The 56,920-nt window shown below is 65.2% G+C and carries 51 protein-coding genes and 1 tRNA gene (2 of these 52 only partly in view); 28 read left to right on the forward strand and 24 right to left on the reverse strand.

All coding sequences use genetic code 11. The features are described from left to right. A protein-coding gene (locus AC07VH_RS08600) for a M1 family metallopeptidase (RefSeq protein ID WP_494787224.1) crosses the window boundary here: on the forward strand, positions 1 to 122 show its final stretch. The gene continues 2,584 nt to the left of window position 1, outside the view; only the last 122 of its 2,706 coding nucleotides appear in the window; the start codon falls outside the window, past its left edge; it ends in the stop codon at positions 120 to 122. A 526-nt stretch (positions 123 to 648) separates the two neighbouring features. Then, positions 649 to 1,395 carry a YceI family protein gene (locus AC07VH_RS08605; RefSeq protein WP_494787225.1) on the forward strand — a complete coding sequence of 249 codons (747 nt, stop codon included), beginning with the start codon at positions 649 to 651 and terminating at the stop codon, positions 1,393 to 1,395. Here the strand turns inward: AC07VH_RS08605 and AC07VH_RS08610 are convergent. Next, entirely contained in the window at positions 1,358 to 1,987 is a 630-nt protein-coding gene (locus tag AC07VH_RS08610; RefSeq protein ID WP_494787226.1) for a LysE family translocator, read from the reverse strand. The two genes, AC07VH_RS08605 and AC07VH_RS08610, sit on opposite strands and share 38 nt — an antisense overlap. A gap of 93 nt (positions 1,988 to 2,080) precedes the next feature. Here AC07VH_RS08610 and AC07VH_RS08615 point away from each other — a divergent pair, with 93 nt between their 5' ends. Then, positions 2,081 to 5,032, forward strand: coding sequence for a hybrid sensor histidine kinase/response regulator (locus AC07VH_RS08615; protein WP_494803983.1), 2,952 nt, complete (start codon positions 2,081 to 2,083; stop codon positions 5,030 to 5,032). Here AC07VH_RS08615 and AC07VH_RS08620 read toward each other — a convergent pair. Continuing rightward, entirely contained in the window at positions 5,017 to 5,928 is a 912-nt protein-coding gene (locus AC07VH_RS08620) for an alpha/beta hydrolase (protein ID WP_494787228.1), read from the reverse strand. The two genes, AC07VH_RS08615 and AC07VH_RS08620, sit on opposite strands and share 16 nt — an antisense overlap. Positions 5,929 to 5,930: 2 nt before the next feature. Then, positions 5,931 to 9,074: an NAD(P)-binding protein gene (locus AC07VH_RS08625; RefSeq protein WP_494787229.1), complete on the reverse strand. Its 3,144-nt coding sequence runs from the start codon at positions 9,072 to 9,074 to the stop codon at positions 5,931 to 5,933. A gap of 200 nt (positions 9,075 to 9,274) precedes the next feature. On the opposite strand from AC07VH_RS08625, the gene AC07VH_RS08630 reads away from it, so the two are divergent. After that, positions 9,275 to 9,823, forward strand: coding sequence for a phosphohydrolase (locus tag AC07VH_RS08630; RefSeq protein ID WP_166448106.1), 549 nt, complete (start codon positions 9,275 to 9,277; stop codon positions 9,821 to 9,823). A 340-nt stretch (positions 9,824 to 10,163) separates the two neighbouring features. Further along, positions 10,164 to 10,763 (forward strand): response regulator, encoded by a 600-nt coding sequence (locus tag AC07VH_RS08635; protein WP_494787230.1) that lies wholly within the window; start codon positions 10,164 to 10,166, stop codon positions 10,761 to 10,763. Between the two features lie 416 nt (positions 10,764 to 11,179). Here AC07VH_RS08635 and AC07VH_RS08640 read toward each other — a convergent pair whose 3' ends face one another. After that, a complete protein-coding gene (locus AC07VH_RS08640; RefSeq protein WP_092605904.1) occupies positions 11,180 to 11,401 on the reverse strand; it encodes a hypothetical protein in 222 nt (73 codons plus the stop codon). Positions 11,402 to 11,620: 219 nt separating this feature from the next. Here AC07VH_RS08640 and AC07VH_RS08645 point away from each other — a divergent pair, with 219 nt between their 5' ends. Continuing rightward, positions 11,621 to 12,208: a chromate transporter gene (locus AC07VH_RS08645; protein ID WP_475415919.1), complete on the forward strand. Its 588-nt coding sequence runs from the start codon at positions 11,621 to 11,623 to the stop codon at positions 12,206 to 12,208. Continuing rightward, positions 12,205 to 12,789: a chromate transporter gene (locus tag AC07VH_RS08650; RefSeq protein WP_475415920.1), complete on the forward strand. Its 585-nt coding sequence runs from the start codon at positions 12,205 to 12,207 to the stop codon at positions 12,787 to 12,789. Before AC07VH_RS08645 ends, AC07VH_RS08650 begins: the two co-directional genes overlap by 4 nt. Positions 12,790 to 12,791: 2 nt before the next feature. Here AC07VH_RS08650 and urtE read toward each other — a convergent pair whose 3' ends face one another. The 7 genes from urtE to AC07VH_RS08685 all read right to left on the reverse strand — a co-directional run bounded on the left by urtE (position 12,792) and on the right by AC07VH_RS08685 (position 20,019). Further along, a complete protein-coding gene (gene urtE / locus AC07VH_RS08655) occupies positions 12,792 to 13,490 on the reverse strand; it encodes an urea ABC transporter ATP-binding subunit UrtE (RefSeq protein ID WP_489630449.1) in 699 nt (232 codons plus the stop codon). 2 nt (positions 13,491 to 13,492) lie between these two features. Continuing rightward, on the reverse strand, positions 13,493 to 14,323 hold the full coding sequence (gene urtD / locus AC07VH_RS08660; protein WP_489630448.1) for an urea ABC transporter ATP-binding protein UrtD: 831 nt from the start codon (positions 14,321 to 14,323) through the stop codon (positions 13,493 to 13,495). Then, on the reverse strand, positions 14,320 to 15,441 hold the full coding sequence (urtC, locus tag AC07VH_RS08665; protein ID WP_494787231.1) for an urea ABC transporter permease subunit UrtC: 1,122 nt from the start codon (positions 15,439 to 15,441) through the stop codon (positions 14,320 to 14,322). The genes urtD and urtC overlap by 4 nt, the downstream gene beginning before the upstream one ends. Beyond that, positions 15,438 to 17,024: an urea ABC transporter permease subunit UrtB gene (gene urtB, locus AC07VH_RS08670; RefSeq protein WP_494787232.1), complete on the reverse strand. Its 1,587-nt coding sequence runs from the start codon at positions 17,022 to 17,024 to the stop codon at positions 15,438 to 15,440. Before urtB ends, urtC begins: the two co-directional genes overlap by 4 nt. 137 nt (positions 17,025 to 17,161) lie before the next feature. Beyond that, entirely contained in the window at positions 17,162 to 18,415 is a 1,254-nt protein-coding gene (gene urtA, locus AC07VH_RS08675; RefSeq protein WP_494787233.1) for an urea ABC transporter substrate-binding protein, read from the reverse strand. A 199-nt stretch (positions 18,416 to 18,614) separates the two neighbouring features. Further along, a complete protein-coding gene (locus AC07VH_RS08680) occupies positions 18,615 to 19,403 on the reverse strand; it encodes a DUF4349 domain-containing protein (RefSeq protein ID WP_475415926.1) in 789 nt (262 codons plus the stop codon). Positions 19,404 to 19,419: 16 nt separating this feature from the next. Continuing rightward, entirely contained in the window at positions 19,420 to 20,019 is a 600-nt protein-coding gene (locus tag AC07VH_RS08685; RefSeq protein ID WP_489630445.1) for a transglutaminase-like domain-containing protein, read from the reverse strand. Between the two features lie 273 nt (positions 20,020 to 20,292). Between AC07VH_RS08685 and AC07VH_RS08690 the strand changes: the two genes are divergently transcribed. From AC07VH_RS08690 to AC07VH_RS08700, 3 genes are read left to right on the forward strand one after another with little or no spacing between them, the layout of a single operon-like run. After that, positions 20,293 to 20,880 carry a DUF2760 domain-containing protein gene (locus AC07VH_RS08690; protein ID WP_475415928.1) on the forward strand — a complete coding sequence of 196 codons (588 nt, stop codon included), beginning with the start codon at positions 20,293 to 20,295 and terminating at the stop codon, positions 20,878 to 20,880. Beyond that, the gene (locus AC07VH_RS08695; RefSeq protein WP_489630444.1) at positions 20,877 to 22,745 is read left to right on the forward strand and encodes an Hsp70 family protein; all 1,869 of its coding nucleotides are present in this window, start codon (positions 20,877 to 20,879) and stop codon (positions 22,743 to 22,745) included. Before AC07VH_RS08690 ends, AC07VH_RS08695 begins: the two co-directional genes overlap by 4 nt. Positions 22,746 to 22,750: 5 nt before the next feature. Further along, entirely contained in the window at positions 22,751 to 25,516 is a 2,766-nt protein-coding gene (locus AC07VH_RS08700) for an Hsp70 family protein (protein WP_494787234.1), read from the forward strand. Between the two features lies 1 nt (position 25,517). Here the strand turns inward: AC07VH_RS08700 and AC07VH_RS08705 are convergent, their stop codons facing one another. The 4 genes from AC07VH_RS08705 to AC07VH_RS08720 all read right to left on the reverse strand — a co-directional run bounded on the left by AC07VH_RS08705 (position 25,518) and on the right by AC07VH_RS08720 (position 30,998). Further along, positions 25,518 to 26,201, reverse strand: a complete 684-nt coding sequence (locus AC07VH_RS08705; protein ID WP_494787235.1) for a PEP-CTERM sorting domain-containing protein — start codon at positions 26,199 to 26,201, stop codon at positions 25,518 to 25,520. A gap of 295 nt (positions 26,202 to 26,496) precedes the next feature. Continuing rightward, positions 26,497 to 28,065 carry a CHASE2 domain-containing protein gene (locus tag AC07VH_RS08710; protein WP_494787236.1) on the reverse strand — a complete coding sequence of 523 codons (1,569 nt, stop codon included), beginning with the start codon at positions 28,063 to 28,065 and terminating at the stop codon, positions 26,497 to 26,499. A 79-nt stretch (positions 28,066 to 28,144) separates the two neighbouring features. After that, the gene (locus tag AC07VH_RS08715) at positions 28,145 to 29,473 is read right to left on the reverse strand and encodes a serine hydrolase domain-containing protein (RefSeq protein WP_494787237.1); all 1,329 of its coding nucleotides are present in this window, start codon (positions 29,471 to 29,473) and stop codon (positions 28,145 to 28,147) included. Positions 29,474 to 29,501: 28 nt separating this feature from the next. Continuing rightward, the gene (locus tag AC07VH_RS08720) at positions 29,502 to 30,998 is read right to left on the reverse strand and encodes an alginate export family protein (RefSeq protein ID WP_494787238.1); all 1,497 of its coding nucleotides are present in this window, start codon (positions 30,996 to 30,998) and stop codon (positions 29,502 to 29,504) included. Between the two features lie 201 nt (positions 30,999 to 31,199). On the opposite strand from AC07VH_RS08720, the gene AC07VH_RS08725 reads away from it, so the two are divergent. Continuing rightward, positions 31,200 to 32,342, forward strand: a complete 1,143-nt coding sequence (locus AC07VH_RS08725; protein ID WP_494787239.1) for a sigma-54-dependent Fis family transcriptional regulator — start codon at positions 31,200 to 31,202, stop codon at positions 32,340 to 32,342. A 143-nt stretch (positions 32,343 to 32,485) separates the two neighbouring features. Continuing rightward, positions 32,486 to 34,294: an NAD(P)-binding domain-containing protein gene (locus tag AC07VH_RS08730; RefSeq protein WP_494787240.1), complete on the forward strand. Its 1,809-nt coding sequence runs from the start codon at positions 32,486 to 32,488 to the stop codon at positions 34,292 to 34,294. Positions 34,295 to 34,467: 173 nt separating this feature from the next. Here the strand turns inward: AC07VH_RS08730 and AC07VH_RS08735 are convergent, their stop codons facing one another. Continuing rightward, complete coding sequence (locus AC07VH_RS08735) at positions 34,468 to 35,034, reverse strand: YceI family protein (protein WP_475415338.1); 567 nt, start codon at positions 35,032 to 35,034, stop codon at positions 34,468 to 34,470. 26 nt (positions 35,035 to 35,060) lie between these two features. On the opposite strand from AC07VH_RS08735, the gene AC07VH_RS08740 reads away from it, so the two are divergent. From AC07VH_RS08740 to AC07VH_RS08780, 9 genes are all read left to right on the forward strand, one after another. Beyond that, positions 35,061 to 35,288 carry a hypothetical protein gene (locus tag AC07VH_RS08740; protein WP_494787241.1) on the forward strand — a complete coding sequence of 76 codons (228 nt, stop codon included), beginning with the start codon at positions 35,061 to 35,063 and terminating at the stop codon, positions 35,286 to 35,288. A 67-nt stretch (positions 35,289 to 35,355) separates the two neighbouring features. Continuing rightward, a complete protein-coding gene (locus AC07VH_RS08745; RefSeq protein ID WP_489630437.1) occupies positions 35,356 to 35,892 on the forward strand; it encodes a sigma-70 family RNA polymerase sigma factor in 537 nt (178 codons plus the stop codon). 8 nt (positions 35,893 to 35,900) lie between these two features. Then, positions 35,901 to 36,896 carry a FecR family protein gene (locus tag AC07VH_RS08750; protein ID WP_475415335.1) on the forward strand — a complete coding sequence of 332 codons (996 nt, stop codon included), beginning with the start codon at positions 35,901 to 35,903 and terminating at the stop codon, positions 36,894 to 36,896. Positions 36,897 to 36,997: 101 nt separating this feature from the next. Next, positions 36,998 to 39,919, forward strand: coding sequence for a TonB-dependent receptor (locus AC07VH_RS08755; RefSeq protein ID WP_494787242.1), 2,922 nt, complete (start codon positions 36,998 to 37,000; stop codon positions 39,917 to 39,919). Between the two features lie 35 nt (positions 39,920 to 39,954). Next, positions 39,955 to 40,572, forward strand: a complete 618-nt coding sequence (locus AC07VH_RS08760; RefSeq protein WP_475415333.1) for a biliverdin-producing heme oxygenase — start codon at positions 39,955 to 39,957, stop codon at positions 40,570 to 40,572. Positions 40,573 to 40,583: 11 nt separating this feature from the next. Then, positions 40,584 to 41,717: a TonB family protein gene (locus AC07VH_RS08765; RefSeq protein ID WP_494787243.1), complete on the forward strand. Its 1,134-nt coding sequence runs from the start codon at positions 40,584 to 40,586 to the stop codon at positions 41,715 to 41,717. 185 nt (positions 41,718 to 41,902) lie between these two features. Further along, positions 41,903 to 42,712 (forward strand): methionine ABC transporter ATP-binding protein, encoded by an 810-nt coding sequence (locus AC07VH_RS08770; RefSeq protein ID WP_475415331.1) that lies wholly within the window; start codon positions 41,903 to 41,905, stop codon positions 42,710 to 42,712. Next, on the forward strand, positions 42,705 to 43,379 hold the full coding sequence (locus AC07VH_RS08775) for a methionine ABC transporter permease (RefSeq protein WP_475415330.1): 675 nt from the start codon (positions 42,705 to 42,707) through the stop codon (positions 43,377 to 43,379). Before AC07VH_RS08770 ends, AC07VH_RS08775 begins: the two co-directional genes overlap by 8 nt. Before the next feature lie 25 nt (positions 43,380 to 43,404). Beyond that, the gene (locus AC07VH_RS08780; RefSeq protein WP_494787244.1) at positions 43,405 to 44,232 is read left to right on the forward strand and encodes a MetQ/NlpA family ABC transporter substrate-binding protein; all 828 of its coding nucleotides are present in this window, start codon (positions 43,405 to 43,407) and stop codon (positions 44,230 to 44,232) included. 78 nt (positions 44,233 to 44,310) lie between these two features. On the opposite strand, the gene AC07VH_RS08785 is transcribed toward AC07VH_RS08780, so the two are convergent. Beyond that, a complete protein-coding gene (locus AC07VH_RS08785; protein WP_494787245.1) occupies positions 44,311 to 44,928 on the reverse strand; it encodes an OmpW/AlkL family protein in 618 nt (205 codons plus the stop codon). Positions 44,929 to 45,073: 145 nt separating this feature from the next. Next, entirely contained in the window at positions 45,074 to 45,970 is an 897-nt protein-coding gene (locus AC07VH_RS08790; protein ID WP_494787246.1) for a LysR family transcriptional regulator, read from the reverse strand. 238 nt (positions 45,971 to 46,208) lie between these two features. Here AC07VH_RS08790 and fur point away from each other — a divergent pair, with 238 nt between their 5' ends. From fur to AC07VH_RS08825, 7 genes are all read left to right on the forward strand, one after another. Continuing rightward, entirely contained in the window at positions 46,209 to 46,646 is a 438-nt protein-coding gene (gene fur / locus AC07VH_RS08795; protein WP_475415326.1) for a ferric iron uptake transcriptional regulator, read from the forward strand. Between the two features lie 69 nt (positions 46,647 to 46,715). After that, on the forward strand, positions 46,716 to 47,078 hold the full coding sequence (locus tag AC07VH_RS08800; RefSeq protein ID WP_494787247.1) for a MerR family transcriptional regulator: 363 nt from the start codon (positions 46,716 to 46,718) through the stop codon (positions 47,076 to 47,078). A gap of 73 nt (positions 47,079 to 47,151) precedes the next feature. Beyond that, a complete protein-coding gene (locus AC07VH_RS08805) occupies positions 47,152 to 47,742 on the forward strand; it encodes an NAD(P)H-dependent oxidoreductase (protein ID WP_494787248.1) in 591 nt (196 codons plus the stop codon). 172 nt (positions 47,743 to 47,914) lie between these two features. Further along, positions 47,915 to 49,120 (forward strand): SpoIIE family protein phosphatase, encoded by a 1,206-nt coding sequence (locus AC07VH_RS08810; protein WP_494787249.1) that lies wholly within the window; start codon positions 47,915 to 47,917, stop codon positions 49,118 to 49,120. A 65-nt stretch (positions 49,121 to 49,185) separates the two neighbouring features. After that, positions 49,186 to 49,743 (forward strand): SiaB family protein kinase, encoded by a 558-nt coding sequence (locus AC07VH_RS08815; protein WP_070222302.1) that lies wholly within the window; start codon positions 49,186 to 49,188, stop codon positions 49,741 to 49,743. Positions 49,744 to 49,765: 22 nt separating this feature from the next. Beyond that, positions 49,766 to 50,164: a DUF1987 domain-containing protein gene (locus AC07VH_RS08820; RefSeq protein ID WP_475415322.1), complete on the forward strand. Its 399-nt coding sequence runs from the start codon at positions 49,766 to 49,768 to the stop codon at positions 50,162 to 50,164. Between the two features lie 3 nt (positions 50,165 to 50,167). After that, positions 50,168 to 50,908: a GGDEF domain-containing protein gene (locus AC07VH_RS08825; protein WP_494787250.1), complete on the forward strand. Its 741-nt coding sequence runs from the start codon at positions 50,168 to 50,170 to the stop codon at positions 50,906 to 50,908. A gap of 10 nt (positions 50,909 to 50,918) precedes the next feature. Here the strand turns inward: AC07VH_RS08825 and AC07VH_RS08830 are convergent, their stop codons facing one another. From AC07VH_RS08830 to AC07VH_RS08855, 6 genes are all read right to left on the reverse strand, one after another. Next, positions 50,919 to 51,629, reverse strand: a complete 711-nt coding sequence (locus AC07VH_RS08830; RefSeq protein ID WP_494787251.1) for a substrate-binding periplasmic protein — start codon at positions 51,627 to 51,629, stop codon at positions 50,919 to 50,921. Positions 51,630 to 51,802: 173 nt separating this feature from the next. Next, positions 51,803 to 51,898: transfer RNA gene (locus tag AC07VH_RS08835), tRNA-Sec, on the reverse strand. 12 nt (positions 51,899 to 51,910) lie between these two features. Then, the gene (gene selB / locus AC07VH_RS08840; protein ID WP_494787252.1) at positions 51,911 to 53,866 is read right to left on the reverse strand and encodes a selenocysteine-specific translation elongation factor; all 1,956 of its coding nucleotides are present in this window, start codon (positions 53,864 to 53,866) and stop codon (positions 51,911 to 51,913) included. Then, a complete protein-coding gene (selA, locus tag AC07VH_RS08845) occupies positions 53,863 to 55,272 on the reverse strand; it encodes an L-seryl-tRNA(Sec) selenium transferase (protein WP_494787253.1) in 1,410 nt (469 codons plus the stop codon). Before selA ends, selB begins: the two co-directional genes overlap by 4 nt. Beyond that, positions 55,269 to 56,336, reverse strand: a complete 1,068-nt coding sequence (gene fdhE / locus AC07VH_RS08850; protein ID WP_489630429.1) for a formate dehydrogenase accessory protein FdhE — start codon at positions 56,334 to 56,336, stop codon at positions 55,269 to 55,271. The genes selA and fdhE overlap by 4 nt, the downstream gene beginning before the upstream one ends. Before the next feature lie 100 nt (positions 56,337 to 56,436). Next, positions 56,437 to 56,920, reverse strand: partial view of a formate dehydrogenase subunit gamma gene (locus AC07VH_RS08855; protein ID WP_489630428.1) — the 3' portion only. Its footprint extends 188 nt past the window's final position; only the last 484 of its 672 coding nucleotides appear in the window; its start codon lies beyond the right edge, outside the window; the stop codon is at positions 56,437 to 56,439.

The following is a 56,920-nucleotide window of genomic DNA, read 5'->3' on the forward strand; positions in this document are numbered from 1 at the left end:
ACCTGCCGGCCGGCGCGCGCGGCGACGCCGACAGCTCCGTGGCCGGCATCAAGTACCGCATCAAGCTGCGCGCCGAACGGCTGCCGGCCGTCGATGCGTGGCTGGCAAAACAGGCGGGTTAAGTGCTTTCCCGGCGCCGCGGCGCCGGGAAGTGATGAAAACACAGGCAAAAAAAACCGGCTTCGCAAGGTGCGGTAGCCGGTTGAAACGCTGTTTCAGAGCGCAGGGATAAAACGGAAAACACATGAAAAAGTGGAAATCGTGCCGGTCATTGAGGTGTCCGGCAACCTTGCGCTCGGGGTTTCCGTGCGCCATGTATCCACTATGCCAGCCCTTCGTCGAGACAGGCTTAGGACTTCATTAAATCCCCGGCCGATTCCTGCATTTCCCCTGCCCTGCCCTGCGATCATTGCTGTAAAACAAATCTTACATGTCTGGTGCCGATGGTTGAGCTCACCGGCTAAGCTGTTGAGTCATGCCTGCATCCTATCGCTCCCGGAACGTAGTGATTTGCGCACCGCATGCTGTGTGCCAACGAAAGCATCATAACAGCGGCATATGACCGCCTTATGACGTAGCTCTAACATTGCACGCGCGCCACCGCGCGGATCACGTACTATTCTCCCATCGCCCTTGTCCCGTCTACCCATGCCCACCCAGAACCACCGCCCGCCTTCAGCCATCCGCACCACGTTTCTGCTTGCCTGCGCCGTGCTGGCATCCTGCACGCCCTTGCCGCCCGCTCCTGCCCCCGCTTCCGCGCCGGCCGCCCCTGCCGCCGTGCCGGCGCCCGCGTGGCAGCGACAAGGCATGCAGCTGCTGCACATCGCGCCCGCAGAATCGCTGCTGACCATCACCGTGCGCCGCGGCGGCGCGCTGGCGCGGCTGGGGCATGACCACGTGGTGGCCAGCCGCAGCCTGCAGGGCGTGGTGGCGCCCGCGCCGGGGCGCGCGCAGTTGCGCTTCCGGCTCGACGAGATGAGCGTGGATGAGGAAAGCCTGCGGCGGGCGGCCGGCTTGACGACGACGCCGTCGGCCGACGCCATCGCCGGCACGCGCCACAACATGCTGGTGCGCGTGCTCGAGGCGGAACGCTATCCGTGGGTCAGCATCGAGGCGCGCCGCTCGGGCGACAAGCAGGTGTTTGATGCGGACATCACCCTGCATGGCGTGACGCGCGCGGTGCGGCTGCCCGTGCGGATCGAGCAAGCGGCCGATGGGCGCAGCCTGCAGGCCAGCGGCAGCCTGCTGCTGAAACAAAGCGACTTCGGCATCGTGCCGTTCGCCGTCCTGGGCGGCGCCATGGCCGTGCAGGACCAGATGGAACTGGCGTTCCGCATCACCGCCCGGCAAGAGGTCAGCGTGCCAGGATCAGGCGCAAGCCGAGACCGATGAAGATGGTGCCGGCCACGCGGTCCAGCCACAGGCCGGCGCGCGGGCGGCGGTTGAGCCACAATCCGACGGCGCCGGAAAAATAGCCGAGCAGGCCGAACAGCACGCACGCCTGCGCCGTGAAGACCAGGCCCAGCTGCGCCGTCTGCCAGCTGGCATCGCCCTGGCCCGCGACGATGAACTGCGGCAGGAACGAGAGGAAAAACAGCACGACTTTCGGATTGATACTGTTGGCAAACAGTCCCTTGCCGAACAAACGCAGCAAGGATTCGTCGGGCAAGGCGGCCGCGCCATCGGCTCTGGCGCCGCCGCGGCTGCGCAAGGCGCCGATGCCCAGCCACACCAGATACAGCCCGCCGGCCACTTTCAGCGCCGTAAAAGCCGCGGGCGAGGCGGCCAGCAGGGCCGACACGCCGATGGTCGCCAGCACGGTGTGCGTGAGGCAGCCAAGGGCGCAGCCCAGGCCGAACGCCATGCCCTGGCGGCGCCCGCGCGACATGCCCACGCCCAGCACCATCAGGTTGTCGGGGCCGGGGCTGGCGGTAATGAGGACGGCGGCGGCCAGGAAGGCCAGGAACTGGTCGGGACTGAGCATGATGATCTCGCGGGCAAAGGCGCCATGATACCGGAGCGGGCGCCATGCGGGCAGGACATGAAATTGCCCGTGTGTCACCGAGAGTCGATTAAAATGGGCACTCCACAGCAAACGGCGCTGCCGCCCTTTCCCGCGCGACCATCACCCAACCCATCGATGCCAGCCCACCCGCCCCCCTCCCGCCACCGCGCTTCCAGCGCCCGCGTCAGCGCCTGGCTATGCGGCTGGGCGCTCGTGCTCGGCCTGCTGTTCGGCCTGCTGGGCCTGGCGGGCGCGGCGCAGGCGGCGCCCTTACCCCTGGGCATGCAAGGCATCGCTCACCTGGGCAAAGGCGGGCAACTGTTTCTCGCTGGAAATGACGCCGCGCCTGCCGATGCCGCCGCCCTGCCCGCCTGGCTGGCGCGCCAGCGCCGGGCCGACCAGGTCGACCTGTTCGGCGGCGCCTACTGGCTGCATGCGCAGGTGCGCAACGACAGCAGCGAAGCGGCCTGGGTCATCGACCCGAACGACACCCTGATCGACCTGGTCGACCTGCACGTGTATGGCCCCGGGGCGCACACGGCGCCGCGGATCTTGCTGACGGGCTACCAGCGGCCGCACGACTATTTGCTGCACTACGGCATGAACGTGCAACTGGCGCCGGGCGCCACGTACGACATCCTGATCCGCTTTTCCAGCCCCTACTACGCGCGCGCGCCCATGTTCGGCGTAAAGACGCAGCACGACTACCGCAAGCTGGTGGGCAAGGAAAACTTCCTGATGGTGGCGTCCATCGGCGCCCTGCTGGCGCTGGGCCTGTTCAATTTCTTCATCTTTTCCATCACCCTGGAAAAGGCCTCGGCGTATTACGCGCTGTACGTGCTGACCTATGGCCTGGCCTGGGCCATGACCTTCCACGTCTTTGCCGACCTGTTCGACTGGCACCAGCTGCAGCTGCATTACGTGCCATTTTTCCTGCTGCCCGTCTTCAGCACCCTGTTTTACATGCATTTCCTGCGCCTGCGCGACTACTCGCTTCTGCTGTACCGTCTCAGCAAGGTCAACCTGGCGCTGCCCTTGCTGCTGCTGCCCAGCTGTTTCTTCGCCCTGTCGTATGCGCACACCCTGGCCACCATCGCCATCAGCATCTGGATGCTGCTGGCGCTGGTCTGCGGCATCGTCGTCTGGCGCCGCGGCTACCAGCCGGCGCGCTTCTTCGTGCTGGCCTTCGTCGCGCTGATGCTGCCCGGCTTTCTGATCCTGCCGGCCAACCTGGGCCTGATGCCGACCATGGTGGCCAACGCCCAGCTGGTGACCCTGCTGGGCGGCACCTTCGACGGCTTGCTGCTGGCCTTTGCCCTGGCCGACCAGATCCGCCTGCTGCGCAACAATCTGGAGCAGCGGGTGCAGGAACGCACCCTGGCGCTGACCCTCAGCAACGACGCCCTGCTGAAGGCCAAAGAGCACGCGGAAGTGGTCAGCCGCCACCGCATCGATTTTCTGTCCGCCATGAGCCACGACATCCGCACGCCGCTGGCCGGCGTGATCGGCATGCTGAAATTCGCCCTGCGCGACCAGTCCGTCAAGGGCCGCACGCAGGAATACCTGCGCATCGGCCTGCACAATGGCGTGTCGCTCCTGACCATCCTCAATGACATCCTCGACTTTTCCAAGATCGACGCGGGCAAGCTGACCCTGGAGACGGTGGACTTCGACCTGCTGGCGCTGATCGGCGACGCGGCCGGCATCGTGCAGGGCCAGGCCGATGCCAAGAGCCTGCTGCTGCGCCGCGAACTGGCGCTGGACCTGCCCCGCTACGTGCGCGCCGACCCCACGCGCCTGCGGCAGATCCTCATCAACCTGCTGGGCAACGCGCTGAAATTCACGGCCAATGGCGAAGTGCTGCTGGAAGTGCGGCGCGCCCGCACGCCGCCGCGCGGCGACGGCCGCAGCGAGATCGAATTCATCATCAGCGACACGGGTCCCGGCATCGACGCGGACACCTTGCCGCGCCTGTTCCAGAAATTCGAGCAGGCCGACCATTCCACCACGCGCCGCTACGGCGGCACGGGCCTGGGACTGGCCATCTGCAAGGAACTGGTCGAACTGATGCAGGGCGCGATCGGCGTGGAAAGCCGGGTCGGCATCGGCTCGCGCTTCCATTTCACCTTGCCGCTGACGCCCGGCAGCGCGCCGGCGGCCGACGCGCGCCGGCCGGCACGCCAGGCGCGCCATGCCTGCCGCCTGCGCATCCTGTGCGCCGAAGACGTGCGCACCAACCAGATCATCATCGGCACCCTGCTCGAAAGCATGGGCCATGACGTGACCATCGTGGAAAACGGCGAACAGGCGCTGCGCGCGCTGGGATCCGGCCCCTACGACTGCGTGCTGATGGATGGCCGCATGCCCGAAATGGACGGCGAACAGGCCGCGCGCCTGATCCGCGACGGCGGCAATGCCCAGTTCCCCATTCCCGACGCGCACATCCCCATCCTCGCGCTGACGGCCAACGCCAGCGAACATGACCGGCAACGCTACCTGGCCGCCGGCATGGACGACTTCCTCAGCAAGCCCGTCGACGAAGCGCTGCTGTTCGAGAAAATCGACGCCATCATCGACCTGCTGCTGGCGCGCGGCCACGCGCTGCCGCCGGCCGCGCCCACCGAGGACGACATCCTGGCGCGCCAGTTCGGCCTGGACGACGCCGGCGAGCCGGTCGCTCCGGCCGATCCCATGACGGCGCCCGTGCACATCCTGCCGCTGGCAGGCCTGTCGGCGCAGCACTTGCAGCGCATCGCGCAAGCGTTCTTGACGGAAGCGCCGCGGCGCCTGGACCTGGCTTGCCACGCCGTGCGCGATGGCAATGCCAGCGCGGCGGCAGCTGCCTTCCACGCCTTGAAAGGCAGCGCCGGCTACCTGAGCCGTCCCACCCTGCACGGCCTGTGCCACCAGATGGAAACCCTGGCCTCAAACGGCCAGCTCGACAACGTGGAGCAATTCCTGCCGCAGCTGCGGGCGGCGCTGGACGTGGCGCGGCGCGATCTGGAAGATCAGCCCGCAGGTTGAGGCATCCAGCCATGCGATTGCAGCCACGCCAGCAGCAGCTGCGGCCACGCGGCCGGTTCGCTGTCCGGCTTGCCCAGGCCCCAGCCATGGCCGCCGTGCCGGAACTGGTGCAGTTCAAACGGCACGCCCGCGCGGTCCAGGGCAGCGCCCATCAAGCGGCTGTTGTCGGGCGGTGAAATCGGGTCGTCCAGCGCCTGAGCGATGAACATCGGCGGCGTGCGCGCATCGACGTGGCGCTCCACCGACAGCGCATCGCGCGCCGCCTGCGTGGGGTGACTTCCCAGCAGCTGCTTCTTCGCATGCGTCGTGTCGAACGGCGCTTCCATGGTCAGCACGGGGTACAGCAGCACGACGAAATCGGGCCGCGCCGAGACGCCATCGATCGCATCGGCGGGCGCATACAGGGCGGCGTCCGGCTGGACGGCCGTCATGCCGGCCAGGTGCGCGCCGGCGGAAAAACCCAGCATGCCGATGCGCGCCGGGTCGATGCGCCACTCGGCCGCGCGCGCGCGGATCACGCGCATGGCCCGCTGGCCGTCCTGGAACGGCGCGCTGGCGCCACCGCCTTCCTGCGGCAGACGGTACACGAGTTCAAACGCCGTGACGCCCCGCGCTTGCAGCCAAGCGGCGGCGGGGCCGCTTTCCTTGCCCGCCTCGATATGCGCATAACCGCCGCCGCTGACCAGCAGGATGGCCGTGCCGTTCGGCTGCGCCGGGCGGTGCGCGATCAGGTAAGGCTGCTCCACCTGCGTGATGGAGCCTTTGGCGCTGGCGCGCTGCGGGCCCGACGCCGCGCCGCCGGGCGGCGCGCCTGGCCACAGCACCATGGCGCCGGGCGGCGCGGCGCCCGCGTGCAGGTGGACAAGGACAAGACACAACGGCATCAGGCGCTGCATGCCTAGAAATCCGTCTCGCCCTGGATCACGGCCGGATAGCCCGTCATGGCGCGCGCGGTCTGCATGCCGGCCATCACGGCCGCCTCGACGCAGCCCGCGTTGAGGCCCGTCCTGATCCAGTCGCCGGTCAGGAACAGGTTGCTGAAGCCCGACTGGTCGGTGGCCAGCCGGTACTGGGTGCTGCCCACCACCGACATCACGTAGCGCTCGGACGGATCGACATTGGCGCGCCAGTACTGGCTGTCGAAGCGCGCCGGCCCCGTGCCAGCCTTCGCGTCGACCAGCCATTGCCACGGGAACGCGCCCGGCGCGCCCGCCTCTGGCCACAGCGCGCCGATCTCGCGTTCCAGCTGGTGCAGCGCGCCCTGCTTCGCGCTGGCCGCGCAGCGGGCGGGGAAATCCGTGTCGGTGACGGGCGGGTAGCTGTCGACGGGGAAGGCGCTGCAAAAATACGAGACGTTTTTCGGCTCCAGGCCCGCCGGCCAGTCCTCGTGCGCCAATAGTTGATCCATCGGCGCCCACGTGTCGTACGGCTCCGTGAAGGCCGACAGCACGGGCTGCTGGCCCTTCGGCTGCGTGGTCCAGCCCATCTGCGCCAGGTTTTTGTTCAGCCACACCTGGTAAGCCTGCGTGGCCACCGTTTTCACCTTCTCGGCCGTCAGTTGCAGGGCCGGGCTTTGCGCCAGCAGCTGCGGGCACAGGGCCGGCAGCGAGCCGATGGAAATGCCGAACACCACCTTGTCGAAATCGACGCCTTTCTTCAAGACCGTGGCGGGCAGCTGCCGGCCGAACGCCTGCTGGTACTGCTGCGGCCAGCCGCTCCAGTACGATTCCAGGTTGACTTCCTGCTCCTGCAGCAGCGCCGCCTGGGCCGGTTCGATCTGCGCGTAGTCGGGCGCGCTGGGCCAGCACGCCAGCCCTTTCACGTCCACCAGCGGCGCATAGCCGGCGGCGGGGTCCTTCAATTGCACCTGCTGCGTGATGCGGATGCTGTCGATGTCGCCCGCGCCCGGCACCAGTTCCTCCACGCGCTGGAAGAACTTGAATTCCACGCCGCGCTTGCGCAGCACTTCGTACAGCGGCGTGAAAATCGTGTCGCCCATGCCGGCCTGCATCTTGAACATGATGCCGCCCTTGTAGGCCAGGCCGATGCGCGCCATCGCCCGCAGCAAGGTGCCCGCCTCGATGTTCGGCTTGGCGAAATCGCCGCCCTCGTAGGCGAACACCAGGTCGTAAAAGCCCCGCACGGGCGCCGAATTGACGCTGAACTGCTCGTCGCCGCCATGCTTGCGCAGCCAGGCGCGGAAATCGATGTCGTTGATGACGTCGAAGCCGTTCTTGAACACGCCATCCTCGAACATGCCCTTCATGACCGTGATGCCCAGGTCCAGGCAGGTGAACAGCCGGCGCAATTCGTCGTCGCCATCGATCAGGGCGCGGTAGCGCAGGCGCAGCCAGCCGCGGATGCCGTTCAGGGTGCTGGCCAGCAGCTGGTGGCGGGCCTGGTCGTGGCGCGTGGAGTCCGGCGCCAGGTCGGCCACCAGGGCGGCCAGCGCGCCCACGGACAGGCCCACGTCCAGCCCCAGTTCATCGGCCTGCCCCACCACTTCGTCAGCCAGGCGGCGCAGCCAGCCCGGCCACACGCCTTCGCCGTCACCTGGCTGCGCGCTGGCGCGCGCGATGCGCGCGTCGGCGTCCGCCACCTGGCGGATCTGGCGGATCCACTGCTCGATCCAGCCCACCATGGCGATGGCCATCTGCCACAGGGTGATGTCTTCGCCGCCCTCGCCCGGCTCGCCCGGCAAGGTGGGAAAGACGATGGACCAGTTGCGCCATTGTCCCTTGACGTCTTCCGACAGGGCCACGTAATCGTGCTGCTTGAAGGCGTCGCGCCAGGTGGCCAGCGGCGCGCCGGGCGGGCGTTCCAGGCTGGCGTAGGCTTCCTTGATCATCCTGAAGGCATTGGCGTAGAAGCCGAACCAGATGTGCAGGCCATGCTCCTCGATGCGCTGGCCCGCCTGCGCATTGCGTCCGCTGGCGCCCTTGCCGCCCAGACGCCAGCCCAGCTGATAGACGGTGATGGCATGCCGGTTTTGCCAGCCCGGCTGGTTCGTCAGATAATACGCGGTGGTCATGGCCGCCACGCCGCCGCCGAGGATGGCGATCTTTTCCGGCGCGATGCGTGAATTGTCGACCAGCTCCTCGCCCGGCATGGCCGTGAAGTCGAAGTTCACATTGAACGGCAATATCGCCGCCTGCGGTCCCAGCTGCAAGCCCAGGGTCTGGTCCAGCGGGAAGCTGTCGAAGGCGTGCACCGTGCATTCGTATTCATAGCCGAGCAGGCGCGCGCTGTGCAGGCGGTTGATTTCGGCCGGCGCGGCCACCAGGGCCTGGTACACGGCTTTCACGCCCGCGCTGTCGGGGAATTGCTTGAGGAATATCTGGTCGATGCGCGGGTTGCGCAGCAGCGACAGGATATCGGCCCAGCCGGCCTGGTCCATGTCGAAGAAATCGGGGATGGAGAGAAAAATCTGGAATGCCTGCTCGATGAGTTCGAGGAAACTGTTGACGCTCTTGTGCTGCCCCGTCTGCACGGTGGCATTGACTTCGAGCAGCGGGTGCAGGGCGAGTTTCGTTTCCGGCGAAAAATGCTGGAAACCCTTGGCCGCGACGGAACAGCGCAGCGGCTCGCTGCCGGCGGCGGGAATCTCGTAGTCGCACAGGTATTTCGGATAGCCGAACAATTCGCGCCCGTTGATCAGGGCCATGGCGTCATCCACAAAAATGTGGCACGGATACCAGTAGATATGCGCGAGCTTGCCGTGTTCATCCATCTGGCCGACCATGATCCAGGTGACGATATCGACCTCCGTGATCCAGCCCTTGGCCTGGTCGACGGGATTGGCCGAATCGGCATGGTTGACGCGTGTAAACGTCAGCATCACGTACGGCGACAGGGCTTTCAGGGTCATCTTGCTGCCCGCCACCTGGTTCAGGGTGGTATTCACGGTGGCCTGCAGCTTGGCCAGGTCGCCCCTGACGAAATAGCCGTACATTTCCGACTGTTTCAATTGCAGCGGCGAGTGCATCATCACCGAACCGCCCTGATAGATATACGAAGGTCTTGCCGAAGGTATCGCCGTCATTGCCCTGCCCCTAAATGAAGTTTCAGACAAACAAGATTGCTATAGTGTATTTGAGAAAGAACAATGAATGATATGAAATAAATTAAAGGATTTGCCAAGATGCATAGGCTCAGCAGCCCGCCGCCTGCGCACGGCAGCTGGGGCAAGCCCATGCCATCGGGTGTACGATGAAGCATCTTGAGCGTTCCGAGCACCATGCCATGGCAATGATTACCACCGACTACGTTTCCACCTATTCAGGCAACCGTTTTTATCCCTTGCGCCCGCATATCGACAAGGTAGCCATTGAAGACATTGCCCACGGCCTCGCTTACCAGTGCCGCTTCAATGGACAGACGCAAGTGTTTTACTCGGTCGCCCAGCACAGCCTGATCGTCGCCGAACTGGTGCCGCCCCATTTGCGCCTGGCCGCCCTGCTGCACGACGCGGCCGAAGCCTACCTGGGCGACATGGTGAAGCCCTTGAAAGTGTTGCTGCCGGAATTTGCCGTGCTGGAAGACAAGGTCAGCGCCATCATCGCCGCCACGTATGGCCTGGATTTTTCCGATTACGCGCCCATCAAGCGGGCCGACCTGATCGCGCTGGCCACGGAAAAGCGCGACCTGATGCCGCACTCGGCCGAACGCTGGGCTTACCTTGACGGCATCGCCCCCTTGCCCGGTATAATCGAGGCCATGGGCCCGGCCGAAGCCAAGCAGCGCTTCCTGCATGCCTTCGCCCAGCTGAGCGGGCTTGGGCTGGCCGCATGAACGGGCGCTAAGCCCCGGTTTTTGCACGGCTTTTTCAGATATCCACAGCAACTGTGGATAAAGTTGTTGATAAGCCCCTCTTGACAAGCCGCAACACCAGCATTGATGCGGGTTTCAACAATTTGCTGATTTCACAGGCAATTTTTTACTCCAATAAAATCAATGACTTGCAATCACGAATTTGCGCTCGATCAAAGTCACTTCACCGCCATGAAAATATATTTTGCTGTGCATAAGCAATCCAGGCGCCGGACCGTCTTGCTTGAACAGCATTGTTTTGACAAACCCCGCAGACTGGCATAGTGTGGAGTAGCAAGCACGATCAACGGTGGATAAATGCATGAACATGGATAGCGACAACGCCGCCAAGGGGGCGGACGAACCGGACTGGCTGGTCGATGAGCCGTTGGCCCGGGCAGACGCGACGGCAGAGACTGCCAACGCGGCGCCATGGCGCGTGCTGATCGTCGATGACGATGTCGACGTGCACGTGGTGACCAAGTTCGCACTCAGCCAGGCCAGCTTCCAGGGCCGCAGACTGAGCTTTTTGCACGCGTATTCGGGCGCCGAGGCACTCAGCCTGCTGCGCGGCACACAAGATATCGCCGTGGTGCTGCTCGATGTGATCATGGAAACCCAGGATGCGGGGCTGCACGTGGCGCGCCAGATCCGCGAAGACCTGCACAACAGCGCCGTGCGCATCATCCTGCGCACGGGCCAGCCGGGCCAGGCGCTGGAACACCGCATCATCATCGACTACGACATCAACGATTTCTGGTGCAAGACCGACCTCACCACGCGCAAGTTGTTTACCACCGTGATCGCCTCGCTGCGCACCTACGCCACCCTGCGCGAGGCGGAGCAACACGTCGCCGAACTGGCCGCGGCCCTGGCCCAGTGCGGCGACACGCCCGCGGCGCCGGCCGGCGGCACGCCCTGAACACGGCCGCTACTTTCAGTCATAAAAACAAGAGCACTGGATAGGCATACAGGCTTGTGGCATGCCCTATTTTGGCCCATCTTGCGCGCCGATGGCAGGCGCGGGCCGGTCCCATTTTCCTAAGTGGCGGATTGTTAAGCGCTTTTTCAGATATCCACACGGACTGTGGATATCTTTGTGGATAAGCGCCTATTGACAGCCCTCAAAGCCACAGCCCGTGCGGCTTTCAATAAACTGCTCAATCAAACAGCAAAAATAAAATCCATTAAAATCAAACACTTAGAAAATCACACATAATCACAAGAAAATTATTTCGCCAATTTCGTTAGCCCATCATTTGTGCATAACTGAGCCGTAATGGACAATCCGACAACGCCGGGCTGACGCTGCCGGCAACACAGTTGCCGTGCGGATACTCAGTGCACGGTCTGGCGGCGCTGCTCCGGATGCAGCAGCACGCGTTCGATCAGTTCAGGGGCGACATTGTATGACTTCAGGTATTCCAGCGCGCACAAGGTACTGAAGGCAGCCTGCACGGCGATGCCCAGGTTGACGATATCGCACATCTTCTGATCGACCCGCGTATGCAGCACCACGGTTTTGACGGGCATATGCAGCGTTTCTGTGGAATGAGGCATGATAAGCAACTCCTGCGAAGGGGACGGAGGGATGAGAGGGCGTAGCGGGGCGAGCCACGCCAGCGCGGACAGGGATAGCGGTCATGTTGCCGCTAAAAGTATTGCCGATAAACTCTCGATGTCAATGGCAGGGAAACATGAGCCACGGTTTTTTTCTTGCAGGTACAAGCAGAGCCGAAAGCGATGGACAAGCGCGATCGGCCACGGCGATAATCAGTCATGCCCTCGCCTTCCACGCCCCAGCCTGACCAGCCCCGCCCGCAACCCGCCTCGCTTGCCGACCTGTTCTTCTCGTTCACCTGGCTGGCCCTGCAAGGCTTTGGCGGCGTGCTGGCCGTGATCCAGCGCGAAATGGTCGAGCGCAAGCGCTGGCTGACGCAGGAGGAATTCCTCGAAGACTGGGCCGTGGCGCAGATCATGCCCGGGCCGAACGTGGTGAACCTGTCACTGATGGTGGGCGGGCGCTATTTCGGTTTAAAAGGCGCGCTGACGGCGCTGGCCGGCATGCTGGCCGTCCCCCTCGTCATCGTCCTGCTGCTGGGCGTGCTGTACACGCGCTTTGGCGACAACCCGCAGATGGCGGGCGCCCTGCGCGGCATGGCGGCCGTGTCGGCCGGCATGATCGCCGCCACGGGCGTGAAGCTGGCGACCGCGCTGAGCAAGCATCCGCTGCCCCTGTGGCTGACCTTGTCCATCACCGTGCTGGGCGTGCTGATGGTGGCGGTCTTCCGCTGGCCCCTGCTGTACATCCTGCTGGGCCTGGGCGGCATCGGCTGCCTGCTGACCTATCGGAAGCTGTCTTCATGAATCCGCCCCTGCAACTGGCCTTGAGCGCGGGCGACTGGCTGAACCTGTTCGCCCACTACCTGATGCTGTCGCTGATGTCGATCGGCGGCGCCATTTCCACCACGTCTGAAATGCACCGTTTCCTCGTCGAACAGCATGGCTGGCTGACCCAGACGCAATTCAATGAGTCGATCGCCATTGCGCAAGCAGCGCCCGGCCCCAACGTGCTGTTCGTCGCCCTGATGGGCTGGAACGTGGGCATGAATGCGGGCAGCTACACGGCCGCGTATCTTGGCGTGTTCATCACCATGTTAGGCATCATGCTGCCCAGCACCACCCTCACCTACGTGGCAGCCCAATGGGGCTACCGCAACCGCGACCTGCGCCCCGTGCGCGCCTTCAAGCAGGGCATGGCGCCCATCGTCGTCGCCCTCCTGATTTCCACCGGCATGATCCTGGGTGGCGCCAACCACGACATCCGCACCGACTGGCCCCTGTGGAGCCTGTCCATCGTGGCGGGCCTGATCATCTGGCGCACGAAGATCCATTTATTGTGGCTGCTGGCGGGCGGCGCCGTGCTGGGCTGGCTCCAGCTCGTCTGACCTTACACGGCCAGGTGCCGCTTCACCTCCTCGCCGTCCATCTGTTCCGCACTTCCGCTGGCCACCACGCTGCCGCGCGACAGCACGATGAAGTCGTCGGCCAGTTCGCGGGCGAAATCAAAATACTGTTCGCACAGCACGATAGCCATGTCGCCGCGTTGTTTCAACAAAGCAATGACCCTGCCGATATCCTTGATGACGGACGGCTGGATACCTTCCGTCGGCTCGTCGAAGATGATCAATTGCGGTTCGGCCAGCAGCGCGCGGGCGATGGCCAGCTGCTGCTGTTGCCCGCCGGACAAATCACCGCCGCGCCGCGCCAGCATCTCTTTCAATACCGGAAACAGCTCGTACACGTGGGGATCGATGCGCGAGGCCAGCCTGCCCCGCTTCACCGCCATGCCCATCAGCAAGTTTTCCTCGACCGTCAGGCGCGCAAAGATGTCGCGTCCCTGCGGCACGTAGGCCATGCCCAGCCTGGCGCGCGCGTGCGGCGTCATTTTCGTGATGTCGCGCCCCTGGAACACCACCGTGCCCTGCGCCACGGGCAGCACGCCCATCAGGCATTTGAGCAAGGTTGTCTTGCCTACGCCATTACGCCCCAGCAAGGCCAGGCATTCGCCCTTGCGCGCCGACAGGTCGATGCCGCGCAAGGTGTGCGAGGAGCCATAGTACTGATTTAATTCTTGCACTTCGAGCATGATTACCTTCCCAGATAGACTTCGATGACGCGCTCGTCGGCCTGCACTTCGTCCATGCGGCCCTGCGCCAGCACGGCCCCTTCATGCAGCACGGTGACGATGCCTTGCTGGGCAATGTCCGTGACGAAACCCATGTCGTGCTCGACCACCATGATGGAATGTTTGCCGCGCAATTCATTGAGGAGTTCCGCCGTGCGCGCCGTTTCCGCGTCGGACATGCCCGCCACCGGTTCGTCCAGCAAAATCAGCTGCGGCTCCTGCATCAGGAGCATGCCGATTTCCAGCCACTGCTTTTGCCCGTGCGACAGCAACCCGGCCGGCCGCGCCTCGTGGCCGTGGAGGCGGATCAAAAGCAAGATCGCTTCGATCCTGCCCGCCTGCTCGGACGACAAGCGCGCAAACAGGGTGGGCGCCACGCGCTTGTCCATCTTCATCGCCAGTTCCAGGTTGTCGAACACCGTGTGCTGCTCGAACACGGTGGGGCGCTGGAACTTGCGGCCGATGCCCGCGTGGGCGATCTGCGCTTCCGTCATCGTCGCCAGATTCATGGTCTGACCGAACCAGGCCGTACCGGACGTGGGCCGCGTCTTGCCCGTGATCACATCCATCATCGTCGTCTTGCCGGCCCCGTTAGGGCCGATGATGCAGCGCAACTCGCCCACGGAAATATCGAGGCTCAGCTTGTTGATGGCCTTGAAGCCGTCGAACGACACGCTGATGTCTTCCAGATACAGGATCGCGCCATGCGTCGTGTCGACGCCCTCGCCTTTTACGCGCGAATATGTCGGCCCCGCTTCCGCGCTGGCCATGCCGGGCAACATGCGGATACTCATGCGGCCTCCTCTGCCACGATGGCGACTTTTTTACGTTTGAGCTTGTTCAAGACACCGAGCATGCCTTGCTGCATGAACAGGGTGACGCCGATGAACAGCAGGCCCAGCGCGAACAGCCACAGTTCCGGCAAGGCGGCCGTGAACCAGCTTTTCAGACCGTTGACGGTGAAGGCGCCCACAATCGGACCGAGCAGGGTGCCGCGCCCGCCCACCGCCACCCACACGACCATCTCGATGGAGTTGGCGGGCGACATTTCGGACGGGTTGATGATGCCCACTTGCGGCACGTACAGGGCGCCGGCGATGCCGCACAGCACGGCCGACAGGGTCCAGACGAACAGCTTGAACCACAGCGGGTTGTAGCCGAGGAACATCAGCCGCGCCTCGCTGTCGCGCACGCCCTGCAGCACCCTGCCCAGCTTCGAGCGGACGATGGCGCGCGCGCCCACCAGCGCCGCCAGCAGGAAGGCCAGGGTCAGCAGGAACAGCACGGCCCGGGTGGCGGGCGCCGTGATGCTATGCCCTAATATCGTCTTGAAATCCGTGAAACCGTTGTTGCCGCCAAAGCCGGTGTCATTGCGGAAGAACAGGAGCATGAAGGCATACGTCATCGCTTGCGTGATGATGGAAAAATACACGCCCTTGATGCGCGAGCGAAACGCAAAATAGCCAAACACGAAGGCCAGCACGCCCGGCACCAGCACGACGAGGGCCATGCAATACCAGAAGTGCTCCGTGAAGGCCCAGTACCAGGGGTAAGTTTTCCAGTCGAGAAAGACCATGAAATCGGGCAAGTTGCTGTGGTACTGGCCTTGGTCGCCGATGGCCCGCATCAGATACATGCCGTGCGCATACGCGCCCAAGGCAAAGAACACGCCGTGGCCCAGCGACAAGATACCCGTGTAGCCCCAGACGAGGTCCAGCGCCAGCGCAGCCAGCGCGTAGCACATGAACTTGCCCACCAGCGCCACCGTGTAGGCGGACACGTGCAGCGCATGCCCTTCGGCAAACGCCAGATTAAAAATCGGCAACAGCGCCGCCAGCAGCGTAAATGCTGCGATGGCCAGCCAGACGGGCCGCGTAAACAGGCCCTGTTTGATCGGGTAAGAGGTAGTCATTCGACGCTGCGTCCCTTCATGGCAAACAGGCCCTGCGGCCGGCGCTGGATGAAAATGATGATGAATATCAAAATGGCGATCTTCGCCAGCACGGCGCCCGCCACCGGTTCGAGGAATTTGTTGACTTCGCCCAGGCCCAGCGCGGCGATCACGGTGCCGGCCAGCTGGCCCACGCCGCCCAGCACCACCACCATGAAGGAGTCGACGATGTAGCTTTGGCCCAGGTCCGGGCCCACGTTGCCCAGCTGCGACAGGGCAACGCCGCCGAGCCCAGCGATGCCGGAACCGAGGCCGAAGGTCAGCATGTCGACCTTGCCCGTGGCCACGCCCACGCAATCGGCCATGCGGCGGTTTTGCGTGACGGCCCGCACGAACAGGCCCAGGCGCGTCTTGTTGAGGATCAGCCACACGGCCACGACGACGACGACGGCGAAGGCGATGATGGCCAGCCGGTTGTACGGCAGCACGAGGCCGCCCAGTACCGTCACGCCGCCCGACATCCAGGCGGGATTGGCCACTTCCACGTTTTGCGCGCCGAAGATCGTGCGGACCAGCTGCATGAGGATCAGGCTGATGCCCCAGGTGGCCAGCAGGGTTTCCAGCGGCCGGCCGTACAGCCAGCGGATCACCGTGCGTTCGAGCGCCACGCCCACCAGGCCGGCGACGAGAAAGGCGGCCGGCAAGGCGGCCAGCAGATACGCATCCTGCATGCCGGGGAAATAGTTGCGGAAAAACAGCTGGCACAGATAGGTCGTGTAAGCGCCTATCATCAGCAATTCGCCATGCGCCATATTGATGATGCCCATCAAGCCAAAGGTGATGGCCAGGCCCAAGGCCGCCAGCAGCAGCACGCTGCCCAGGGAAATGCCATAGAACACATTGCCGGCGAACTCCATGCGCGCCACCCTGCCCTTGATCTGGCGCATGGTCTCGATGGCGGCCAGCTGCACGGCTTCATCCGGTTCACCGCCCTGCTCCAGCATGGCTTGCAGCACGGGCAGCAGACGCGCGTCGCTGCTGCCGGCCAGCGCCTGCACGGCGGCCTTGCGCGTGGCGGCATCGGGCGCATGCAGGTTGGCGCTGGCAATCAGCACCTGCAATATCTGCTGGATCTCGCCATCGCTTTCCCGCGCCAGCGCGGTGCGGATCAGGGGGAGCTGCGCGGGATCAACAGCCTTTTGCAAGGCTTGCGCGGCGGCCAGCCTCTGGGCGCGCTCCGGCGCCAGCAGCTGCAAGCCCGACAAGGCGCCTGCCACGGCCGCGCGCAAGCGGTTGTTGACCATCACGCCATCGATGCCGTCGGGCAATGCACCCAGTTGGCCCGTGGCGGGATCGTAGGCGTGCTCGCCGTCGACGATGTACACCTTGCCGTCGGGCGCGGCATACAGGCTATCGTCCTGCAAGGCGTGCAGCACCTTGGCGGCCTCGGGCGTGGCCAGGGCGGCGATCCGCGCCACGGCGGCGACCCTGGCGTCGGGATCGTCGCCGGACAGCGGCTTGAGCAGGTCGGGAGGGATGGCGGCCTGTGCCAGCGAGGATAGCAACAGGCAGGCGAGGACCAGCAGTTTGGGGAGAAGCTGCATGTGCATGGATTCCATGTAGTAAAGCCGATGTCTTGACAGGTATCCTTCCCCCAAAGACAAGGACAGGGGTCAGACCCGCCGGGTCTGACCCCAGCTCTCTGCCTGGGGTTGCGGCGACGAATCGACGCGCAAGCTTTTTACAACTTCTGCTTGCCCTCATTGCCCTTGATATACGGGCTCCACGGCTGTGCGCGTATCGGTTCCTTGGTTTTCCACACGACATTGAATTGCCCATCGGCCTTGATCTCGCCGATCATCACGGGCTTGTGCAAGTGGTGGTTCGTTGCATCCATGGTCAGGGTGAAGCCCGATGGCGCCTTGACGCTCTGGCCCGCCATGGCGGCGATCACCTTGTCCGTGTCCGTCGATTTCGCCTTTTCCACGGCTTGCGCCCACATATGGATGCCGACATAGGTCGCTTCCATGGGGTCGTTCGTCACCACCGAACCGGCGTTCGGCAGCTTGTGCGCCACGGCATACGCCTTCCACTGCTTGATGAAGGCGGTATTTACCGGATTCTTGACGGATTCAAAATAATTCCACGCCGCCAGATGACCGAGCAAGGGCTTGGTATCGATGCCGCGCAGCTCTTCCTCGCCCACGGAAAACGCGACGACGGGCACGTCCGTGGCTTTCAGGCCCGCATTGCCCAGCTCCTTGTAGAACGGCACGTTCGAATCGCCATTGATGGTGGAAATGACGGCCGTCTTGCCGCCCGTGGAAAATTTCTTGATGTTGGCGACGATGGTTTGATAGTCGGCGTGGCCGAACGGCGTGTAGACCTCGCTGATATCGCTATCCTTGACTCCCTTGCTTTTCAGGAAGGCCCGCAAAATCTTGTTGGTGGTGCGCGGATACACGTAATCCGTGCCCAGCAGCACGAAGCGCTTGGCCCCGCCGCCATCTGTGCTAATCAGGTATTCCACGGCGGGGATCGCCTGCTGGTTGGGCGCGGCGCCCGTATAAAACACATTCTTTTCCAGCTCCTCGCCCTCGTATTGCACGGGGTAAAACAGCAGGCTGTTGAGCTCCTTGAACACCGGTAAAACCGACTTGCGCGAGACGGATGTCCAGCAGCCGAACACCACGGCCACTTTATCCTGCGCCACCAGCTGGCGCGCTTTTTCCGCGAACAGGGGCCAGTTCGACGCGGGATCGACGACGACGGCTTCCAGCTTCTTACCCAGCACGCCGCCCTTGGCATTGATCTCGGCGATCGTCATCAGCGCCACGTCCTTCAGCGACGTTTCGGAGATGGCCATGGTGCCCGACAGGGAGTGCAAGATGCCTACCTTGATCGTATCGGCGGCCAGGGCTGCCTGCATGCAGGTGGACGTGGCCAGGGCGAATGCGCCGGCGGCGGCCGCTTTCAGGATGATGCGTCGTGACATGGGGACTCCTGTGATGGGTTCGTGGGGTCGAGCTGGGTCTGCCATGTTGTTAAAGCAGAATGCATGCCAGCGCCAACAGGTATCCGCCATGGTGCACGCGGCTCTCGCCGCACGAAAAAAAACCTGGCCGCACAAGGACTGTGCAGCCAGGTTTCAAATTGCCGTAAAACGGTGCGCCGGAGGCTTTAATGCTTGCGCATCAATCCTTGCGCGGCGCTCCACGAAGACGGCGCCAGCCCTTGCGTCCCAGCGGGAACAGCAGCACGAACGCCACCAGCCACGGCAGGATGTAAGCCATGGCCGTGATGGCGTTGGCCACGCCTTCCGACAGGTTTTCCGTGAAATTGCCCAGCGCGCGCTTGACGGGGCGCCAGAACGATTGCTTGCCGTCGGCGCTGATGGCCACGTTCAGCAAGTCCGTGTCGATGCGCTGCATCAACAGTGCATTGGCCGCCGTCGCCTGCTCCAGCTCCACCTGCACGGTGGCCAGTTCCTTGCTCACCTTGATCAGCGCATCGACATTCGTGCCCGAGCGCTTTTCCAGGTCTTGCAGCTGCGCCTGGTACTGCTTGAGCATTTCCAGGCGTTTCTTGCTGTCGAGCACGGGACGGCCCAGGTCTTCCACCTTGGTGCCCTGGCTGGTGACGTCGCCTTCGGCCGCGACCAGCGCGACGAGCTTTTTGATGCCGGCCGGCTTGGCGCGCACGCTGATGCGTGCGTGCACGTAGCGTCCGCCGTTGATGCTGGAATCGAGCAGCAGACAACCATTGTCCGTGTCAGCCTTGCAGGCGGCCACGACTTTTTCATACAGGAGCGGCACTTGCGCCTCGCTCGTATCGACGCTGACATTGTGTTCATAGGCAAGAAACTCGCTGCCCTTTTCCTTGCCGTCGAGACGCGCGGCGCTCGATTGCCCACCGCTCTCGCCCTTGCTGCCGCAACCGGCCAACAACATCAGGCCAAGCAGGCCAAGATACACTTTTTTCATGATTTCTTTCTTGAGATTATGTTTGCAGCGGCAACAATTCGATATCGGGCAAGTGCGCGGCCACATCCTGCACGGTCGCATGGCCGGTCAGCGAGGCGATCACCTGCGGCAGCGGTGCCGCCCAGATTTCCGGCAGATCGCGCTCTTCCGGCGCCAGCACGGGAAAGGCCAGCTGTTCCCGCGGCGGCGTGAAGGCGGCGTCGACGCCAGGCTTGTTGCCGCGCGCATCGATGCGGTACCAGCCGAATTCCTGCAGGTAGACGGCGTTCAAGCCATGCAGGCAGAACGGCGGCCCCGCCTCGCCCACGGCCAGACGCTGATAGCACAGGCCGGCGGGGATGCCGTTGGCGCGCAGCAGCGCGGCCAGCAGATGGCTCTTCGCATAGCAATAGCCCGTGCCATGCTGCAACACATCGGACGCGCGGCAAGTGACGGGGTTGCGCTGGTAATCCCAGCTGTGGGCGATCTCGTCGCGCACGAAGGCAAAGCAGCGGGCCGCGATGGCGGCGTCGCCCACGGCGCCTGCCGCCAGCTCGGCCGCCTTGGCGCGCACAGCCGGATGCTCGCTGTCGATATACGTGCTGCTGGCCAGATATGAGGAAAAGTCGGAAACCATGGCATCAATGTCTGGCAAAAAGATAATGTGCGATTCTAGTCGAAGACAGCCGAAATCGAGCGTTTCCTTGCGCAGGAACAAAGAAAATGCACGCCGCAGGCAGGCGGGAACGGGGGCGGCGACTTTGGCGCCGGCCCCGTAGCTGGTATCATGCGGGCAAACGCCAGCCGGCCCGACATGCACGACGGGCCGGCGCATGCACCACCCTGCGAAGCGGCCCCGCCATCCGGCGCGCCGCCGACGCCCCCCTACAGATCAGAGAAACGAGTTCCTATGAGCACACCATCGTCCCACCCATCGTTCTGGCGCCGCGTCCCGCTGGCCTTCGGCGCCTTCTTCAGCACCCTGTCGGACGCCGCCTATGCGGCCCGCGTGGAAAAGCTGTCCCTGCCCGAGGCCGCCCCTGTGGCGCCCGTGCCCCCTGCTCCGGCGCCCGCTCCCGTGCCGACGCCAGCCGCCGCCCCCGTCATATTAAAAGAGGCGACGCCGGACGCGGCCCTGCAACTGCTGGCCCTGCTGCAGCGCGAAGCGCGCCTGATCGACTTCACCCAGGAAAATCTGGGCAGCCATGCCGATGCCGACATCGGCGCGGCCGCCCGCGTCGTGCATGAAGGCTGCGCCAAGGTCATGCGCGAATATTTCACCATCGAGGCCGTGCGCCAGGAAGCCGAGGGCAGCCGCATCGTGCTGCAGGAAGGCTTTGATTCGGCCAGCGTGCGCCTGACGGGCAACGTGGTCGGTTCCGCACCATTCACGGGCACCCTCAGCCACCGCGGCTGGCGCGCCTCCAGCGTGCGCCTGCCGAAACTGAGCGAGCAGCACGACGCCGCCATCCTGGCACCGGCCGAGGTGGAACTGTGAACGACGCAACGAACAACACCCCGCGCTACGCCATCGGCATCGACCTGGGCACCACCCACAGCGCCCTGTCGTATGTGAACCTGGTCGAGAGCGACGGCGAAAAGTCCAGCCACGGCGTGCTGAAAGTACCGCAACTGTCGGCACCGGGCACGGTCGAGGAATTGCCGCTGCTGCCGTCCTTCGTCTACCTGCCGCACGCCGACGAAGTGGCGGCGGGCGACCTGGCCCTGCCCTGGGTCACCGAGGAAGCCGAAGCGCCGTTCGTCGTGGGCGAAATGGCCCGCAGCCGCGGCGCCACCACGCCGATCCGCCTGGTGTCGAGCGCGAAAAGCTGGCTGTGCCACCCGGGCGTGGACCGCCGCGCGGCCATCCTGCCGAACGACGCGCCGGCCGAAGTGGCGCGCATCTCGCCGATCACGGCCGCCACGCGCTACCTGACGCATTTGCGCCAGGCCTGGGACAACGCCCACCCGCAAGCGCCGTTCGCCGAGCAGGAAATCACGGTGACGATACCCGCATCGTTCGACCCTGCCGCGCGCGAGCTGACGATGGAAGCGGCGCAGGCGGCCGGCTACGCCTCATTGACCCTGCTGGAAGAGCCGCAGGCGGCCCTGTACAGCTGGATCCAGACCAGCGAAGGCCGCTGGCGCAAGGAAGTCAAGCCGGGCGACATCATCCTGGTCGTCGACGTGGGCGGCGGCACCAGCGACTTTTCGCTGATCGCCGTGCTGGAGCGCGACGGCGTGCTGGAACCGCACCGCGTGGCAGTCGGCGAACACATCCTGCTCGGCGGCGACAATATGGACCTGGCCCTGGCCCACCTGGTGGCACGCAAGCTGGCCGCCAACGGCACCCAGCTCGACGCCTGGCAGATGCGCGCGCTCACGTACGGCTGCCGCAGCGCCAAGGAAAGCCTGCTGGCCGACAGCGGTCTCGACGTGGCACCGATCGTCGTGCCCAGCCGCGGTTCGAAACTGATCGGCGGCTCCATCCGCACGGAACTGACGCGCGCGGAAGTGTCCACCTTCATTCTCGACGGCTTCTTCCCGCAGGTGGAAGCGTCGAGCCGTCCTGCCGTGCGTACGCGCGCCGGCCTGACGCAACTGGGCTTGCCGTATGCGCAGGACGCGGCCATCACGCGCCACCTGGCCGCCTTCCTGGGCCGGCAAGTGGCGGCGACCAGCGAACTGGAAGGCTTCGCGGGCCGCCAGGCGGAAGGCGCCAGCTTCCTGCACCCGACTGCCGTGCTGTTCAACGGCGGCGTCTTCAAGTCCGACCTGCTGGTGCAGCGTATCATGAGCACCGTCAACGACTGGCTGTACATGGAAGGCGCGGAACCGGCGCGCATGCTGGCCGGGGCCGACCTGGACCTGGCCGTCGCGCGCGGCGCCGCCTACTACAGCTACGTGCGGCGCGGCCATGGCGTGCGCATCCGCGGCGGCACGGCCAGCGCCTTTTATGTCGCCATCGAATCGGCCATGCCCGCCATCCCTGGCATGGAGCCGCCGATCCAGGCCCTGTGCGTGGCGCCGTTCGGCATGGAAGAAGGCAGCGAGCTGGAACTGCCGGGCCAGCAATTCGGCCTCGTCGTGGGCGAACCCGTGCACTTCCGCTTCTTCGCCTCGTCCACGCGGCGCAACGACCAGATCGGCGATTTGCTCGACTTCTGGGGTCCCGATGAATTGCAGGAGCTGAGCGAAATCCAGGCGACCCTGTCCGCCGAAGGCCGCCAGGCCGGCGACGTCGTGCAAGTCAAACTGCACGCCAGAGTGACGGAAGCGGGTACCCTGGAACTGCTGGCCGTTTCCCCTGACGGCGCCGAGCGCTGGAAGGTGGAATTCGACGTGCGCGGCACGCCGCAATAAGCGCCATGGGCAGCACTGCGGGCAAGCCGGCCTTCCTGGTCGGCATCGACCTGGGCACCACCAATACGGTGGTGGCGTATGCGGCGGCCGGCGATGCGCAGGCAGGAATCAAGCTGTTCGCCATCGAGCAGCTGGTCGCGCCCGGCGAAGTGGGCGCACGCCCCCTGCTGCCCTCCTTGCGCTACCACCCCGCCGCCGGCGAACTGGCGGCGGGCGACTTGCAGCTGCCGTGGCCGCAGCAAGACGTTGAGCATGCCGTGCTGGGCGCGTTCGCGCGCCAGCTCGGCGCCCAGGTGCCGGGCCGGCTCGTTTCCAGCGCGAAGAGCTGGCTGTCGCATGCGAACGTGGACCGCCAGGCGCCCATTTTGCCGTGGGGCGCCGATGCCGACGTGGCCAAGGTGTCGCCCGTGGCAGCCAGCGCCAGCTACCTTGCCTACGTGCGCGCCGCGTGGAATCACCGCTTCCCCGACGCGCCCCTCGAAGAGCAGGAACTGGTGCTGACCATCCCCGCTTCGTTCGACGAGGGTGCGCGCGCACTCACCCTGGAAGCGGCGCGCATGGCGGGCCTGCCCGCGCTGCGGCTGGTGGAAGAACCGCAGGCGGCCTTTTATGACTACCTGCAGCGCCGGTGCGCCACCCTGCGCGCAGACCTGGCCGACACGCGCCGCATTTTGGTCTGCGACGTGGGCGGCGGCACCACCGATTTCAGCCTGATCGACGTCGCCTTCGATGACGACGGCGCACCGCAGCTCACGCGCAGCAGCGTGGGCAACCACCTGATCCTTGGCGGCGACAATATGGACCTGGCGCTGGCCCACCTGGTGGAAACGCGCATGGCCGCAGGCAGCGAAAGCGGCATGAAGCTGTCCGCCGCGCGCTTGTCGCAGCTGATGGAACGCTGCCGCGCGGCCAAGGAACTGCTGCTGTCGAACGACGCGCCCGACAGCGTCACCGTGACCCTGCTGGGCGCGGGTTCGCGTTTGATCGGCGGCAGCCGTTCGGCCGACGTCACGCGCGAGGAAGTGGCGGCCATGGTGGTCGACGGCTTCTTCCCGAAAGTTGGGCAAAACGATACGGCGAAAAAAGGCCGTGCCGGCATCGTCGAATTCGGCCTGCCGTATGCGCAGGACGCGGCCATCACACGCCACCTGGCCAGCTTCTTGCACCAGCATGCCGGCGCACTGCCCGATACCCTGCTGCTGAATGGCGGCGTGTTCCGCGCCGACGCGCTGGCGCGCCGCCTGGCAGAGACCTTGGAACACTGGCGGGGTCAGCCCCTCACCATCCTGCATAACGATAACCCCGACGTGGCCGTGGCCCGTGGCGCCGTCGCCTACGCGCTGGCGCGACGGGGCCAGGCGCCGCGCATCGGCGGCGGCTCGCCGCGCAGCTATTTCCTCGTGCTGGGCGAGGCGGGCAAGGATCACCGCGCCGTCTGCATCCTGCCACGCGGCAGCGCCAGCGGCGAGGAAATCCGCCTGACGCAGCGTCTGTTCGCGCTGCGCCTGGGCCGGCCCGTGCGCTTCCACCTGGCCTCGTCCATCGCGGAAACGGGCACGCCGCCCAAGCTGGGCGACATCGTCGACCTGGGCGCGGGCGAGTACCTGCGCCTGCCGCCGCTGGCCAGCGTGCTGCACGCCAGCGACGGCAATGACAAGCGCGAAATCGCGGTGCAGCTGGCCACCGTGATGACGGAAGTGGGCACCCTGGAAGTGCATTGCGTGGCCGAAGCCGATGCCAGCGACCGCTGGCTGCTGGAATTCCAGTTGCGGGGAGAAGAGGAAACGCCGGCCGAAACGTCCAGCGTGCCGCCACGCGTGAAGGAAGCCGTCGAGAAAATCGAGCGCATCTTCGGCGGCAAGGCGCAAAAGGTCGAAACCAAGGAAGTGCGCCAGCTGCGCCAGCATCTGGAACGGGGACTGGGCGGGCGCGAGAGCTGGGAGACGCCCTTGCTGCGCCAGCTGTTCGACGCCCTCCTGCTGCGCGCGCGTGGCCGGCGCCGCTCCGCCGAGCATGAACGGGTGTGGCTGAACCTGGCCGGCTACTGTTTGCGGCCCGGCTACGGCGATGCGCTCGATCCGTGGCGCATCGAGCAGCTGTGGGCCATGTTCGACGCGGGCGTCCAGCATCACAAGGACAACCAGGTGTGCGCCGAATGGTGGACCCTGTGGCGCCGCGTAGCCGGCGGCTTGAGCGTGGAGCAGCAACTGCGCCTGCTCGACGATTTCGCCTTCAACCTGCAAGCCGACGCGGCCCAGCGCGGCAGCCGGCCCGTCACCCTCGTCAATGGCAGCGACGACGACATGCTGCGCCTGGGCGCCTCGCTCGAGCGCATTCCCGGCGCCTACAAGGCGGAAGTGGGCGCCTGGCTGCTGAAACGCCTGCAAAAGGCCGGCAAGAAGGAGGAAGCGGCGGACACGAACACCCTGTGGGCGCTGGCCAGGGTCGGCGCGCGCCAGCCCTTCCACGGCAGCGCGCACGAAGTGGTCGACAGCGCCACCGTGGCCGACTGGCTGCACGTGCTGCTGGCGCTGGACTGGAAAAAGACGGAACCGGCGGCGTTTGCCGCCACCCACCTGGCGCGCATGACGGGCGACCGCTCGCGCGACATCGGCGACGACTTGCGCGCCACCATCCTCGCCCGCCTGAAAGCCGTCGGCGCCCCGCCCCTGTGGCAGGCCATGGTCAGCGAAGTGACGCAACTGGACGAAGCGAATACCAAGCGCATGCTGGGCGAGGCGCTGCCGCCGGGCTTGAAGCTGATCAGCTGAATCAGGCTGGCACGCCGCTGCGCGCCCCACGGCGACGGCGCAAGCCGGCTGTGCCGCACAGGGCCAGGCCGGCCAGCAGCATCGCGTAGGTGCCGGGTTCCGGTACGGGCGACGTGAAAATGGTCAGGGTCGGATTGACGAAGCGGTAACTCGCATAGGCAGGAAGGCTCGCGTCAAAGCTGTAGTCAGGGCCGTTCACGCGATAATGACCCAGCTGTGCATTGGCATAGCTCATGCCGCTTATAAACATCGTGAACGGGTCCGTCAACGACAAGCCGACTCCTTGCAGCAATATGTTCTGCGTGCCGTCCAGGCTTTCTTGGCGGAATGACTCGCCCGCGATGCGCTGCCCATGCGGCCCGGTCAAAGCGCGGACTTCCATCGATCCACTGTTGCTGGCGTTGCCAGGCTGAACCATGCTGGCGCCAGGGGGCGCCTCGGCGACCTGCAGCACGCCTACCAGCGTGGCGGCAAAGGAGAAGCCCGTCACGCGATACCCGTTACGCACGCTGATGTCGAACACGCCCGTGTACAGATCGCCATTCGACATGCTGGTTCCCTGCGTATCCATGCTGAGGCTGCTGGCCAGGCTCGTCATGCCCAGTTTCGTCACGCCACCGGCATCGGACAACAGGGTCACCTTCTGTGCCTGCGTATTGCCATTGTACTCAGGATACTCCGTCATCAAAAAATTGCTGGTTTGCAAAGGTTGCATCGTTGCCTGGGCGTGCGCCGCGTGCATCGATGCAGCGGCCAGCATCACGCTCAAAAAACACAGCTGTTTTCGTATCAGGTTCATTTGTCGGCTTTCGCGAAAAAGGAAGTGAGCACCTGCGGCGCAGATAATGCCTCACATGAAATTATCAAAAAATCATTTTAAATTAGCAAATAAATAAAAACAACAGTGTTTTTAAAATTTACTTAAAGATAATTCCATCTTCCTGCCCGGCCCTGCCCGGCTCGCGCCATTTCCAGGTAATTTACAGCAGCGCCACCACCAACAGCACCGCCGCCAGCGGCGCCTGCACCAGCACGATGCCGGGATGCGTGCGGCGCAGCTGGCCCCACACGGACAGGCCCGGCACTTCCTCGTGCGGATGGTGGGCTTCGTCGCGCAGCGACATCGCGTGCAGGAACATGCCGGCGATCAGGGGCCCGGGATTGACCCACCAGCCCTGCTCGAGCAAGCCGCGCGACAGGTAGATGGCCAGCGCGCCGATGACGAACGGCGAGGCCCACACCAGCACCAGCATCAGGCGGATGCCATAGAATTCCGCCACGGTGCCCACGCGGTGCAATCGGCTGAAATCGTGGTCTTCCATGCGCTTGTCGATGGCCAGTTCGGCGCGGCCGTACAGTGTCCACAGGCCGCCGAACAGGCAGCCCAGCAACACGCCGATGACGATGTCGGCCGCGAACACCGCATATTTATTCACGTCGGCCGTGCCGATGCCCAGCGACGTGTGGGCGGCGGCGTGCAGGTGCAGGCCCGCCTGCTCGCCTTCGGCCGTCGTATAGCGGTCGCGCACGTCATAGGTGCTGCCGATATACACGACATTCTTGCGCAGCGCCCCGGCATCCACGCCGGCCTGCCCATCGATCAGTTTGACGCGCGTGCGCGTGGGATACAGGAATGCCGGCGCCACGGCGGCCGGGTGAAACGGCGCAGTGACGGCGTTCTGCTCGGCCGCATCCTTGGCGTCGCCGTGGATCACGGGTTCGAACGCCCAGCGCGCCAGCTCCTTTTCGCTGCCCGTGCGCCGTGCCAGCTGGCACACGCGGCCGGCCAGCGCCAGCCCTTCCTTTTGCTCGGACAGGACGGCCGGCATGGGCTGCTGTTGCTCCTGCTCGTCGGCGCCATGCGCCAGCTCGAAGGCCACGGCCGCCAGCACGGGACTTTTCAGCTCGATGCGCGTGACGGCACCCATGCGTTCGCGGATCCGCGGGCTGGCAAAGTGGATGCCGGCCGCGCAGCGCGCGCGTATCCATGCCAGGTTCGCGTTGCGGTCCGATTGCTCGGGCAGGATCAGCACCAGTTGCCGGCCGTCGGCGGCCAGCCGGTCGAGCAGGCGGTCCAGCGGCCGCTCGCCCGCCCGGTGCTGTTCATACACGGCCGGCGCCAGGTCCAGGTCGATGGCCAGCACCTTGCTGCCGCGCGCGGCGGCGCTGGCGATCACTTGCTCCAGGCGCGTGCGTTCCAGCGGTTCGCGCTCGTCGAAGACCCGTTCGAACGCGGGCTGGTCGATTTCGATGATGCCGGGCCGGTAGGCGGCGCCCGGGTCCTTGCCCCGGTTCAATAGCTGCCCCTGTTCCGCGCTGGCGCGCAGCATGGCCGCATCGAGCCATTCGAGCACGTGAAAACCTTCCAGCACCAGCATCAACGCGGCGATCAGGCTGGCGCCGATCACGTGATGCAGCAGATGCGTGCCCGTCAGCTTGAAGGCCGAGCCCAGCTGGGCGACCGGCCACAGCAGGCGCCGCCACAACGGGGGGCGCGGTTGGTCCGGCTGGCTGGTTTCCACGGTGCGTTCCCCTCGCGTGCGCTGCATGAATTATCATTCAAGCAATAAATGATGACGAAAGGATAGTATATTGCAGTTGTGCCCGCTTAGCCGCACGGCTGGCAGCCTACTTCGGCTTGGCCAGCAGCAGCTTGCCCAGCGCTTCGAAGGCCGGCGTGGTGGTCGGGTCGTTCGCCGCATTGGCCGCCGTCGGCGTGGAGGCGAAACGCACGATCACCATTTCCGCCTTCGGGTCGACGTAGATGCGTTGGCCATACACGCCGCGCGCCATGTAGGCGCCATGGTCGTTGTGCGTGACCCACCACATGTCGCGGTAGCTCCAGCCCTTGAGCAGATCGTAGCCGCCCTTGGCGAACAGCTGCTTGTCGCCGCCGCGGCGGATATCCTCGACGGCCGCCTTGGGCAGAATCTGCTGGCCGTTGTAGCGGCCATCGTTGCGCAGCATTTCGCCGAAGCGGGCCAGGTCGCGCAAGCCCGCATTCAGGCCGCCGCCGGCAAACGGCGTGCCCGTCGAATCGACCGTCATGTAGGCATCCTGCTCGGCGCCCAGCTTCTGCCAGACACGCTCGGACAGGTAGTCGTTGACGTTCTGCCCCGTGACACGGGCGATGATCCAGCCCAGCACGTCGGAGTTGACCGTGCGGTAGCCGAACGCCTCGCCATGCCGGCCCTCGTGCAGCACCGTTTGCAGGTACTCGAAATAGCTGCGCGGCCCCGTGTAATCCTTCGGCTTGGGCAGCGGGCTGCCGGCCGCCGCGTGCTGCCACACTTCCGCTTTCGGGTCCGCGTAATCTTCGCTGAATTTCAGACCCGTGGTCATGTCGAGCACCTGGCGCACGGTGGCGTCGCCAAACGCCGACTTGGCCAGCTCCGGCACATACTCGGCCACTTTCTTGTCAGGATCGAGCTTGCCTTCGGCCACCAGCGCCGCGCCGATGGTGCCCATGACGGACTTCGTCACGGACATGGCGCCGTGCTGGCCGCTGTCCTTCAGCACGCCGAGGTACCGTTCATACACGATGCGTCCCCGGTGCAGCACCACGATGCCGTCCGTGTAGTTGGCGCCCAGCGACTGCTCCCAGGTCATCGGTTCCTTCGCGCCCAGGGGCGTGAAGCGCAGGCTGTCGATATCCGTGCGCAGCGCGCGTTGCAAGGGTACGGGCGCTTTCAGGCCGCGCGACACGTCCACCGTCGGCATCAGCTGGCGGAAGTGCGACACGCTCCAGCGCAGCTGCGGGAAATTGAAATAGCTGCCATCGTCGAAGCGGATGATCTTGTCGGCCGGCGGCGGCGCGCCCACCATCCATTGCAAGGCGGCCGGGTCGCTGGCGGCCGCTGACAGCGGCGCCGTCGCCTCGGCCGCGTGGGCGCCGGCGGACAGCGCCAGGCAGGCGGCGGCCAGGACCAGGCGTTTCATGCTGGGGAAATCGTTCATGCGGTGCTCTCCTTGATAGACAGAATATTTAATAAACCCATACCACGTTCGCCAGCCATCCCGTCCAGGTCCTGGCCTGCCCGTTCACCAGCTGGTTCACGCCCGACTGCGCGAACGAGGCGCTGAAGCCCAGGGTCAGGTAGGTATTCGGGTTGACGACGCGCACATACTTGACGAAGACATCGTTGGCCAGCATCGGGCGCAGCACGCCGGCGATCACCACGGGCGCGTCGCCCGGCCCGTCGAGGCGCGTGGCCTGGCCGAACTGCAGCGGACTGCCCATCCGGTTGGCCCGCACCTGGGCCAGGTAGGCGGTCACGGTGTCTTTCGGCGTCGGGTGCAGCTCGATGGTGGCCTGCAGCGCATTCACGTTGGCATTGACGAAAACCCAGGTGGCCTTGCTGCCAGAAGCCCAGGCACCCGGCGTGCCTTCGAAGAACAGCGGGTCGAAGCGCTCGTTGCGCGCCGTACGCGGATCGTCGCCGGAAAAACTCTGGTAGCCAAGCGTGAACTTCGGCGTCCACGCCACGCCGGGCAGCGAAAAGCCCCCTTCCGTGCGCCAGCCCCAGGCCCGCATCGGCTCGCGCGTATTCCACTCGCGCGCGGCATCGACGCCGAACCAGCCTTTCGACAGCACGGTGGGCAGCACGGGAACGCGCGCGTAGCCATACACGAACTGCAAGTCCTTGCGGCCGTCAGGCACGGCCAGCGGTGCGCCGATGCCGCCCGGCGCCGCCTGCGGATACGCGGCATGCGAACGGGGCACCTTGCCATACGCGATGCCGGCCTTGCGGTCGTTCGCGGGCGCGTAGCTGACATCCACGCCGACGACGCGCGTGCCGCTATCGTTGTCGGGGTTTTCATTCGGGTCGAGATAAAACGCCTGGGCACTGAACGCGTCCTGGCTTATTCTGGCCACCACGGAATTCTGGAAGGCCTTGCGCGGCCCCAGTTTCAGCGCGCCACGGTCAAAGCCGTTCGAGCCGCCATTGGCGATCAGCATGCCGGTACCCAGCGTGAAATTCTGCGCGCCGGCCGACAGGTCGAGCATGGCGCGCGTGCCGCCGAGCGGCATGCGGATGCCGGCGACGAATTCCTCGATCGAGATGCGGCCCGTGTCGCCCGCGCCAAACGGATCATGGCGCAAGGTACCCGAGCCGACGGCGGACACGCGCGCATACAGCTGCCTGCCGTCGCCCAGGTTGCGCTTGAAGCCGAGCGCCGGCTTGACATAGAACTCGTACCAGTAGGGATTGAAATCGAAGCCGGGATTGCGCGCCGGCGTATTCGACAGCTTCCAGAACAGATTGCTCTCGCCGGCCACCTGCACGCCCGCTTCCACGGAACGCGTCATGTGCCAGCCGGCGGCTATGGCCGGTTCGACGGCGGCGCGCCGGGCTACCTCTTTTTCCAGGCTGCTCTGGCCATCGGGATCGAGCTGACCGGCGGCGCCGCAGGCGGCGCTCCAGCCCAGCAGGGCCAGGATGAGTGAGCGGCGCACGGGGAACATCGCTTGCGTTGCCATAGGTATCCCTTGCGATAGCTGACTGTCGATTTGAACGGATGTTATCAGAGATGCTCTTGTTGTAAAGCATCCTATTGTGCGGGGCCAAACCTTGAGACGAACGTCTCACGGCAGCCGATGCTGCAGCGCAGAATGCGCCGCCCCGGCCTTCATGCTACAAACGGGCATACCATCAAAAATACCGAGACACCGGAGAGCGCCATGCCCTACGTCCGCCAGACCAGCCATATCGACCGCGTACGCGACCTGATCGCCGGCCGTATCGTCAATCCCGGGGCCGATACGGCCAGGCTGGCGTCCTCGTACCGGCGCTCGCTGGACGATTACCGGCTCGATCCCGCCTCCACCACCGGGCCGCGCATCCTCACGGGCGCCGAACTGCGCGCCATCCAGCAATCCGAGGAAAATTTTCTGCGCTCCACGGGCCAGTGCCTGCCGCGCCTGCACGCCATGGTGCGCGAAGCGGGCTACTGCGTCATCCTGGCCAATGCGCGCGGCGTGACGATCGACTACGCGGCCGACACGCACCAGCGCAAGGATTTCAAGAAGGCGGGCCTGTACCCGGGCTCGTGCTGGTCGGAAGAGGAGGAAGGCACGTGCGGCATCGCCTCCGTGCTGCTCGACCAGGAAGCCATCACCGTGCACAAGACCGACCACTTCCGCGCCGCCTTCACGGGCCTGACCTGCAGCGCAGCGCCGATCTTTTCGCCGCACGGCGACTTGATCGGCGTGCTCGATGCGTCGGCCTTGAATTCGCCCGATGCGCGCGACAGCCAGCGCCTGGTGAAACAGCTGGTGCGCCAGGGCGCGACCCTGATCGAGGACGGCTTTTTTCTCACGTCCTACGGCCATTGCTGCATCCTGCTGGCGCACCGCAACCGCCACTTCGTGGAAGTGCAGCCGGAAATGCTGCTCGCCATCGATGAACATGGCGACATCGTCGCCGCCAACCGCTGCGCGCGCGACGTCATCGGCGGTCTCGATAGCCTGCCGCGTCCCGTCGCCGAGGTGCTGGAAGTGCGCGCCGAACGGCTGTTCGATGCGCGCACGGGACACAACCTGCTGTCCCTGCGCCTGGCGGGCGGCGGCACCTGGCTGCATGCGCGCGTGCGCGCGCCGTTGCGCCAGGCCAGCGCGCGGGCACGCGTCCGAAACGCCGCCCCCGTGACAGAGGATGCGCCGGCCTGCACGCCGCAGGAGCTGGCCGAGCGCACGCGCATCGTCAACGCCATGAACGCCGCCAAATGGCGCCCGCTGCAGGCGGCCGCCATGCTGGGCGTCTCGCGCGCCACCCTGTACCGGCGCCTCAAGCAGCTGCACATCGTGCCGCCGCACCGCCAGTAAGGCATCCGGCAAGCTGAGATTTCCGTCTCACATTCGTCCATGCTGCGCTGCGGGATGCGGGGCCGGAACGCCGGTGTTACAACATCGTCAGCGGCAACACAGCCGCATCCCATCATAAAGTCAGCAGACTTGGAGGAGACACGATGCAAACCGAAATCAACCCGCACGACCTGGCCGTGGCCGGCATCCTGGAGCAGCTCGAAGGCTTTCTTCGCGCCAGCGACGGCACGGGCGCCGCGCAGCTGTTCGAACAGGACGGCTACTGGCGCGACCTGGTGCTGTTTACCTGGAACCTGAAAACCCTGGAAGGCCGCGAGCAGATCGCCGCCATGCTGGCCGCCCAGCTGGGCGCCGTGCAGCCCGTCTCCATCCGCATCGCCGACGGCGAACATGCGGTGGAAGCGGGCGGCGTGCTGCAAAGCTGGATCACGGTGGAAACGAATGTGGCGCGCGGCGTGGGCTTCATCCGCATCCGCGACGGCAAGATCTGGACGCTGCTTACCACCATGAGCGAATTGAAGGGTTTTGAAGAAGCCAAGGGCGGCCGGCGGCCCATGGGCGCGGAACACGGCGCGCGCACCAACCGCAGCAGCTGGCTGGAGCACCGTGAACAGGAAGCCAAGGAACTCGGTTACGCGCGCCAACCGTATTGCGTCATCATCGGCGGCGGCCAGGGCGGCATCGCGCTGGGCGCGCGCCTGCGGCAATTGAACGTCCCCACCATCATCATCGAGAAAAACGCCCGTCCCGGCGACAGCTGGCGCAAGCGCTACAAGTCGCTGTGCCTGCACGACCCCGTCTGGTACGACCACATGCCGTACATCCCGTTTCCCGACAACTGGCCCGTCTTCACGCCCAAGGACAAGGTCGGCGACTGGCTGGAAATGTACACCAAGGTGATGGAACTGAACTATTGGGGTTCGACGTCATGCGAATCGGCCAGCTTCGACGACGCCAGCGGCGAGTGGACGGTACAGGTGCTGCGCGACGGCCAGCCCGTCACCCTCAAGCCGAAGCAGCTGGTGCTGGCGACGGGCATGTCGGGCAAGGCGAACATGCCGAAGTTCAAGGGCATGGACGTGTTCCAGGGCGAGCAGCAGCACTCGTCGCAGCATCCGGGACCGGACGCGTATGCCGGCAAGAAGGTGGTCGTCATCGGCGCGAACAATTCCGCGCACGATATCTGCGCCGCCCTGTGGGAAGCGGGCGTGGATGTGACCATGGTGCAGCGCTCGTCGACACACATCGTCAAGTCCGATTCCTTGATGGACCTGGCGCTGGGCGACCTGTATTCGGAGCGGGCGCTGGCGGCCGGCATGACGACGGCCAAGGCGGACCTGACGTTCGCCTCGATCCCGTACAAGATCCTGGCCGACTTCCAGAAACCCGTCTTCCAGGCCATCCGCGAGCGCGACGCGGATTTTTATGCGCGGCTCGAGGAACGGGGCTTCATGCTCGATTTCGGCGACGACGACTCCGGCCTGTTCATGAAATACCTGCGCCGCGGCTCCGGCTACTACATCGACGTGGGCGCCTCCGAACTGGTCGCCGAGGGCAAGATCAAGCTGAAAAGCGGCGTCGGCGTGCAGGAACTGAAAGCCCGTTCCATCGTGCTCTCCGACGGCACGGAGCTGCCCGCCGACCTGGTGGTATACGCCACCGGCTACGGCTCCATGAACGGCTGGGCAGCCGACCTGATCTCGCCCGAGGTGGCGAATAAAGTGGGCAAGGTGTGGGGCCTCGGTTCCGCCACGACGAAGGACCCGGGCCCGTGGGAGGGCGAGCAGCGCAATATGTGGAAACCCACGCAGCAGCAATCGCTGTGGTTCCACGGCGGTAACCTGCACCAGTCGCGCCACTATTCCCAGTACCTGTCGCTGCAGCTGAAGGCGCGCATGGAAGGCTTGACTACCCCCGTGTATGGGCAGCAGGAGGTGCATCACCTGGCGTAAAGGTGCTGTCGCCCGCGTAGGTCGGATTAGCGACACGTCGCGTAATCCGACACCTTGTTGGCGGCTCATGTCGGATTACGCGCGGCCTTGCCGCGCTAATCCGACCTACCGCCACTCAAAAAAATGGCGGCGGACCGAAGTCCGCCGCCATTCTTACGTCATGCAGCCAACGATTACTGTTTGATCGCTTCGATCGCAAACGTCAGGGTCACGTCATCGCTGACGGCCGGCGCATATTTACCGGCGTTGAATTCCGAGCGCTTGATCTTGGCCGTGGCGTTGGCGCCGCAGGCGTCTTTCTTCAGCATCGGGTGCGGTGCGCAATGGAACGAGGTGACGGTCAGCGTCACCGGCTTGGTCACGCCTTTCAGGGTCAGGTTGCCTTCCACGGAGGCCAGCTTGTCGCCGTCGAAATTGAATTTGGTCGATTTGTAGGTGGCGACCGGGTACTTGGCCGTGTCGAGGAAGTCCTCGCCCTGGATGTGCGAGTTGAACAGGGTCGAACCCGTGTCGACGGACTTGGTATCGATCAGCACTTCGACGGCGCCCGTCTTGGCGGCGCGGTCCAGCGTGACCTTGCCGGTGGTGTTATTGAAACGGCTTTGCTGTGTCGAGAAACCCATGTGGGTGTACTCGAAACGGGGGAAGGTGTGGCTGCCATCGATGACATAGACTTCAGGAGCGGCAACAGCGGACAGCGAGAAACCGGCGGCGGCGATAAAAGCGAGCAGTTTTTTCATGATGGATTCCTGATAGGGAGTGGTGGATGTCAAAACCGCAAACGGCTGCAGGCGAACGGCGCCTGCGGCTGATTGTCTGGCTTCAGTTGCAACAGATTATGCATGGCATGAAGATCGATGTAAAACGGAAAATATACCTAGTTAGCATCGATAAAATCGATAATAAGAGCGGTAATCTTCGCGACAGCGGCTTCTGCTACCGATTATTGTCTTCATTGCAAAAAATATCCAGCGTTATCCAGCAACATAAATGAGAATGATTCTTGTTATTGTTTGATGAGCTTGCTATGATTGCCTGCTTTGATAACGAGGAAACGCGCGGTGCTTGAACGCTATTACCAGGAATTGCTGCGCCTGATTTCGCGCTCCACGGGATGCCGCGACAAGGCACAGGACGTGGTGCAGGAAGCCTACGCCCGCATCCTGGCACGCGATCCGCTCGGCGGCGCACCTCCCCGGCAAGGCGGTGCGCCCTCCCTGCACAGCGGCGCGGCGCCCGATAGCGGCCAGCGCGCGCTGCTGTACGTGACGGCAAAGAACATCGCCATCGATGAACAGCGCTTGCAGCAGAGACGGCCCCATGACGCGCTCGACGAGCCGCACATGCAGCTGCGCGCGCCGCGCGCCGATGAACCCGACCAGCGGCTGCACGACCGGCAAACCATGGAGCGCCTGCTGGCCATCATCGACGCCCTGCCGCCGCGCTGCCGCCAGGCTTTCGCGCTGTACAAGTTCGATGGCCTGAGCCAGATCGAGATCGCCGCCCAGATGGGTATCTCCGTCAACATGGTGGAAAAACACATCATCAACGGCATGCTCGCCTGTAAAAAAGGCTTACCCGAGCGGGATACGCTATGAAACAGCACATGACATCACAAGACACGACGGCCGACGACATCGACTTCCTGGCGGCGCAATGGCTGCTGCGCCACGACGCGGGCCTGGCCGCGCACGAACTGGCGGCATGGCAGCAATGGCTGGACGCGGACACGCGCCACCAGCAGGCCTGGGAGGCGCTGGCCCGCACCGATGCGCTGCTGGCCAGTCTGCCGGCGCAGCGCGTGGCGGCCTTCAGCCAGCCCGCCCCGGCGGCGGGCACGCCGTCATCGCTGTTGCAGCGGCTGCGCCAGGCGGCCTCCTTCCCGCCGCGCGGCGCGCTGGCCGGCGGCTGCCTGCTGCTGTGCGGCCTGCTGGCCTGGCCGCTGGCCAGCCATCTGCAGCGCCCCGGCTTCCAGCACGATTACAGCACGGCGCGCGGCCAGTTCGCCACGCAAGTCCTGCCCGACGGCAGCCGCATCGAACTCGATAGTGGCAGCGCCGTCGACGTGGCCCTGCACCGCGACCGGCGCACCGTGCGCCTGCTGCGCGGCCAGGCCATGTTCCATGTACACGCCGACCCTGCGCGTCCGTTCCAGGTCATCGCGGGAGCGGCCACGGCAACGGTGCTGGGCACGCATTTTTCCGTGCGCCACGTGGACGCCACGACACAGGTGAGCGTGGCGCAAGGCACGGTGCGCGTGGAAAGCGAAGCCGGCGCGCATGCCGAAGTGCTGCGGGCGGGCGACACGGTCACCGTCACGCCGCACGGCGTGAATGCGCTGGCCAGGGTCAACGCGCAAGCGGTGGGCAACTGGCGTGCCGGGCGCCTCGATTTCGAGGACGCCACCCTGGCCGAGGCGCTGGCCGAATTCCAGCGCTATGGCGACACCAACCTCGTGCTCGACGATCCGGCCCTGGCCGGCCTGCGCCTGAACGGCAGCTTCGACGCCAAGCTGCCGGCGCAATTTGCCGCCGCCCTGCCGCTGGCCTTGCCCGTGCGCCTGCTGCGCCAGGACGGCAAGCTGCATATCGTCGCCCGCTGATTTGTCCCCATGTCGCGAAATAAAATCAATCTGCACGTCAGGGTAAATGATACTCATTCGTTTTAACTATGAAGGATCACCAACATCACCATAGGAAAAACATGCATTTGACTCCACCACGCCACCCCTTGCCCGCCCGCCTGTCTCCCCTCTTACTGGCCATCGGCCTGGCCTTCGGCACGCCCGCCGTGCATGCCGCCGCCGCGCCGGTGGCGCAGGTGGAATGGCACATCCCCGCGCAGCCTCTGAACCGCGCGCTGAACGAGCTGGCGCGCCAGGCCGGCATGGTGCTGCTGGCCGACGCGCGCCTGACGCAGGGACGGCAAAGCGCGCCGCTGCAAGGCCGGCATTCGCTGCCCGAGGCGCTGCGCCAGCTGCTGGCCGGCAGCGGCCTGCAGGCGCAGCTGCAAGGCGGTACGACCATCATCATCAGCGCGCCGGCGCCTGTCTCTGCCGGCGCGGTGCAGATCGGCACCCTGCGCGTGAATGGCCAGGGCGGCAGCGGCACGTTCGAGGCGGACGACACGGATCCGGCTGACCTGCCCTACGTCACGTCCGCATCGTCCGCCTACATCGGGCGCGAGCAGATCGAACGCTTCCGCGGCACGTCGCCGGCCGATATCTTCAAGGGCGTGGCCGGTGTGCAGGTGGGCGACAGCCGCAACAGCGGCGCCGTCGACGTCAACGTGCGCGGCATGCAGGGCCAGGGCCGCGTGCCCGTGCTGATCGACGGCAGCCTGCAGTCGTCCACCGTCTACCGCGGATACGCGGGCATCGCCGACCGCAGCTACATCGACCCTGACCTGATCAGCGCCATCCGCATCGACAAGGGCCCGAACCTGTCGGCGCAAGGCGCGGGCGCCATCGGCGGCATGGTCAGCATGCAGACCCTGCGCCCCGAAGACATCCTGCGACCGGGCCAGCGCACGGGCGTGCGCCTGCGCGGCGGCATGCAGGACAACAGCGTCTCGGCGCCCGCCGATTTCGGCAGCGCGCCGCGCACGCACCGCAACAAGCTGGGCGACCCGCGCAGCGGCTTTGGCAGCATCGCCGTGGCCACGCGCCAGGATGACTACGACCTGGTGGCCGCCATCAGCCACCGCAGCATCGGCAATTATTTTTCCGGCACGCGCGGCTTCGGGCGCTATCAGATGCTCAACGAATGGGGCGACGACAATGGCGTGACGCAGTTCTTCAAGAAGGGCGACGAAGTGCTGAACACGGCCAACCGCACCACCTCGGCCCTGTTGAAGGCCAACCTGCGCCTGCCGCACGAACAGAAGCTGGAGCTGGGTTACCGCTATTTCGACAGCAGTTATGGCGAAATCATGCCGTCGCAGATCTACCGCAACAGCACCGGCAGCATCCCGCAGTGGGACCCCAGCCAGGTGCGCACCAACGCCCTGACGGCGCGCTACGAGTGGAAGCCGGAAGGCCAGCAGCTGATCGACCTGAAGGCCAACCTGTGGCTGACGGACATGCAGAGCAAGTCGCGCAACGGCGACATCTTCAGCAATCCGCTGGAAGGCAAGCCCAATCCGGGCGGCCATGAATGCAAGGAATGCGTGGAAGTGCTGTACCTGGCGAAGAACCAGGCGCGCCGCGTCGGCGCGGACCTGACGAACAGCTCGCGCTTCGCCACCGGCATGGGCGCGCTGAAGCTGGACTATGGCCTGTCGCTGCAGAACGAGGATATCGGCCCGGCCGACAGCGTGCGCATCCTCGACGAAGACCTGAACGCCAACCACACGCTGCGCAACGGCAAGCGCCACGAGCAGAGCGCATTCGCCTCGCTGCAGTGGCAGGCGCGCGACTGGCTGAGTGTCGAGGCGGGCGGGCGCTTCCAGCGCTTCGAGTCACGCGACCGCAACCGCCGCGCCGAACAGCAATACCAGCCGCAAGGCTGGCAATGGGTCACCATGTGGGACAAGGACGGCGATCAGCTCGGCGCAGCGAAGTGGTACCAGGATGCGCAGGGCCGGTTTACGCCCGCCACCAATCCCGCGCTGGTGGGCGGCATGGTGGAAAAATACGGCGCCGAGCCGGCGCCGCTGGACGTCTCGCAGGTCGCCGACTGGAGCGGCAGTGATTATGTCTTCCGCGACGCCATCCCCGGCCTGTTCAGCTACAGCAAGCCGATCCGCCGCAAGGACCACGGTTTTGCGCCCACGTTTGCGCTGACGGCGCGCCTGTCCGACAGCGTCAGCCTGTTCCTGCGCGACGCGCGCGGCCTGCGCATGCCCAGCCTGTATGAGTCGACAATGGGATTCTCGGCCACGTATTCGTCGCCCTTGAATGCCGAGCGCAGCCACAACCGCGAGATCGGCGTGAGCCTGGTCAAGGATGGCGTATGGAGCGCCGCCGACAAGCTGCGCCTGCGCGTGGCGTACTTCGACAACGTCACCCACGGCTACATCACGCGCCGTCCGCTTCCCGACTTGCCGGCCTACGCGCAGAATTTCTCGATGGCGAATACGGACAAGTACAGCGTCTCGGGCATCGAGCTGCAGTCGTCATATGACCGGGGTAGCGTGTTTGCCGACTTTTCCGGCACCTGGAACCGCAAGACCCTGATCTGCGACGCGGCCACGGCGGCCTATTTGCGCAAGGCCAGCGAGTGGGAATCGGATATCTGGAACACGCCCGACTGCTCGCCCATCGGCTTTTCCAGTTCCTACGTGAGCAACCATATCCAGCCCAAACTGAGCGCCAACCTGACCCTGGGCACGCGCTGGCTGCAGGAAAAACTCACCGTCGGCACGCGCCTGACGCACGTCGGCCATCCGCTGGCGCGCCAGGACGACAAGGCCGTGTGGCAGTCGTGGACGGGCACCTCGCCGCAGGTGCTGACGCAGGCCTACACCCTGGCCGACCTGTTCGCCAGCTACAAGATCACGCCCAACGCCACCGTCGACGTAGCGCTGGACAACCTGACGGACCGTTACTACCTCGATCCGCTGACCCTGAGCCTGATGCCGGGACCGGGCCGCACGGCGCGCGTCACGCTTGGCCTTCGTTTCTGATTTGATTCATCCTTATAATAGAGAGCAGATATTCCATGCATGCAAGCGACACCACCAGCACCTTGAACGCCGTTCCGACCAACGCGGCCCCGACCCGCAGCCAGCGCCTGAAAGCCGACACCATGGCCACCCACGAATTGCTGGACCAGCGCATCATGGCCAGCGCGCCGTTTTCCAGCCGCGACAATTACGCGCGCTTCCTGCAGGCGCAGTACGCGTTCCTGCGCGACGTCGACGCGCTGTACGACAACGCGCAACTGGCCGCCCTGCTGCCGGATCTGGAACAGCGCCGCCGCTACGCCAGCATCGCGGCCGATCTGCGCGACCTGGGCACCGCCCTGCCAGCCGATGCGGCCACGCCGCCGTTCGACGCGCAGCTGGACCTGGCCACGGCGCTGGGCTGGCTGTACGTGAGCGAAGGCTCGAAGCTGGGCGCGGCCATCCTGTATAAACTGGCCGGCAAGATCGGCCTCGATGAACACCACGGCGCGCGCCACCTTGCGGGCCACCCGGACGGGCGCGCGCGCCACTGGCGCGAGTTTACGTCCGTGCTCGATACGGCCGCCCTTGATGACGCCGGCGAAGCGCGCGTGATCGAGGGCGCGCGCGCCGCCTTTTTGCGCATGTACGGCCACGTGGAGGCCTGCGCCTGATGGAGGAACCAGTGACCCGAGCAAACGCGGAAGCGCACACGGCACGGCTGCGCCGCTGGGCCTGGACGGTGGCCGGCATGCTGATGGTGGCGCTGGGCGTGATCGGCGCCCTGCTCCCCGTCATGCCGACGACGATCTTCCTGATCCTGGCGCTGGCCTGCTTCAGCCGCGCCTCGCCGCGCCTGGAACACTGGCTGCTGCACCACCCGCGCTTTGGCGCGCCGCTGCGCCAGTGGCGCGAACACCGCGCCGTGTCGCGGCGCGGCAAGATCCTCGCTTGCCTGGGCATGGCCATCGGTTTTGTCGCCATGTGCCTCGGCCATCCGCCCTGGTGGGTCATCGTCCTCGTGGCAACGATGGAAATCGCCGTCATCCTCTATCTGCTGCGTCGCCCGGAGGGTCCGGCGCCGGCGCCAGAAAAGACGCCGCCGCCGGAGTGGCACAAGCCGCTGACCATCGCCACGGTCTTCGCCGTGCATGGCGCCCTGCTGGGATGGGCCGTGCACCACCGGGCGCCAGCGGCGCCCGTACTGGCCATCGCGCCCGACTCCGCACAGCCGGCCATGCTGCTGTTCCTGCCGGCCGCCGCCCCGCCCCGCCCTTTGGAGCAGAATCTTGCTGAACAGGTCAGCGCGGCCGCCGCGCCATCGCAAGCCCTTGCCAAAAAGGCAGTGCCGGCCATCCCGCAGTTCGTGCTGCCGCAGCCCGATGCCGCGCCCATGCCCCAGCAAGCCGAGAGCATCGCGGCCGTTGCCGAGGTGCGCCATGCCGCCGTCACGCCGGCACCGGTAGCCACGGCGTCTGTCGCGGCGGCACCGCCCTCGCCTGCTCTGCCGCCCGCGCCACAGGAGCTGCGCAGCGGCGTATCGAGCTGGGAAGGCAAGGTTTTGGCGCGCATGGAGCGCTTCCGCCGCTACCCGACGGCGTCGCGCGCGAAGCAGGAACAGGGCGTGGTGTATCTGCGCTGCCGCATCGACCGCGATGGCCAGGTGCTGGCGGCCGCCATCGAGCGCAGTTCCGGTTCCGCGGCGCTGGATCAGGCCGCGCTCGACACTTTGCAACGGGCGGCGCCACTGCCGCGCATTCCCAAGGAACGGCCGGACCCGCTGGAATTATCGATTCCCGTCGAATTTTCCATCGGCTGAACACGAAAAAACCGCGTTTACTCTCGCCAAACACCCATATAGACATTATTTGCATATTCAAAGCAAGATTCTGTCGTAGGAGTAATAACACGATCGGAGGTATACTACGCAACCGACGTAACAGGCTGGGCGATTTGGCCCCTGCAAGCAAGCCTGTCACGGTCCAATAAAAAAGGAAACACTGCATGACCACACCACACCGTACGCCGGTGATTCGCATCGATGGCGCGAACAAGACCTTCGCGCTGCCCAAGGGCGAACAATTCCACGCGGTCAAATCGGTCACGCTGGAAGTCTATCCCGGTGATATTTTCGGCCTGATCGGCAAGAGCGGCGCCGGCAAATCGACCCTGCTGCGCCTGATTAACCTGCTCGAACGTCCCGACAGCGGCACCATTACCGTGGCCGGGCGCGAACTGACGCGCCTGGGCAAGAGCGCATTGCGCGACGCGCGCCAGAACATCGGCATGATTTTCCAGCAGTTCAACCTGCTGCAAAACGCCAGCGTCTTCGACAACGTCGCCTTCCCCCTGAAAATCCACGGCACGGCCAAGGGCGAGCAGATCGCCGCCCGCGTCGAGGAATGCCTGGCGCTCGTCGGCCTGTCCGACAAGCTGCACAGCTATCCGGCGCAACTGTCCGGCGGGCAGAAACAGCGCGTGGCGATCGCCCGCGCCCTGGCCAGCCACCCCGACGTGCTGCTGTGCGACGAGCCGACCTCCGCGCTGGACGCGGAAACGACGCGCGCCCTGCTCGACACCCTGCGCGACATCAATGCGCGCCTGGGCGTGACCATCGTCATCGTCAGCCATGAGCTGTCGGTGCTGGGCGCCATCTGCAACCGCGTGGCCGTCGTGGAAAACGGCGCCATCGCCGAACAATTCGATCTGAGCGACACGGCCACCCCGCGCAAGACGGCGCTGGGACGCGAGCTGGCTTATTACGGCACCGAGGCGTTTGAAGCCACCGCATGGAAGGATGCAACACATGTTTGAAGAATCGATCAATAACGTCGTCAACCTGCTGCCGGAAATCTGGGTGGCGCTGGGCCAGACCATGACCATGCTGGGCATCGGCTTGACCGCCGCCATCCTGATCGGCGGCCCGCTGGGCATCCTGCTGTTCCTCGTCTCGGAAGGCCAGTCGCTGGAAAACCGCCCCCTGTCGACCATCCTGGGCTGGCTGGTGAATACCGTGCGCAGCTTCCCCTTCATCATCCTGCTGGTCGCCCTGACGCCGTTTACGCGCATCATCGCGGGCACCTCGATCGGCCCGCTGGCAGCTGCCGTGCCGCTGTCGTTCGCCGCCATTCCCTACCTGGCGCGCCTGGTGGAACAGAACCTGCGCGAAGTGCCGCGCGGCGTGATCGAGGCGGCGCACGCCATGGGCGCGTCGGAGCTGCAGATCATCTTCCGCGTGCTGCTGGTCGAAGCGCGTTCCGGCCTCGTGCTGGCACTGACCGTGCTGTCGATCAGCTTCCTGTCGTATTCGGCCGTGGCCGGCGTGGTGGGCGGCGGCGGCATCGGCGACCTGGCCATCCGCTACGGCTACTACCGCTTCGAGACGGACATCATGGTCGCTACAGTCGCCATCCTGATCGTGCTGGTGCAAACCATCCAGTTCGCCGGCACGCGCATCGCCAAGCGCCTCGACAAACGTTAATTCAAATTCAGAAACAAGGACCTGCATGAACCACATTCGCCGCACCCTGCTGCTGGCCGCCGCCAGCCTGACCCTCGCCACCGCCGCCCACGCCAAGGACCCGAAGGAAATCGTCATCGGCACCAGCTCCGGCCCCTACTCGGACCAGCTGAAGCTGGGCATCAAGCCCATCCTGGAAAAACAGGGCTACAAGGTCAAGATCGTCGAATTCAACGACTACGTGCAGCCGAACTACGCGCTGGCCGAAGGCTCGCTGGACGCCAACGTGTTCCAGCACATCGTGTATCTGACCAAGTTCGCCACCGATAACAAGCTGCCACTGAGTTCATTGATCACCGTGCCGACCATGCCGATCGGCCTGTACGGCGGCAAGCAAAAGACGCTGGCCGAAGTCAGGAACGGCGCCACCATCACCATGCCGAACGACCCGACCAACCAGGCGCGCGCGCTGGTGATGCTGGCCAAGATGGGCTGGATCAAGCTGAAACCGAACGTCGACCCGCTGCGCGCGTCCGAGCGCGACGTACTGGAGAACCCGAAGAAGCTGAAACTGGTGCCGCTGGAAGCGGCGCAGTTGCCACGCTCGCTGGCGGACGCCGACTACGCTTTCGTCAACGGCAACTTCGCCCTGGCCGCCGGCATGAAGCTGACGTCGGCCCTCTCCGTGGAAAAGATCTCGGACAGCTACATCAACCTGGTCGCCATCCGCACGGCCGACAAGGCCAAGCCCTGGGTCAAGGACCTGGAAGCGGCCTACCGCTCGCGCGCCTTCCTCGACGCCACCAACAAATACCTGGCCGGCTACGAAAAGACGGACTACCAGCTGGCGCTGGAAAAGACGCTGAAAAAATAAACGGCGTGCACCAAACGTAAAAAGGACGGCCAAGGCCGTCCTTTTTTATTGTCCGCGCCTTGCGGGCGCCATCACTATTTAGAAGCGGTAACCGACGCCGACACCGATCAGCAATGGATCGACCTTGACTTCGCTGGCCTTGGCGCCACCGATGAACACATCGCTGCGAATCTGCACTTTCTTGATGTCGAAGTTCAAGGACCAGTTTTTGTCCAGCTTGTAGTCGACACCGGCTTGCAGCGAGTAGCCCCAGCTGTCATGCTCGAGGCGGCCGGCGCCGTTCAGCAATTTCACGTCCGAGATATTCGTGTAGTTGATACCGGCACCCACGTAAGGGCTGAACTGTTTTTCAGGCATGAAGTGGTATTGCAGCGACAGGGTCGGCGGCAGGTGCTTGAAGGTACCGATATTGTTGCCGTCGAGCTTGACGTCATGCTTTTGCGGGTAAGTCAGGATCAGCTCGGCAGCGATATTCGGGGTGAAGAAGTACGAAATATCGATTTCAGGAATCGTCTTGCTGCTGACCGTCAAACGGTCGGATGCGCCGACGCCACCAACAGGAGCAGATTTATCGGCCGGATCGATGTGCACGGCGCGCGCACGGACCAGCCATGGGCCTTCCTGTGCCATTGCGTTGCCGGCGAATGCGCCGATGGCGGCCAAAACGATTGCTGCTGCAGTTGCGGACTTTTTCATTTTATTTTCCTCTGTCGTTAAGTAACGCTGCGAAGTCTAAGAGTGCAGTGCAACAAAAACTTTGATCCACATCAAATAGTGCTAGATGGCATCAACAGAGGGATTTTTTCCTTTGCCCAGGTCAAGAAAATGCGGCATTGCAAAATCAGGCCGCCTCGGCGAACAGGCTGGCGACCCAGTCTGCAAACACGCGCACGCGCGGCGACAATTGCCGGTGGTGGGGATACAGCACGGACACGGGCAGCGGGTCGGGACGCCAGTCCCGCAGCACTTCCACCAGCTCGCCAGACGCCAGCGCCCGCTCCAGGTGATAACGGGGCGCCTGGATCAAGCCCATGCCCGCGCGGCAGCAGGCGTGATACGCGTCCGCGTTATTGACGGACACGCTGCCCGGCAAGGCCACGCTGTGCCGCTGCCCATCCGCCTTGAAATCGAAGGGCCAGACCTTGCCCGTCTGGGCGGAAAAGAAATTGACGGCGCGGTGGCCCGCCAGCTGCGCCAGGTTTTCCGGCGTGCCGTGTGCGGCCAGGTAGGCGGGGCTGGCGCACGTCACCTGCTCCAGCAGCGCCACCCTGCGCGCCACCATCGACGAATCGCTCAACTCCCCCACGCGCAGCACGCAATCGACGCCTTCGCGCACCAGGTCGACGAGGCGGTCGCCCATGCCGATTTCCAGTTCGATCAAGGGATAGCGGGCGCAGAACCGGTCCAGCACGGGCATGACGAAGTGCATGGCCAGGGTCGCGTGCAGGTCGATGCGCAGCTTGCCGGCCGGCTGCCGCGCCGCCGAGGAAAACACGGCTTCCGTTTCTTCCAGGTCCGCCAGCAGGCGCGCGCAGCGCTGGTAATACGCCTCGCCATCGGGCGTGGGCGTCACTTGCCGCGTGGTCCGCTGCAGCAGGCGCACGCGCAGCCGCGCTTCAAGCTGCTTGATCGCATGCGTGACGGTGGCCTTCGGATAGCCAAGGTCATGCGCCGCCTGCGTGAAACTGCGCAGTTCGACGATGCGGGTAAAGATGCGCATCGCATCGAATCGGTCCATGGCCCCTCCATTGTTATTGTCTGCTGCACAGTGTAGCGATCCGGGTGCCATTTTTCCATTCTTAACTATCGCGCTGGCAAACTTGTCCGCAACGCAAGCACTACTTGCACCGATGTCACTGGATTGCCGCCTGCCCATGCAGCATACTATTTTCAATGCGCACATGAGAATGGTAATGATTATCATTTGCGATATAATGGCTTACCTCGCTCAGCGATTACAAAAAGGAATGGGAGACATGGATATATTGAGGGAACTGCGTGAATCGGGCTTGAAAGTGACCATCCCCCGCTTGCGGATTCTGCAGCTGTTCCAGGAAGGCACGATCAAGCACCTGAGTGCGGACGATGTCTACAAACTCTTGCTGGCCGAAAAGATCGACGTGGGCCTGGCCACCATCTACCGCGTGCTGATGCAGTTTGCCGAAGCGGGCATTTTGTTTCGCCGGCACTTCGAATCGGGCCACGCCGTCTTCGAACTGAACGAAGGCCAGCACCACGACCACCTGGTCTGCACGGGTTGCGGCAAGGTCGATGAATTCGTCGACGAAGGCATCGAACTGCGCCAGAACGAGATCGCCGCCGAGCGGGGCTTCGTGCTGCACGAGCACGCGCTGTCGCTGTACGGCACCTGCGCCGAGTGCACGGCGAAGAAAATCCCGCCGCGCCGGGTCTGACGATGCCTGGGCCGCCTGGGCGCCACTGCCTTGCGGTAAGATTCGCTCACGCTCGAGAAAGGATCACCCATGTACATCGGAGAAATCGCCCGCCTGGCGGGCACCTCGCCCAAAGCCTTGCGCCACTATGAGGCGCTGGGCTTGCTGGGCGACGTGCGCCGTTCCGGCGCCTATCGCGTGTATACGCAGCAAGACCTGGCGCAAGTCAAGCTGATACGCCAGGCGCAGGTCCTGGGCTTCCGCCTGGCCGAACTGCTGCCAGTCCTGGCCGGCGATGACACGGACTGGGCCGCCCTGTCGCGGCACATCGACGCCAAGCGCGCGCAGGTGCGGCAGGATATCGCCCGCCTGCGCCAGCTCGACGCGCACTTGGCCGACATCGACACGGAAATCCGCGACTGCCTGGCGCGCCAGCAATTGCAGGCAGCCTGACACTGCGCGCTTGACTCTGCCACTAGGGGCAGGCTTTAGCATGCAAGCTCTTCTTTAACGGACAGCCTGCATCATGACCAAGACGACACCCAAGCGCATATTGATTCTCCTCGGCCACCCGTCCAGCGACAGTTTCTGCGCCGCCCTGGCCGAGGCCTACGCCGCCACGGCCCGCGGCGCAGGCCACAGCGTGCGCGAACTGCGCCTGGGACAGCTGGACTTCGACCAGAACCTGCATGAAGGCTACCGCCAGGTGCAGCCGCTGGAGCCGGACTTGCTGGCCGCGCAGGAAGCCATCAGCTGGGCCGAACACCTGGTGTTTGCCTACCCGATCTGGTGGGGCGGCGCGCCGGCCCTGCTGAAGGGCTTTGTCGACCGCGTCTTCCTGCCCGGCTTTGCCTTCAAATACCGCCCGGGCAAGGCGTTTCCAGCCCAGCTGCTGCTGGGACGCACGGCCCAGCTGCTGGTGACGATGGACACGCCGCCCTGGTATTTCCGCTGGGTCTACCGCATGCCCGGCATCCACCAGCTGCGCAAGACGACGCTGGAGTTCTGCGGCGTCAAGCCCGTCAAGGTGGCCAGTTTCGGCCCCATGATCAATTCCACCGAAGCGCAGCGCCAACGCTGGCTGGCGCAGGCGCAGGCGCTGGCCCGGGGCCTGTAAGTTGCTTGCCCTACAGCCATCTTGCATACGGTTTTGACAAGTCGGTAATCAAGACGTCACATTCGACGGCTACCATGATGATATTGCCTGTTTGTCAGTCGCCTTGCCCGCGTGACAACAAGGGTCCGATCGTCATGTAAAGGTAGCCGCTGTGGAGTTCAACGCTTCTCGATTGCATCTTCCCCGTTATCGCACGTCCGTGGCGCTTGACCTGTGCATTCCCACGGAATCCGTGCAGGCCGACGCCAGCAACTTCGCCGTGCTGGAACTGTTCACGGAGCGGCGTGACATGATGAGCCTGCCCGTCACGGAACAGCAGAAGCCCATCGGCTTAATCAGTCGCAACATCTTCATGTCGCAGATGTCCAAGCCCTTTTATCACGAGGTGTACGGCAAGAAGAGCTGCATCGCCTTCATGGACAAGGAACCGCTGATCGTCGATGGCGCCATGAGCATCGAGGACCTCACCTTCCGCGCCGTGGAAGCGGGAGAGAAGGCGCTGGCCGACGGCTTCATCATCACCGAGGATGGCGCGCTGGCCGGCGTGGGCTTCGGCCTGCAGCTGATGAACGTGGTGGCCACCATGCAGGCGGAAAAGAACCGGCAGATCATGCACAGCATCGATTACGCCAGCGTGATCCAGCGCGCCCTGCTGCGCACCTCCGATGCGGAACTACGCGCCGCCCTGCCCGACGCGCACCTGGAATGGCAGCCGCGCGACGTGGTCGGCGGCGACTTCTACTTTTTCGAACGCCACGAAGGGGGCTGGTTCGCCGCCATCGCCGACTGCACGGGCCACGGCGTGCCGGGCGCCTTCATGACCCTGATCGCCTCGTCGGCCCTGAGCCAGGCCCTGCGCGAACGGGGGCCGCGCGATCCGGCCGCCCTGATCGGCGCCGTCAGCCGCGCCATCAAGACCCTGCTGGGCCAGGACGGCGCCGACAGCGGCCACGCCGGCTCGAACGACGGCATGGATTGCGCCTTTTTGTGCTACGACGAGGCCAGCGCCAGCCTGCGTTTCGCGGGGGCGAAACTGGCGCTCTACGTGGTGGCCCCCGGCGAAGAAACCGTGCGCGCCATCGACGGCGCGCGCATGGGCGTGGGCTACGTCGACACGCCGGCCGGCTACTGCTGGCACAACGAGACGCCCGACATTCCCGCCGGCAGCCTGCTGTTCCTCACCACCGACGGCTTGCTCGACCAGATCGGCGGCGCGCGCGACATCGCCTACGGCAAGCGGCGCATGCGCGAGCAGCTGCTGGCGCGGCGCGACGCGCCGGCCGGCGAGGTGGCGGCGGCGCTGCTGCAGGACAGCGCCGCGTGGCAGGGAAAACAGCCGCGCCGCGACGACCTGACCTTTTTCTGTTTCCGCCTGTAGTTTGGGCGCCATCGAGCCACCTTATCAACAAGAAACCGGGTCACCGGCTAGCCAGGAGCACGCACGTGCTGTACGAAGAATTCAACGAGTTTTGGGATGTGGCGCGCAAGCGCAACATCATCTTTTTTTACGTGGGCTATTTCTCGCAGCACGTGGTCAGCGCCATTTCCGAAACCATCAAGGCGCGCCTCGATACGGCCGGCGCGGCCGGGCCCACGCGGCGGCGCATCTTTTCCTCGTTCATCGAGATGTCGCAAAACATCATGCATTATTCGGCCGACAGCCTGACGCCCGACGCGCAGCTGGACCAGCAGATGCGGCGCGGCTCATTCTGCATCGGCACGCGCGGCGACAGCTTTTTCCTGCTGTGCGCCAACCCCGTCTCGACGGACAACGTGGCGCAGATCCGCGCCCGCCTGGAGCCGCTGCACACGATGACGATGGAAGAAATCCGCCTCGCCTACAAGAAGGCCCTGCGCGAGGAAGCGCCGTCCGACAGCAAGGGCGCGGGCCTGGGTTTTCTGACCATGGCGCGCGACGCCAGCGAGCCGCTGGAATTCGAATTCGTCCAGGACCCACAGGAGCCTGGCCACACCATCTTCTGCATCAAAGCCATCATTTGAAAGAGCCGACTCAGGAAAGCATATGCAATTACCGTCACCACTGTTCATCGCCGCGACCCCGAGTTCGCCCGAAATCGACTTCCGTTTCGAGCAGCACACCCTGTCGATCAAGGGCGAGTCGTATCCGGAAAACGCGGCCGCCTTCTATGGCCCGCTGATCGCCGCCGTGCGCGCCTACCTGGAAGACTGCCGCGCAGCAGCCATCACCGTCAACGTCTCGCTGGCCTACTTCAACAGCTCCAGCACGAAGATGCTGTTTACCCTGTTCGACACTCTGAACCAGGCGGCCGTGGACGGCAACCAGGTGCGCCTGAACTGGTATCACGACGAGGACGACGACACCATCCTGGAATTCGGCCAGGAGCTGCAGCAGGACTTTACGGCGCTGGACTTCCACGACCATCCCGTGCAGGGCAGCTAGGGCATGCGCGCCGCCATCTCCGAGGCCGGACCGGAACCCGACCTGTTCACCGTGGAAGCGGCGGCGCTGGCTGCCGCGCGCCGCATGCACGCCGACCTTCACGCCAGCGGCGAGGCGCAGCGCCGCGTGCTCGGTGAACTGATCGTTCACTACGAGCGGCTGATGCGCGAGACGCGCCGGCTGATCGGCCGCAGCGACCGCGCCGAGCGCGACATGCATCTGCTGAACCGCCAGTTGCAGACCCTGGCCGGCCAGCTCGAATACCGCGCCACGCACGACCCGCTGACGGGCGCCCTGAACCGCGGCGCCGTGATCGACCATGCGTCGCGCTGCCTGGCGCAGGGCGACATGGCGCTGATCGTGCTCGATATCGACCTGTTCAAGCAAGTCAACGACGACTTCGGTCACCCGGCCGGCGACGGCGTGATCCAGGCCGTGGTCGACTGTCTAAAAGGGTTGTTGGGACAGGAAACGGCCATCGGCCGGGTCGGCGGGGAAGAGTTTTCCGTGGTCTGGCCCACCTCTTCGCGCGACGAGGCGGCGCAAGTGGCGCAGCGCATCTGCGAGACGGTCGGCCGCCAGCGCCATGCGGCGCCCATCACGCGCGCCATCACCATCAGCGTGGGCCTGAGCTGGAACCGCGCCGGCACGCCGTTCGACAAGGCCTACAGCCATGCGGACCAGGCCCTGTACCAGGCCAAGCGCGAAGGACGCAACTGCGTGCGCCAGTGGCTGGAAAGCTGAAGCGGCGCAATCAGCGCAGCTGTTCGCGCGCCATGCTGCCGTCGCGGCGCATGGCCGCCGCCGCCCGCTGCATGGCGGCCACCTGCGCCTCGGGCACCTTGAGGTTGCAGGCCAGGTAAGTCTGCACGCGGTTGAAGGTCAGCAGGGGTACCACCTTGCCCTCCCACTCCTTGCCGACGAAAGGCTTGCTGCCCACCGCCAGGCCGACGGCCCACAGGTCGATGCGCCCCAGCAGCAGCTTTTGCGGATTGAGCCACTCCTGCGTGACGGGCGCCACGTTCATGCCGTGCTGGCGCAGGTAATCGTCGCGCGCGTCGCCCAGCACCGTGCCGATCACCAGGCCGCGCGCATCGGCCAGGGTGCGCAGCGCCAGATGCCGCTCGGCCAGGCCATACAGTATCCACTCCGCTTCGTTGAGGGGGCCGATCCAGCGAAATTGCGCTTCGCGCTCTTGCGTGCGGGTGGTGGAAAAGATGCAGGTATCAGGCTCGCGCAGCGCCTGCGCATACGCGCGCTTCCACGGCAGCAGTTCCATCGTATAGCCGACGCCGGCACGCGCCATGATCTCGCGCACCTTCATCGTTTCGCGTCCTACGACGACATTGCCTTCCATCATGCTCGACGGCGGCAAATGCTCGCCGACGATACGCAGGCCCGCCGCCCCGGCCGCCACCGGCAGCAACAGCGCCGCCAGCAGCCATGCCATGCTTGCTTGTTTCATGCTTGCCTTCTTCTACCACAGGGGATACGCATCCCTGCCACCTGCCCGATGGTATCATCGGCCCCCGCCAGCCATGGCCGAACGTTATCAATTAAACCATTATTTTTCCGTAACGTGGCTCAGGGCCAACGCCGGGATCATCATGCGAGGGGGAAGATGGCGAGAAAGACAAGTGGCGGAAAACAGTAGGAGTCGAACCTACGGGAGAACGTCTGACGCCCTCCACCGGGTTTGAAGCCCGGCCACATCACCGGATGAGTGTGCTTTCCGCGGTGCCTGAGCTAGTCGTTGGGCAAGGCTGCGGTGTAGGACCACAATGCTTGCGGACGCAACAAATGCCCATTGCCAACACGGCGAGTATAACCGACGCGGTCGAAGAACTCCAGAACCTGGATCGCCCGCTTGCGGCCCAGGCCGCTGGCATCGCGGAAAGTGGCCGCGCCCACGGCGCCATTGCCGGCTGGCAAACCGGCATCCTCTTCCGCCTGGCGCGCCAGTTCCCGCACCAGCTGCGCCAGCCCGGCCAGCGCCGCCTGGTGATAAAACAGGTCGTGCACCACCTGGCTGATCTGCCCTGCCTTGGCCAGTTTGCGCAAGAGCCGGCGCGTGTCGTCCTCGGCCAGGCCGAAGTCGCGCGCCAGGTCGCGCGTCCAGGGCGGATCGGCACGCCCCTGCTCCAGCGCGGCCAGCAAGGGCTCGGCCATCGCCTGCTCCTGCGGCGTGAGTTCCACGCTGTGCGTCGGCAAGTGCAGACTGGCGCCGCGCGCCAGGATGCCGCCCTGCGCCAGCAAGCCTTCGATCAGGCGGCTCCACAAGGCGTCTTCCATCTCCGCGTCGACGATGCGTTTCAAACGCCACAGTTCCGGCCCCGCCTCGTCGGGGGCGCGCGCATGGAACACCGCCAGGGCGGCCAGCACCCGCTCTTGCAGCGCCAGCAAGGCTGCTGGCGCCAGCAGCAGGGCGTCGTCGCCGCGCAGGGCAATGCGACGCGTGTCGGGCGGCAGCGCGATGGCGTCCGCCGGCAGCAGCGACAGCCGCACCAGCAGCGACTCGCGCAGCCCCAGCGGGCTTTGCGCCAGCAGGGCCGCATAGTCGCCCTGCGCCACAAACGCGGCCAAGGCATCGAGCCAGGCCAGGCGCGCCGGGCTGCGGCGCTTGCGCGCGGGGCCGAACGGGTCGAGCACCATGCCGCCGCCCACCGTCTGCGTCGCCTGCGCATTACGCACGACGAAACGGTCGCCCGGCACGCCGTGCATGGGAGCGTCGAACACCAGCTGCACCCTGCCCGTCTGGCCCGGCGACAGGGTTTCGCCATCGAGCATGACGGCGCGCGCCAGCTGGTGCGCGGCGCCCAGGTGTACGTGCAGCGGCGACCAGGCTTTCAGCTGCACGCCGGCGTCGGGCAATAGCGTCAGTTCCACGTCGAGGCGCTCGGAGCAGTGCGCCAGTGCCGGCGCGACGATCCAGTTACCCCGTTCGATGCGTTCGCGGTCGATGCCGGCCAGGTTCAGCGCCAGGCGCTGGCCCGCCATGCCCGTCTCGGCCGCGCGGTTCTGCGCATGGATGCTGCGCACGCGCGCCGGCGCGCCGCCGGGCGCCAGCTGCAGGCTGTCGCCCACCTGTGCGCGTCCCGCCAGCGCCGTGCCGGTGACGATGGTGCCCTGCCCCGACAAGGTGAACACGCGGTCCACGCCCAGGCGGAACAGCCGGCGCTCGTCGCGTTGCGGCAGGCTGCGCGCCACCTGCGTCAGGTGCGCCAGCAAGGCCGCCACGCCCCCATCGCTGTCGCGATGGGCGGCGGTGGGGAAGATCGGGCTGCCCGCCAGCGGCGTGCCGGCCAGCAGCGCCTCGATGTCCGCCTCCACCTGCGCCACGCGGGCGCTGTCTGCGCGGTCGATCTTGGTCAATGCCACGGCGCCGCGCGTCACGCCCAGCAGCTGCAAGATGGCCAGGTGCTCGTGCGTCTGCGGCATGATGCCATCGTCGGCCGCCACCACCAGCAGGGCGAAGTCGATGCCCGTCACGCCGGACGCCATGGTGCGAATGAATTTTTCGTGGCCCGGCACGTCGATCACGCCCAGCACCGTGCCGTCCGCCAGCGGCAGATAGGCGTAGCCGAGTTCAATCGAGATGCCGCGCGCCTGCTCTTCCTTCAGCCGGTCCGTGTGCACGCCCGTCAGCGCGCGCGTGAGGGTCGTCTTGCCATGGTCGATATGGCCTGCGGTGCCGACGATCATGCGGACAACCCGGCCAGCTGCGCGATGAAGGCCGTCTCGTGCGCCGCGTCCAGGCAGCGCAAATCGAGCCACAGCGTGTCCTGGCCGATGCGGCCGATCACGGGGCAAGGCAAGGCGCGCAGGCGCTGTTCCAGCACACCCAATGGGTTGCTCAGGCGCGAGCCGGGGGCGCTGCGGATGGCCAGGCCAAAGCTGGGCAGCTGGTCGACGGGCAAGGCGCCGCTGCCGATCTGGCTTTGCATGGCTTCGGCCGTGACCACATAGGCGACACCGAGCACGCCTTGCAACTGCGGCAGCAGGGTTTGCGCCTGCGCGCGCATGGCGGCGGCGGGGCGCGTCAAGAGGCGCAAGGTGGTCAGGCGTTCGGCCAGCAAGTCCGGCGCGCGGTACAGCTGCAGCACGGGGGCCAGGGCCGCCAGGGTGAGCTTGCCGACCCTCAGTGCGCGTTTCAAGGGATTGCGCTTGATTTGCGCGATCAGGTCGGCGCGGCCGACGATGACGCCGCACTGCGGACCACCGAGCAACTTGTCGCCGCTGAAGGTCACCAGGTCGGCGCCCGCCGCGATGGTTTCGCGCACCGTCGTTTCATGCGGCAAGCCGTACTGCGCCAGGTCGACCAGGGTACCGCTGCCCAGGTCCACGGCCGTGGGAATCGCGTGTTGCGCCGCCAGCGGCACCAGTTCGTCGAGCGCCACGCTTTTCGTGAAACCCGTGATCGCGTAATTGCTGCAATGGACCTTCATCAGCAAGGCCGTGTCTTCATTCACGCCATTCGCGTAATCGGCCAGGTGCGTGCGGTTGGTGCTGCCCACTTCGCGCAGCACGGCGCCCGCGCGCGTCATCACGTCGGGGATGCGGAAGGCACCGCCGATTTCCACCAGTTCCCCGCGCGAGACGATCACTTCCTTGTTCTGCGCCAAAGTGTTCAGCATCAGCAGCACGGCGGCCGCGTTGTTGTTGACGATGGTGGCCGCTTCGGCCCCCGTCAGTTCGCGCAGCAGTTCCTCGACCAGGTCGTCGCGGTCGCCGCGCTTGCCCGTTTCCAGGTCGAATTCCAGGTTCATCGGCCACTGCAGCGCCTCGACCACGGCGTGCACGGCGGCGTCGGGCAGCAGCGCGCGGCCCAGGTTCGTGTGCAGCACGGTGCCCGTCAGGTTGAACACGGGGCGCAGCCGCGGGTGCGCTTGCGATTGCAGCCGTTCGTCCACCTGCGCGACGATGGCGGCGATTGACGCGCCCTCTTCGCAGACTGCACCGGCGAGCATGGCCGTGCGCAGGTCGGCCAGCACGGAGCGCGCGCAGGCCAGGGTCTGCGCGCGGCCGTATGCGGCGATCAGCTCAAGGCAAGCCGCGTCGCCCAGGATGCGGTCCACCGACGGCAGGCGCACGGTCTGCCCCGTCGTCATGCTTGCTGGCCCTCGCCGCTTTCGCCCTTCCCCAGCCACAGCAGCGGATTGCCGCTGGCGCGCTGGTAGCCCGCTTCGCCCACCAGCAGGTCGAGCATCAGGCTGGCCAGGTCGTCGGCCAGCGGTTCCACGTTGTAATCGTGTTCCTGGTTGAAGACCTTGCGGTAGGTATGGCAGTCGTCGCAGGTTTCCGCGCGCGCCACCTTCTTCGGGTCATTCGCCTTGTTGGGTAACTTGTCGTCCTTCGCCGCCACGGGGTCGAACGGCGCGGCGTCGGCCGCATCGAGACCCTGGTAGGCGATCTTGCCATTTTGTTCGCAGGTCGAGCACTTCACGCGCACCATATGCCATTCGCTTTCGCAGATGCCGCAATGCAGGTAGCGGTAGCCCTGCGACTGGCCGCCGATGCGGATCACGCTGGCGACGGGGTGCGAGCCGCAGACGGGGCACAGGGTGCCCGTTTCCAGGTCCGGCACGCGCGCGGCGCGCAGTTCGCTGGCCGACACCGACCACAGGATTTGCAGGGCGGCCGCGACGAACGGCGCGTGCATGGGATTGAGGTTGTCGCCGTTTTCATCGAGCACGGCATCGGCGCAGGCGTCCAGCGCTGGCGCGTCGAGCGCGCGCAGTTGCGCCAGCACCTGCGTCAGGCCGCCGGACAGGGCCGGCTGGCGTGCCGCCGTGGCGGCCAGTTCATCGAGCAGGCTGGCAAAGATGTCGCGCCAGACGGGCGGACGGGCGCCGCTGACGGGCAACACCGGCATGCGGTGGGCGATGGCACGGCGCAGCGCATCGGGGTCGGCGGCAGGCACGGCGCCGGGCGCCAGTTTTCCCACCACGGCGGCCTGCGCATCGGCCAGCGCGGCCATCAGCACCAGATAGCCCTGCATGCCCGCGTCGACGGGGATGCCCTTGATATTGCCCTGCGCCAGTTCGCGCAAGCGCAAGGCACGCGCCGTAAACAGGCTGTCAGGCTGCGGCAGCAGCAGGCGCGGAATCGCGTTGTGGTCCAGGCCTTCGATTTCGCCTGGCTGAAGAATACGTTGTACCAATGGAGTTCCCATCAAAAAAGGGGATGTAAAAGTATTTTAATCGATAAAGAGAAAGGGGCCGATCCTGTGGGACCGGCCCCGGCTCTTGCAGCAGGGTATCGCTTACGGCAGCTTAATCCTTGCTGTTGCGTACCACCGCCTCAAACCACTTCGGATGGTGCTTGCGCGCCCAGCCATAGGTGACGGTGCCGCGCACCATGGCGCCGACCGAGCCCTTGACCCAGATCGCCGCGTAGATGTGTACGATGATGGCGCAGATGATGCCGAATGCGCAACCGGCATGCAGCAAGGCGGCAAAGCGCACCACGCCGATCGGGAAATAGAACGCGAAATACGCGCGCCAGATCACGATGCCCGACAGCAGCAAGCCCACCATGCAGAACAGCAGCACGAAGAACAGGATCTTCTGGCCGGCATTGTATTTGCCGATCTTCGGAAGCTTGTCCTCGCGGTTGTTGAGCACGTCATCCATCTGTTTCAGCCACTGCTTGTCGCCGTCCTCGAACTTGTTGTGGTGCCAGAAGCGCACCACGAGGATCGCGAACGAGACGAACATCACCAGGCCGGCAAACGGATGCAAAATGCGCGTCCATTGC

This window comes from Janthinobacterium sp. GW821-FHT03C10, from assembly GCF_059420865.1.

Bases quoted from the DNA above. Each gene is read 5' to 3' on its own strand.
- AC07VH_RS08725 (WP_494787239.1), top strand. From the start codon at position 31,200: ATGCCCTACGTCCGCCAGACCAGCCATATCGACCGCGTACGCGACCTG.
- AC07VH_RS08825 (WP_494787250.1), top strand. From the start codon at position 50,168: ATGCGCGCCGCCATCTCCGAGGCCGGACCGGAACCCGACCTGTTCACC.
- urtA (WP_494787233.1), bottom strand. From the start codon at position 18,415: ATGTCACGACGCATCATCCTGAAAGCGGCCGCCGCCGGCGCATTCGCC.
- urtB (WP_494787232.1), bottom strand. From the start codon at position 17,024: ATGCAGCTTCTCCCCAAACTGCTGGTCCTCGCCTGCCTGTTGCTATCC.
- AC07VH_RS08715 (WP_494787237.1), bottom strand. From the start codon at position 29,473: ATGAACGATTTCCCCAGCATGAAACGCCTGGTCCTGGCCGCCGCCTGC.
- urtE (WP_489630449.1), bottom strand. From the start codon at position 13,490: ATGCTCGAAGTGCAAGAATTAAATCAGTACTATGGCTCCTCGCACACC.
- selB (WP_494787252.1), bottom strand. From the start codon at position 53,866: ATGATCGTCGGCACCGCAGGCCATATCGACCATGGCAAGACGACCCTC.
- AC07VH_RS08750 (WP_475415335.1), top strand. From the start codon at position 35,901: ATGACATCACAAGACACGACGGCCGACGACATCGACTTCCTGGCGGCG.
- AC07VH_RS08690 (WP_475415928.1), top strand. From the start codon at position 20,293: ATGAGCACACCATCGTCCCACCCATCGTTCTGGCGCCGCGTCCCGCTG.
- AC07VH_RS08680 (WP_475415926.1), bottom strand. From the start codon at position 19,403: ATGAAAAAAGTGTATCTTGGCCTGCTTGGCCTGATGTTGTTGGCCGGT.
- AC07VH_RS08730 (WP_494787240.1), top strand. From the start codon at position 32,486: ATGCAAACCGAAATCAACCCGCACGACCTGGCCGTGGCCGGCATCCTG.
- AC07VH_RS08790 (WP_494787246.1), bottom strand. From the start codon at position 45,970: ATGGACCGATTCGATGCGATGCGCATCTTTACCCGCATCGTCGAACTG.
- AC07VH_RS08650 (WP_475415920.1), top strand. From the start codon at position 12,205: ATGAATCCGCCCCTGCAACTGGCCTTGAGCGCGGGCGACTGGCTGAAC.
- AC07VH_RS08780 (WP_494787244.1), top strand. From the start codon at position 43,405: ATGAACCACATTCGCCGCACCCTGCTGCTGGCCGCCGCCAGCCTGACC.
- AC07VH_RS08705 (WP_494787235.1), bottom strand. From the start codon at position 26,201: ATGACGGAGTATCCTGAGTACAATGGCAATACGCAGGCACAGAAGGTG.
- AC07VH_RS08735 (WP_475415338.1), bottom strand. From the start codon at position 35,034: ATGAAAAAACTGCTCGCTTTTATCGCCGCCGCCGGTTTCTCGCTGTCC.
- AC07VH_RS08805 (WP_494787248.1), top strand. From the start codon at position 47,152: ATGACCAAGACGACACCCAAGCGCATATTGATTCTCCTCGGCCACCCG.
- fdhE (WP_489630429.1), bottom strand. From the start codon at position 56,336: ATGGGAACTCCATTGGTACAACGTATTCTTCAGCCAGGCGAAATCGAA.
- AC07VH_RS08820 (WP_475415322.1), top strand. From the start codon at position 49,766: ATGCAATTACCGTCACCACTGTTCATCGCCGCGACCCCGAGTTCGCCC.
- AC07VH_RS08630 (WP_166448106.1), top strand. From the start codon at position 9,275: ATGGCAATGATTACCACCGACTACGTTTCCACCTATTCAGGCAACCGT.
- AC07VH_RS08760 (WP_475415333.1), top strand. From the start codon at position 39,955: ATGCATGCAAGCGACACCACCAGCACCTTGAACGCCGTTCCGACCAAC.
- selA (WP_494787253.1), bottom strand. From the start codon at position 55,272: ATGACGACGGGGCAGACCGTGCGCCTGCCGTCGGTGGACCGCATCCTG.
- AC07VH_RS08800 (WP_494787247.1), top strand. From the start codon at position 46,716: ATGTACATCGGAGAAATCGCCCGCCTGGCGGGCACCTCGCCCAAAGCC.
- AC07VH_RS08740 (WP_494787241.1), top strand. From the start codon at position 35,061: ATGTCAAAACCGCAAACGGCTGCAGGCGAACGGCGCCTGCGGCTGATT.
- AC07VH_RS08625 (WP_494787229.1), bottom strand. From the start codon at position 9,074: ATGACGGCGATACCTTCGGCAAGACCTTCGTATATCTATCAGGGCGGT.
- AC07VH_RS08770 (WP_475415331.1), top strand. From the start codon at position 41,903: ATGACCACACCACACCGTACGCCGGTGATTCGCATCGATGGCGCGAAC.
- AC07VH_RS08755 (WP_494787242.1), top strand. From the start codon at position 36,998: ATGCATTTGACTCCACCACGCCACCCCTTGCCCGCCCGCCTGTCTCCC.
- AC07VH_RS08830 (WP_494787251.1), bottom strand. From the start codon at position 51,629: ATGAAACAAGCAAGCATGGCATGGCTGCTGGCGGCGCTGTTGCTGCCG.
- AC07VH_RS08615 (WP_494803983.1), top strand. From the start codon at position 2,081: ATGGGCACTCCACAGCAAACGGCGCTGCCGCCCTTTCCCGCGCGACCA.
- AC07VH_RS08645 (WP_475415919.1), top strand. From the start codon at position 11,621: ATGCCCTCGCCTTCCACGCCCCAGCCTGACCAGCCCCGCCCGCAACCC.
- fur (WP_475415326.1), top strand. From the start codon at position 46,209: ATGGATATATTGAGGGAACTGCGTGAATCGGGCTTGAAAGTGACCATC.
- urtC (WP_494787231.1), bottom strand. From the start codon at position 15,441: ATGACTACCTCTTACCCGATCAAACAGGGCCTGTTTACGCGGCCCGTC.
- AC07VH_RS08785 (WP_494787245.1), bottom strand. From the start codon at position 44,928: ATGAAAAAGTCCGCAACTGCAGCAGCAATCGTTTTGGCCGCCATCGGC.
- AC07VH_RS08720 (WP_494787238.1), bottom strand. From the start codon at position 30,998: ATGGCAACGCAAGCGATGTTCCCCGTGCGCCGCTCACTCATCCTGGCC.
- AC07VH_RS08710 (WP_494787236.1), bottom strand. From the start codon at position 28,065: ATGCAGCGCACGCGAGGGGAACGCACCGTGGAAACCAGCCAGCCGGAC.
- urtD (WP_489630448.1), bottom strand. From the start codon at position 14,323: ATGAGTATCCGCATGTTGCCCGGCATGGCCAGCGCGGAAGCGGGGCCG.
- AC07VH_RS08775 (WP_475415330.1), top strand. From the start codon at position 42,705: ATGTTTGAAGAATCGATCAATAACGTCGTCAACCTGCTGCCGGAAATC.
- AC07VH_RS08685 (WP_489630445.1), bottom strand. From the start codon at position 20,019: ATGGTTTCCGACTTTTCCTCATATCTGGCCAGCAGCACGTATATCGAC.
- AC07VH_RS08610 (WP_494787226.1), bottom strand. From the start codon at position 1,987: ATGCTCAGTCCCGACCAGTTCCTGGCCTTCCTGGCCGCCGCCGTCCTC.
- AC07VH_RS08640 (WP_092605904.1), bottom strand. From the start codon at position 11,401: ATGCCTCATTCCACAGAAACGCTGCATATGCCCGTCAAAACCGTGGTG.
- AC07VH_RS08635 (WP_494787230.1), top strand. From the start codon at position 10,164: ATGAACATGGATAGCGACAACGCCGCCAAGGGGGCGGACGAACCGGAC.
- AC07VH_RS08700 (WP_494787234.1), top strand. From the start codon at position 22,751: ATGGGCAGCACTGCGGGCAAGCCGGCCTTCCTGGTCGGCATCGACCTG.
- AC07VH_RS08605 (WP_494787225.1), top strand. From the start codon at position 649: ATGCCCACCCAGAACCACCGCCCGCCTTCAGCCATCCGCACCACGTTT.
- AC07VH_RS08620 (WP_494787228.1), bottom strand. From the start codon at position 5,928: ATGCAGCGCCTGATGCCGTTGTGTCTTGTCCTTGTCCACCTGCACGCG.